Below are 57671 nucleotides of genomic sequence, written 5' to 3' on the forward strand. Positions count from 1 at the left end.
CGACTTCTTCCTCGAGATCGTGGTCTTCCTGCTCATCGGGTTGCAGCTCCCGCTGATCCTCCAGGGCCTGCGCGGGCAGAATCCCTGGCACGTCGCCGGGTACGCGGCCGCGGTGTTCGCCGCCGTGGTGCTCGCCCGCATCGCGTGGGTGATCCCCACCACCTACCTGCCCCGCGTCCTGTTCCGCAAGATCCGCGAGCGCGAGCCGCGTCCGGCCGCCTCCTCGGTGGCGGTGATCAGCTGGGCGGGCATGCGGGGGGTGGTGTCGCTGGCCGCGGCCTTCGCCCTGCCGGCCGACTTCCCGGCCCGCGACCTGGTGCTGTTCCTGACGTTCGTCGTCGTCGTGGCGACCCTGCTGGTGCAGGGCCTGTCGTTCCCGCTGTTGATCAGGAAGCTCGGCGTGTCCAGCGAGCGCGAGATCTACCAGGACAACCTGTCGGAGGCGGCGGCCCAGCAGGCCGCGGCCGGCGCGGCGCTCGCCAGGCTGGACGAGCTGACCAAGGACGGCGTCATCGAGACCCACGCCGATGTCGTCGACCGCCTGCGCGTCCAGACCGAACGCCGCGCGATGGGCGCCTGGGAGCGCCTCGGCGGCGGCGTCGGCCCCGAGGGCGAGGAGACGCCGAGCTCGCTGTACCGCAGGCTGCGCCGCGAGATGCTGTCGGCCGAGCGGACGGTGCTGGTGCGCATGCGCGACGAGCGCCGCATCGACGACGAGGTGCTGCGCCGGGTCACCATGGAGCTGGACTACGAAGAGGCGACCCTGGCGCGCGACTGACGCCGCCTCGCCCGCGCGACCGGCGTCGCCTCGCCCGCGGGCGGCGGCTATCGGGTCCGGTGCGACATGTTCACCGTCTCGTGGACGAAGCACCACAGCCACTCTTCGCCGTCCTGGAACGACCGCATCACCGGGTGGCCGGTCTGCTGGAAGTGCCGGGTCGCGTGGCGGCCCGGCGAGGAGTCGCAGCAGCCGACGTGCCCGCAGTCGACGCATTTGCGCAGATGGACGTAGCGCCGGCCTTCGGCCAGGCACTCCTCGCATCCCTCGGGAGTTCGCGCCTCCGCCTCCACCTCGATGCGCATGTCTTCGCACTCACCCATTGAATCCCCCTATGAGCACCGATGTTAGTGCAGGCCAGAGGTCGCGGGGGGCGCGGTGGGCCGCGGGCCGTGCCACATGCCGATGCGCACCGAGACGCCGGGGGAGGCGTGCAGCAGCGGTTCATGGGCGGGCGCGGGCAGTCCCGCCGCCTGCACCAGGCTCTGGTCGAGGTGGGTCAGCGTGGCGTGGTGCAGCGGCCAGGGCGGGTGTTCGGCCTCCGCGTGGACCAGCCGGCCCGCGACGACGCTGAACAAGCGGTAGCGGTCGGTCAGGAAGCTCGTGAGCTCGTCGCGTTCCCCCGGCGCCAGCGGCGGCCCGAGCGAGACGTCCGCGTCGCACCGGGCGCCGGCGGGCCCCGGCAGGCGGCGCTCGCAGCGGTAGGCGTACCGCCCGCCGTCCACGCGGACGGACATGCGCGACCAGTAGTAGGGAAGCCAGAACCCGGCGCGCGCGGCGAGCACGGCGGGGAGGCGCTCGGCGTCCAGGGAGAGGAACCACAGCCCGCTACGCCCGTCGGCGTCCCTGACGTAGGTGCGGACGTTGGTCTCGGGGAAGCGCGACAGCCACGGCAGCGCCGGCACGCCCGGGGGACGCACGCCCTCCATGAGGAAGGGCACCAGGCCGACGTAGGCCGCGCCGTCGAAGGTCTCCACGGTGAGGCCCCGCGGCAGCAGTCGCTGTACCAGGTCGGGCGGGTAACGCCAGTGGATGAAGGTCAGGGCGGTCCACTGCTGGTGCATCACCGGCACGGCGACCCTCGGCGACCAGGATGTCCGCATGGTCCCCTCCTACCCGGAGAATCGATCACCGATCGTCCGGGCGGAAAGCGCGCGCGCCCGCCTCTGAGGAGTTGGATAGGGTCAAAATCATGCGATTCATCCCCCTCGCCGCAGTGGCCGCGACCGGATTCATCTTGCTCACCACGGGGTGCAGCACCGTCGACAAGGCACAGGCGTGCATCGAGGCCAACAAGGTCATCGCCGAGACCGGTTCGAAGATCACCAGTTTGGCCAACGACCCCAAGGCGATGGAGAAGGCCCTGGAGGACGGGGCCGCGAAGTTGCAGGACGTGGCCGACAAGGCGGGCAACACCACGTTGAACGAGGCGCTGGGCGATCTGGCCGACACCTTCAAGGACTTCAACGTCAAGGACGCCAACGACGCGGTGGACGCCGCGCAGAAGGTGGCGACGGACACGGCGGCGACGCTCAAGACGATCGCCCAGGAATGCACCTGACGAGGGCAGAACTCGGACGACGAGGGCAAAACCCGAGATCTCTAGGGGGATTGGTGTCGAATTAGCCTTTCCTCATGACTGTCGAGGGAAGGGAGCCGGACCCCCGGTTCACGCTCGCCAACGAGCGGACGTTTCTCACCTGGCTCAGCACGTCGCTCGCGCTGAGCGCCGGTGGCGTGGCCATGGCGGCCCTGCCGCGGGACGTGTTCGTGCCGTGGGTCCGTACGTCGCTCGCCGTCGTCCTGGTGGTGCTGTCGGCGCTCGCGGCGCTGCTGGCCTACCCGCGCTGGCGGCGCGTGCAGCGGGCGCTGCGCCTGAACGCTCCGCTGCCGAAACTCGCCCTCGCCCCGGTGTTCGGCTACGGCGTCGCGGTGGTGGCCGTCCTGGCGCTCGTCCTCATCGTCGTCGCCGGATGACCCGGATGACCCGGATGATCCAGATGGCCAGGACGCCCCGGATGGCCAGGACGCCCCGGATGACGTGGTGAGCGGCCAGGACCCGGAGGCGGTGCCCGGCCTGCACAATGAGCGGACGCTGCTGGCGTGGATCCGCACCGCCACGGCGCTGGCGGCCGGCGGGCTCGGCGCGGCGGGCATCGCGGGCCGCCACACCGGCCACGGCATGGCCGCGGTCCCCTTCGTGCTCGCCGCGCTGTGCGGCGCGGTGCTGCTGGCCAGGACGCGCGTACGGCACCGCCGCGTCGAGCGGGCCGTCCACGAGGGGCTGCCGCTGGACGCCGGCGCCGACACCCTGCTCGCCTGGCTCGGCACCCTGGCCCTGACCTGCGGCGCGATCGCTCTCGTCCTCACTGGCGGCTGAGACGGCGCCCCGGCCGGGACGCCGTCACCGGCGAAGGCGAGCGGTCACCGGTGAAGGTGAGCGGTCACCGGTGAAGGTCAGCCTTCGGCGCCGAGGGTCATGGTGTCGGCGATCTCCTGGGCGCGCTCGGCCTCCTCGGCGGCGAAGCGCTCGGCGTCGAGGCGGTCGGCGATGTCCTCGTCCTGCTTCATCAGCGCGTCCAGGCTCTGTCCGGCCATCTCCAGCACGCCCATGTCGGCGTAGGCCTTCTGCAGGCGCTCGCTCCACAGGCCGATGTCCTTGACACAGGGCACGATGCGGCTGAACAGCAGCGAGCGGAACAGTCTGAGGTACTCCGACTCGTCGGTGGCCCGCATCGCCTCCTGGACCTCCGCCGGGGACAGGCCGAGGTTCTCCCACTGCTCGACCCCGCGGAGGCGGTCGCGCATGAGGTAGCAGCCCTCGATGACGAAGTCCTCGCGCTCGCGCAGCTCGGCCTGCGACAGCTGGCCGTAGTAGTCGCGCAGGGCCATCCGGCCGAAGGCGACGTGCCGGGCCTCGTCCTGCATGACGTAGGCGAGGATCTGCTTGGGCAGCGGCTTGGTGGTGATGTCGCGCATCACGCCGAACGCGGCCAGCGCCAGCCCTTCGATGAGCACCTGCATGCCGAGATAGGGCATGTCCCAGCGCGAGTCGCTGAGCGTGTCGTCCAGCAGCGACTTGAGGTACTTGTTGATCGGATAGGCGATGCCGACCTTCTCCTGCAGGAACCGGGCGTAGGTCTCGGCGTGGCGGGCCTCGTCCATCGTCTGTGTGGCGGCGTAGAACTTGGAGTCGAGGTCGGGCACCGACTCGACGATGCGGGCCGAGCAGATCATCGCGCCCTGCTCGCCGTGGAGGAACTGCGAGAACTGCCAGGCCGCGCCGTGCCGCCTGACCTCCTTGCGCGTGTTCTCGTCCATGCGGTGCCACAGCGGGGTGTCGTAGATGGCGATGGACTGGTCGGGGATGCCGAGCACGTTGTAGGGGTCGACCTCAAGGCCCCAGTCGATGCGCTTGACCGAGTCCCACTGCTTGTCCTTGCCCTTCTGGTACAGGGCCAGCATGCGGTCGCGGCCCTCGTCGTACTCCCAGGTGAACCGGGCGGACCCCTGCATCTCCACATCCCAGGTGGAGAGTTCGGCGGGGATGGTGTAGAGCTCGTGGGTCGACACAGGAGCCTCCAGGGGGGCGTACACCGTACGTACATGGAGCGTGGCACGTACGCTGTACGTACGTCAATGCGCTGGGTAAGAATGCTCACATGCCGCCTCTCACCCGTGCCCGCATCGTCGCCGCCGCCACCGACCTGATCGAACGAGAGGGCGCCGACGCCGTCTCGATGCGGCGCATCGCGGCCGATCTGGGGGTCGGCGCCATGTCGCTGTACAACCACGTCGCGAGCAAGGCGGCGCTGCTGGACGCGGTCGCCGAGACGGTGCTGTCGCAGATCTCCTTCACCGACGACCCCGAGGCCGAGTGGACCGAGCGGGTGCGGGTGCAGGCGCGCGCGTTCCGGCAGATCGCCCACGACTACCCGCGCTCCACCATGCTGGTGATGAGCCGCCCGCTCCGGTCGCCGGCGGGGCTGCTGCCGCTGGAGCGGGCGCTGGCCACATTGCGCGAGGCCGGTTTCCCCGGCGAGGACGCCGTCCGCATCGTGCGCACGTTCATCGCCTACGTCGTCGGCTCGCTGATGCGCGAGGTCGGCGTCACCCCGGCGTTCGCCCCGGTGCACGGCCCGGACGACGGGCACCTGGCCGAGGTGGACGCCACGCTGTTCCCCGAGGTGGGCACCCTCGCGCCCCTGCTGGTCGTGCGCGACCACGAGGAGGCGTTCGAATACGGGCTGGACCTGCTGATCAGGGCGATCGCCCTGCAGCTCCAGGACTCCACGTCCCCGAAGTAGGGGAGCGCCCGGGGGGTGAGCACCCCCGGGCGCGGAGTGCGCCCTTCCCCTGGGCACTCCGGTCGGCCGGTACCGGTCGCTCAGTACCAGTTGTGCGACCGGAAGTGGCCCCAGGCGCCGCACGGCGAGCCGTAGCGGCCCCTGATGTACTTCAGCCCCCATCTGATCTGGGTGGCGGGGTTGACCCGCCAGTCGTGCCCCACGCCGACCATTTTGCGGCCCGGCAGGGCCTGCGGGATGCCGTAGGCCCCCGACGAGGGGTTCTGCGCCCGGTGGTTCCAGTTGCTCTCTCTGGTCCACAGGCTGTCCAGGCAGCGGAACTGGTTCACCGGCCAGGCCCGCTGGGCGAGCAGCCGGAAGGCGATCGCCTTGTTCCTGCCCTTGGGCGTCGTCGGCGCCCACAGGCGCATCTTCGGCTGCGCCGAGGTGCGCCAGGTACCCCGGTGCACGACCGCGGCCTTGTGCCTCGCGGCCGTGCGCGCCGTCCGCCGCGCGGCCCGCGCCGTGGTCCCGGCCTTGACGGCCGCGGCCGCCTTGACCGCCGCGGCCGCCTTGACCACTGCGGCCGTCTTGGCCGTCTTCGCGGTCTTCACGGTCCCGGCGGCCTTGGCCGGCGCCGCCCGCAGGCCGGCCTCGGCGGTCTTGACGGCCTGCCGGGTCCGCGCGACGTGGTGCGCGCGGACGGCCTTGCCGGCCCGGTGCGCCTTCGCGGCCCGGTGTGCCTTGGTGGCGCCGGCGGTCTTGGCCGCCGTGCTCCCGCTCGTGCTCTCCGCCGTGCTCCCGGCCGCGGTCGCGGCCTTCGCACCGGCGCCGGTCCCGGCCGCCTTGCCGGCCCTGGTCCCGGTCCTGCCTCTGAGCCTGGCCCGGTCCGGGTGCTTCGCCCGGATCCGCCCGGCGACGGCCGCCGTCATCGGCGCCGTCTCTGTCGTCTCTGTCATCCCGGTCGTCCCGATCGCCGTGGTGAGGCCGGTGGCCGTCGCGGCCAGCCCCGCACGGGTCCAGATCGGGACCCGCGGCCGGATCGGGGACCACGTCGTGTCCCCGGGCAGTGCTGCGGTGGTCGTTCCCCGCGACGGGATGGCCCCGGACGCCGCCGAGACCGGCTCCGCCGGTCCGGTGGCAGAGGCTGCCCGCTCCGCCGTTCCTGCGGCGGGGGAGCCGGGTGTCGCCTCCGACTCCGAGATGGCCTGGGCCGCTCCGGCCGTCCCGTTCAGGACGGTGGCGGCGATGACGGCCGCGACTGCGCCACGAAAAGCGCGGTTACTGTCCAAATCGGTCCTATTCATCGGGTCGCGTGCGGCAGGCGGCCGCGCGCGGCGGCCACCGTCGTCCTCCCGCCCGTGGCTCGGGCGGCGGGACGTCCGCGTGGCCGGTCCGGAATCGGTTGAGACACGAAAGTGTCCCCGGAAGGCGCCGCGACGGGTTCTACGGCGGTTTCTAGTAGCCGCCGCGCCCGCCGCCCGCCATTCGCGACACGCCACGGACGGTTGTTTGCGATCGGGGCGGCACATCTCTGCCGTCTCGCGGGACCCCGTTGGCCCGTGTCGCGGTCCCCGTGATCACCGGATGGCGCAGAAATGCCGCACGGTTGAGGTTTCGCGCGACACCACCCGTGAATATGGGACTACCGCGACATCCTGCCCGGCGAGCCGCGTCGTCGCTCTGTGCCCTGTTCCTGGCCATTTGGCGAGGTTACGGGTGATACGGGCCGACGGTGATCTGAGAGCGGGAGGACTCGGCCGGTGCCCTCGGCGGGACGCCCGGCGGCGGGTCAGCGGCGGGGGCCGCAGCTGCCCCGGACGATCAGCTCGGTGGGGATCGTCACCGTGCGGGCGCGCCCGCCCTCGCGCAGGACGAGTTCGGCCGCGCGGTAGCCCATGTCCTGGGCGGGCTGGGAGATCACCGTGAGCGGCGGATGGCACAGCTCGGCCCACGGCACGTCGTCGAACATGATCAGCGACACGTCGCGCGGGACCCGCACGTCCAGCTCGCGCGCCGCCAGCACGGCGGCCTCGCCCAGCAGGTTGCCGCCCGCCAGCACGGCGGTGACGTCCGAGCGGTGCTGCAGGAGCCCGGCGGCGGCGGCGTAGGCGGAGTCGCGCGTCGCGTGCGCGTGCACGATGAGCTCCTCGTCGGCGCGGATCGCCCGCGCGGCCAGCGCCTCGCGGAACGCGCGCACGCGCTGGGCCTGGCCGTGCCGGGCGAGGAAGGCGATGCGCCGGTGCCCGAGCCCGGCGAGGTACTCGACCGCCGTGCGGACCCCTGTGCGGTCGTCGGTGACCACCGAGGGCACGTGCTCGGCGCCCGGCACCGGCCGCTCGGCGAAGACCACGCCGAGCCCCGAGCGCAGGGCCGGGCCCCACATCTCGCCGTCGCCGGAGGGCACCGCGATCACCCGTTCCACGCTCTCTTCGATGAGCGTGCCGATCAGCTGGGCCTCGCGCTCGGGGTCGTCGCCGGTGGTGCCGATCATCACCGGCTCGCCCGCCGAGCGCGCGCAGGACAGCACGCCGTCGGCCAGCCGCCCGTAGAAGATGTCGGTGATGTCGGGTACGAGCAGCCCGATGCCCCCCGTGCGACGGCGGCGGAGGTTGCGGCCGAGGGCGCTCGGCCGGTAGTCGAGCCTGGCCGCGGCGGCGAGGACCTTCTCCCTGGTCTCCGGGCTCGCCGACCCGGTGCCCGACAGCACGCGGGAGACGGTGGCGACCCCCACCTCAGCCGCCTCGGCCACGTCCTTGATGGTCGTACGGCGCTGCCCGGTCGGTCTCATGGAAACGATTCCATCATGAGTTCCACCGGGAAGCCAAGCGTGGGGGCCCATCCGAAGAGTGTGAGAAGCCACTATTCCGGAAGGGCTTGACAGAGATGTCCGGTTCCGATGAGATTCATGAAAACGTATCCACATCCGGCGGCATCCGGACGCACGAAGGAACGCCATGGCATCAATCGTTCTGCGCAACGTCGACAAGATCTACGCCGGCGGTGTGAAGGCCGTCAACGGCCTCAATCTCGAGATCCGCGACGGCGAGTTCATGGTTCTTGTCGGCCCGTCCGGTTGTGGCAAGTCCACGGCCCTGCGCATGATCGCGGGCCTGGAGGACATCAGCGGCGGCGAGATCGCCATCGGCGACCGGGTGGTCAACCACCTGCCGCCGAAGGACCGCGACATCGCGATGGTCTTCCAGAACTACGCGCTCTACCCGCACATGACGGTCGAGGAGAACCTCGCCTTCGGCCTCAAGCTCCGCAAGATGCCCAAGGCCGAGATCTCCAAGCGGGTGCAGGAAGCCGCCAAGATGCTGGGCCTTGAGCAGTACCTCAAGCGCAAGCCGGCCGCCCTGTCCGGTGGTCAGCGCCAGCGTGTCGCCATGGGCCGCGCCATCGTCCGTGAGCCGCAGGCCTTCCTGATGGACGAGCCGCTGTCCAACCTGGACGCCAAGCTCCGCGTGTCCATGCGCGCCTCGCTCAACCAGATGCACGAGCGCCTCGGCGTCACCACGGTCTACGTCACCCACGACCAGGTCGAGGCCATGACCCTCGGCGACCGGGTCTGCGTGCTGCGCGACGGCATCCTGCAGCAGGTCGACACCCCGCAGAACCTGTTCGAGAGCCCGGTCAACCTGTTCGTCGCCGGGTTCATGGGCTCCCCGTCCATGAACTTCGTCAACGCCGAGCTGGTGCGCGACGACAGCGGCGCGGCGGTCGCCTTCGCCGGCTACAAGCTGCCGGTGCCCGACTCGACCTTCGCCGAGAAGCCGGGCCTCGACCAGTACCTGGGCAAGAAGCTCATCCTCGGCATCCGCCCCTCCGACTTCGAGGACGCCGCCTCCGCCTCGGGCCACTCCGACGGCTGGGCACACATCCCCACCCGCGCCGAGGTCACCGAGGAGCTGGGCAGCGAGATCAACGTCCTGTTCCTCATCGACGCCCCGCCGGTCGAGCACCGCGACACCGTGGCCGCCCAGGACACCGGTGACGACGAAGAGAGCGTGCTGCCCCTGGTCGGCGACAAGTCGCTGTGGACGGCGCGCGTCAACGCCCGCAGCCACGCCCGCCCCGGCCAGAACATCGAGCTCGTGGTGGACACGCACAACTTCCACTACTTCGACACCGACAGCGGCCTGGCCATCGGCCACGCCGCCAACGTCGGCCGCTGAGCCCGGACGATCCGGCTCCCCGGGGCCTGATCGCCTCAGGCCGGTCCGTCCCTCCGGGGCGGCCCGGCCGGCCGGGATGATCGAACACCTTCCCCGACAGGAAAGCCCCCGCCGCGCAACCCCTCCCGCGGCGGGGGCTTTTCCTGTCCGGCAAAGGGAAGGAATGCCCAGCGTGATGTTTCGGTAACAGGCGTGCGGCGGCGCACGGCCATTCGGCTCAAGTGGATACAACGGGATGCATCGACATGTCGCCCGCCTCATGGGCGATGTCTCTATGGCCCGAATCATTGTCCATCGGGGAGTCCTGAATGGCTGGGAAATATACGGTACCTATTCTTCTGGCGGCGGTGCTCACAGGTGGGGCGGCGACGGGACCGGTCGCGATGGCGGCCGTTGGGACGCAGTCGCCGGCGCTGAAGTCGGTCGCGTACGCGCAGCCCGACACCCAGCCTCCGACCGCGCCGACCAACCTGCGGCTCACCGAGCTCACGCTGGGAGTCATCGTCCTGATCTGGGACCCCTCCACGGATCTGCCGGTCTATCCGCCGAGCCGCGTGGTGGCCTACGACATCTACGCCAGCACGTCGCCGTTCCGGCTCATCGGCAGCGTCCCGGGCAACGTGACGACCTTCACCGACCACCGTGGCCCGTGCGAGAAGGTGCTGTATTTCGTCCGCGCCAGGGACGCCGCGGGTAACGTCTCGGCGCCGAGCAATATCGTCGTCCGTCATCCCGCCAAGTCGTGCCACAAGAAGGAAGAAGAGCACGCCGAGCATGGCGAAAAGGACACGACGTGGCCCGGCAAGCCATCCGATTTCATCGACGATGTGAATAAGTCGGACCGGCACCACCACAACGACGACGACCACAACGAAATTATCAGGGCCGACAAGCTGTTCCACGTCGAGGGCGCCGACGACCACGGCGGCGGTCACAACAGGTACGACCGCGACCGCGACTCCTACGGCGGCCACGACTTCGGTGGTCCCGGTGGCGAAGAGGGCGCCGAGTCCGAGGCGGGCGGCGACGACCACGGCGGTGGACAGCAGCACGCCGCCGCGCAGCCGGCCGGCCGGAGCCTGCCCTTCACCGGCGCCCCGGTGGCCGCGGTCGCCGGAGTGGGCGCCCTCCTGCTGGTCGCAGGGTCCGCCGGGGTCGTGATCTCCGTGCGGCGCCGCCGAACCGCTGGTGCGCGCTAGCCGGCGACGCCGGCTCGTCCTCGCCGGCTCCCTCTCGTCCGTCCTGGTCCTCGTCGCGTCGGCGGGATGGTCGGCGCACCTGGGACTCGGCGTCCGTGACCACCTGCAGGCGACCAGGGACGCCCTGGTTCACCTCCGCGCGGTGATGAGCGGCCGCGACCTCGACCGGATCGCCGTGACGCTGGCCGACGCCCGCCGTCACGCGGCCGAGGCGCGGCGCCTCACCAGCGGGCCCGACTGGACGCTGCTCACGCTCCTGCCCGTCGTGGGCGACGGCGCCACGACGGTGCGGGGGCTGGCCGAGAGCGCCGCCGAGATCACCGAGGTGCTGAGCGGGGTCCAGCGGACCGGCACGGCGTTCTTCACCGCCGGGCCGGGCTCCACCGATGACATGCGCCAGTTCCTGAACGGGCTGACGGCGGCGGCGCCGGTTCTCGACGGCGCCGCCGCCCGGCTCGCCTCGGCCCACCGCCGTCTGGCCGCCACCCCGGCGCACACGGGGGCCGGCTCGCTCGACCAGGCGCGCGGCACCGCGCTCCACGAGCTGGACAGGCTGCGCCGCTGGATCGGCGGCGCGGCCACCGCGGCGGCGCTGATCCCGCCGATGCTGGGCAACGACGGGCGGCGCGACTACTTCCTGGCCTTCCAGACCAACGCCGAGTCGCGGGGGACCGGCGGGCTCGTCGGCGCGTTCGGCGTCCTGTCGGCCGACCGCGGCCGCACCCGCATCACGCGCCTGGCCGCCAACACCGGCATGTACGGCAGCCCCCGCCCCGTCATCGACCACGGCAGGGCCTTCCGCGCCAGGTACGGCCAGGGCCCCCTTGAGCTGCTGTCGGTGTCCAACCTCTCCCCGCACTTCCCCTACGCCGCCGAGATCTGGACCGCGATGTGGGAGCGCCGGACCGGCCGCAGGCTGGACGGCGCCATCGCGATCGACCCGGTCGGCCTGTCCTACATCCTCGGCCTCATCGGACCGGTGACGCTCCCCGGCGGTGAGAAGGTGACCGCCGCCAACGTCGTCGACCTGACCGAGCGCGCGGCCTACGCCCGCTACCCCGACCCCCTGGAACGCAAGCGCTTCCTCATCTCGATCGCCCAGGCCGTCGGCGAGGCCCTGCCCAAGTCGTTCCCCGAGCCCGCCCAGGCCCTCCCGGTGATCAAACCCATGGTCGAGGACCGCAGGATCCAGATCTGGAGCCGGCACGACGCCGAGCAGCGCCGCCTGTCGTCCATCGAGCTCGGCGGCGTGCTGCCCCGACGGCCGGGGCCGTACGCGGCGCTGGTGGTCAACAACTCGGCCGGGGGGAAGCTCGACTACTACCTCGGCCGCTCCCTCACCTACGAGCTCGGCCCGTGCCGGAACGGGCGGCGGGCCACCAGCGTGCTGGTGCGGCTCACCAACGACGTGCCGGCCGTCGCGCTCCCCACCTACGTCACCGGCCGGCTGGACCATTCGCCGGGTCCGCGCCCGGTCGGCTCCAACCTGCTGTGGGTGTCGCTGTACGCGGGGGTGGGCGCCGAGCTGAAGGCGGCCTCGATCGACGGGGCTCCCGCGCAGGTCGTCACCGACGTCGAGCGTTCGCATCCGGTCTACTCGACGCTGCTGGAGCTCGGCCCCCGCCAGTCCAGGACCCTGCGCCTGGACCTGGTGGAACCGGCGTCCGCGCGGCCGCCGCTGACCCCCGTGCAACCGCTGGTCCGCCCGCAGCAGACCCGCGTCGTCACCGCCCCCGGCGGCTGCGTCCCGTAGGCGGTCCACCGGCCGGCCGCAGGAAGGCCCGAGCACCGGCCGGCGGCCGGACAGGTCCGAGAACCGGCCGGCGGCCGGACAGGTCCGAGAACCGGCCGGCGGCAGGAAAGGCCCAAGGACGGCGCGTCGGAGGCCCGCGCGCCTTCCGGCCGATCTACCGTCGCCTCATGGGGCTGGGGGATTCGACGGCGATCGGCGGCGAGGGCAGGACGGTGCGCGTCGCGCCGTCCGGGCACGAGAGGTGCGGCCGCCGCTGCTGGGCGGAGCCCGGCGCGACGCCGGGCGCGGCCGGCCCGCCGCGGTTCCGCATCCTTTTCGTGTGCACGGGGAACATCTGCCGGTCGCCGCTCGCCGAGCGGCTCACCCGGTCGGCCCTCGGGCCCTGCCCGGCGCTGGAGGTCGCGAGCGCCGGCACCCGCGCTTACCCCGGAATGCCGATGACTCCGCACGCCTCCCGGGTGCTCGGGACGCTCGGCGGGGATCCCGGCGGCTTCCGCTCCCGGCCGCTGACGGCCGGGCTGGTGGAGGACGCCGACCTGGTGCTGTGCGCGGCCCGGGAGCACCGGGCGGCGGCGGTGGCGATGTGCCCGGCGGCCGCCGCGCGGGCCTTCACGATCGCGGAGTTCGGCGTGCTCGCCCAGGCCGTGCCGGCCGGGACGCTGGACCGTCATGGGGATCGGGGCCCGCGGGCCCGCGCGCTGGTCGCCGAGGCGGCGACGCGGCGCGGGCTGGTCCGGGTGGACCAGCCCGACATCGACGACCCCTACGGGCGCTCCGCGCGCGCCTACCGGGCGGCGGGACGGCGGATCGCCGGCGCGCTCGCCGGCCCGTTCGCGCTTCTCACACGTTGACCGGCATCCTGACCGGGCCGTCCTGCCGGACCTCGGCCCCGTGGCCGGACCCGTATCCGTAGCCGTAGTAGGCGTCCCGCTTGCCCGGCGCGAAGTTCAGCACCGTCCCGACCAGGCGGGCGTTGACGGACGACAGCGTCTCCACGGCACGGGCGATGTGCTCGCGCCGGGTCTTGCCGTGCCGCGCGATCAGCAGCGTGCCGTCGCAGACCGCGGCGAGCGCGGCGGCGTCGGTGATGGGCAGCAGCGGCGGCGCGTCGATGATCACCAGGTCGTAGTCGTCCACGAGCTCGGCGAGCACCGCGCGCATCCCCTTGGAGCCGAGCAGTTCGCTGGGGTTGGGCGGGATCTGACCGCTCGGCAGCACCGACAGGGCCGGCCGGCCCCAGGTCTGGATGACGTCCTTCAGCGCCGCCTTGTCGATCAGCACGTCGGTCAGCCCGGCCGAGCCTTCGATGCCGAGGTAGTGCGGGATGCGCGGGCTGCGCAGGTCGCCGTCCACCAGGATCACGCGCCAGCCGGCCTGCGCGAGGGTGATGGCCAGGTTGGCGGAGGTGGAGGACTTGCCCTCGTTCGGCAGGCAGCTGGTGACCACCAGCGACCTCGGCCGCCGGTCGACGCCGATGAACTGCAGGTTGGTGCGCAGCGAGCGGAAGGACTCCGAGCGGGTGGACCGGCCGTGCTCTCGCACGATCAGCGGCAGGCGCCGGGCGTCCTTCTCGTAGCCGATCACGCCGAGCACCGAGCTCTTGGCGGTCTCCTGCAGCGTCTCGGAGGACTTGACCGTGGTGTCGAGCCGGTCGCGCAGCACGAGCGTGCTGAAGGCGACCAGCAGTCCGATCAGCAGGGCGAGCCCGATGTTGACCAGCGGGCGCGGGCTGATCGGCGTGGCCGGGATGTCCGCGGTGTCGACCACCGTCACCTTCACGGCGGGTCGGCTGTTGCGGGTCGGCCGCTCGATCTGGTCGATGACCCGGGTGAACCGGGCGCCCAGCGTGTTGGCCAGCCGCGCGGCGCGGCCGGGATCGGCGTCGGTGACGGTGGCGCGCAGCAGCATGGTGGCGGGGATGGCCTCCGCCTTGATGTTGTCCTGCAGCCGCTGGACCTCCTCGCCGGTGGCCAGCTGGCTGACCACCCGGCGGCTGGTGATCAGGTTCGCATAGGACTGCACGCGCTGCGTGGACAGCATCCCCGCCTGGTAGGCGGTGGTCAGGCTGCCCACCTTGTCGTAGCCGGAGACCATCATGGTGATCGTCGCGACGTACTTCGGCGGGGTCTTCGCGGTCAGGACGAGCGCGGCGGCCACCGACAAGACCAGCGACAGCGCCAGAACCATCCAGCTCCTGCGCGCCAGTCGTACGAAGTAGAGCAGATCCACCTGGTCATCGCCGCCTTTCGGTGATTTTTGCGAGGTTGTCGAGAGGACCGGCCGGCGCGTAGGCGTGCCCGCCCTGCAGCAGGCCGATCAGGAGCATGGCGATGCCGCCCGCCACGATGGCCGCGGCGAGCGCCGGGATCCAGCCCACGGCGATCGCCAGGCACAGCGCGCCGGGCACCGCCGCGACCGCGCCGAGAACGGCCGGCACGGCATGGGCGCCGAGGCCCATGCGGCGCAGCCGGTGGGAGACGTGGTCGGTCCCGCCCGCGAGCGGGGAGCGCCCCGCGCGGATCCGGGACACCAGCACCACGCCGGTGTCGACGATGGCGACGAACGTCCACAGCAGCAGCCCGGCGACGGTGACGCCGGCGGCGTGGCCGGTCTCCACGGCGACCGACGAGCACGTGAGGGTGAAGCCGATGAACAGGGAGCCGGAGTCCCCCATGAAGATCCTGGCGGGCGGCCAGTTGTGCGCCAGGAAGCCCAGGCACGCGAGCGCCAGCGCGCCGAGGAGCACCGCGAACGCCGGCCGGTCGCCCATGAGGGCGGCGCCCGCCAGGAAGGCCGCGATGACCGCGGCCACCGTCCCGAGGGCGCCGTCCATGTTGTCGAGCAGGTTGAAGGAGTTGGTCATCACGACGATCCACATCACCGTGATGAGCCCGTCGAGCCACTGCCCGGTGACGGTGATGTGCACGCCGGACAGCACGACGCCGCCCGCGGCCACCGACTCCACCGTCAGGCGGGTCACCACGGGCAGCGAGGCGATGTCGTCGATCAGGCCGAGAGCGGCGATCGCCGTCGCGGCCAGCAGGATCGCGGTGATCCGCAGGTCCGCCAGGCCCAGTACGCCTGCCGTCGGCACCACCGTGCCGAGGACGATCGCCGGCCCGCCCAGGAAGGGCGTCGGATGGTCGTGTGCCTTGTGGCCGCCCGGCCGGTCGGTCAGGCTCCAGCGCAGCGCCAGCCGCCGCAGGGCCGGGGTGGCCGCCGCGCTCAGCAGGCAGGCGCCCGCCGTGGCGGCCAGGGCGATCGCCGCGTTCACCGCGCGGGCACCGCGAGGTCCGCGCGGGCCTCCGCGATGATCTCGGTGAGGATCTCGTCCAGGTGTCGGCGCGGCGTCCAGCCGGTGAGCGCGCGGAGCTTGGCGGTGTCGGGCACCCGGCGCGTCATGTCCTCGAAGCCGTGCTCGTAGGCCTCGTGGTAGGGGATCAGGTCGACCCCCGACGTGGAGCCGACGTGCTCGACGATCAGCTTGGCCAGTTCGAGCATGCTGATCTCTTCGGCGGAGCCGACGTTGAAGGTCTGCCCGATCGCCGCCTCGTCGTCCAGCAGGCGCACCAGTGCGTCGACGGCGTCGGCGACGTGGGCGAAGCAGCGCGTCTGGGTGCCGTCACCGTAGACGGTCAGCGGGTCGCCGCTGAGCGCCTGGCGCACCAGGCGCGGGATGACCATGCCGTAGGCCGGGCTCTGCCTGGGGCCGACGGTGTTGAACAGCCGCACGATGATCGTCGGCAGGCCGCGCTCCTTGTGGTAGGCGTTGGCGAGGATCTCGTCGACGGCCTTGGCCGTGCTGTAGGCCCACCGGACCACGGCGGGACTGCCGAGGATGCGGTCGGAGTCCTCCCGCAGCGGGCCGTAGGAGTTCTTGCCGTAGATCTCGCTGGTGCTGGTGACCAGGATCTTGCGCCGGTAGCGGTGCGCGGCCTCGATGACGATCTCGGAGCCGCGGATGTTGGTCGTCAGCGACCGCAGCGGCTGCTCGACGATCAGTTTGACGCCGACCGCGGCCGCCAGGTGAACCACGATGTCGCACTGGTGGACCAGTTCGTCGACGACGAGCTCGTCCAGGACCGAGCCCTGGACGAAGCGCAGGTTCGGATGCGGGCGCAGGTTCTCCAGCCGCCCGGTGGACAGGTTGTCCAAGATCACGACATGGTCGCCGCGAGAGAGCAGCGCGTCGGCCAGATGCGAGCCGACGAAACCGCTGCCTCCGGTGATCAAGTAGGTGTTCCTTGCTGGGGTGCTCACCGACTTCTCCCATTACATGTGCGAGGCGGATTGGGATCTCATGGCTTGTTCGAACCAGGTCACGGTCATGCGGAGCCCGTCGGCCAGCGACATGGGACGCACGTCCGGGAACAGGTCGCGAAGCAGGCGGGGAGAGGCCTGTGACTCGCGGATGTCGCCCGCGCGCGGCGGAAGGAACGCGGTCTCGACCGGCGAGCCGAGCACCGTGGACAGGATGTCGCGCAGCTCCAGCAGCGAGACCCTGGTGCCGAAGGCGAGGTTCACCGGCGTGGCGCTGGTGACGCGGTCGCGCGCCGCCTGCACGATGACGTCGGTCACCGACCCCACGTAGGTGAAGTCGCGCGCCTGACGGCCGTCGCCGTGCACGGGCACCGCCCGCCCGCCGAGCGCCGCCGACACGAACGTCGGGATGACGGCCGCGTAGGCGTGGTCGGCCGCCTGAAGGGGCCCGTACACGTTGAAGAAGCGGAACGGCAGCACCGGCAGGCCGAAGCTCCGCGCGTACGCCAGCGCGTACGCCTCGGTGGCGAGCTTGCTCGCGCCGTACGGGCTGAGCGGGCGGGTGGGCAGGTCCTCGTGCTTGTGCGGTTCCAGGCAGTCGCCGTAGACCGAGGAGGAGGAGGCGAGGATCACGTGCGGCCTGCCCGCACGGCACGCCTCCAGCACCTGCAGGGTGCCGGTCGCGTTGACGGTGTGCGAGGCCAGCGGGTCCTCCAGCGACCGCGGCACCGACGGGCGCGCCGCCAGGTGCACCACCGTGGTGGCGTCGCGGGCCAGGGTGGCCAGCAGCTCGGGGTCCAGGATGCTGCCGTGGACGAAGTCCACGTCCAGCCCGTCGAGGTTGCGCGCGTAGCCGCTGGTGAGGTCGTCCAGCACCGTGACGCGCCGCACCTCCGGCAGGGAGGTGAGCGCACGGCAGAGGTTGGCGCCGATGAACCCGGCGCCGCCGGTCACAAGGATTCTCATGGGGTGCTCGTCTCCGGAGTCGAGCGGCGGGTGGACGCGCCGTGCAGCGATCGGTACAGGTTCTCGGTGTCGGCGACGAGCCGCTCCACGCCGAACGCGGAGGTCGTCCACTTCTCGGCGGCCGCTCCCATGCGGCGGGCCAGCTCGGGGTCCGACAGCAGCCGGACGGTGTGCGCCGCCAGCTCCTCGGCGACCGGGGGAGCGAGCAGGCCGGTGCGCCCGTCCCTGACGACCTCGGCGACGCTGCCGACCCGCGTCGCGACGACGGGCCTGCCCGCCATGCCGGCCTCGATGAGGCTCAGCGGCGTGCCCTCGCTGTCGGAGGTGAGCAGGACCACGTCGGCGGCGGCGTACACCGTCGCGACGTCGCCGCGCCACCCGAGCAGGTCGAAGGGGCCGGGCAGTGACCGGGCGTCACGCTCGACCTGTTCGCGCAGTTCGCCGCCTCCGCAGACCACGAACCGGCAGCCGGGCACGCGCCCGAGCACCTCGCGGGCGACCGCGACCAGCCGGTCGGGCCGTTTGATCCGGGTCAGCCGGCCGACGTAGGCCACCACGGGCGCGCCGGGCGGCAGGCCGAGCGCAAGGCGCGCCGTCGCGCGGTCCGGCACCGGGCCGAGGCGCACGCCGGGCGGGATGACCGCGTACTGCTCCGGTCGGCCGATGCGGTTGCGCAGCAGGTCGTCCCGGACGCGCGTCCCGACGGTCACCAGCCGGTCGGACAGGGTGGCGAGGAAGCGTTCGGCGTTCACGTAGACCGCCCGCTTCGGCGGGGAGAAGTAGCCGTCCAGGAGGTGGCCGTGGAAGACGTGCACCCGCGCCGCGCCGACCCCCGACAGCGAGACCGCGAGCCGCCCGAGGGCGCCGGCCTTGGCGGTGCGGGTGTGCACGATGTGCGGGCGGAACGAGCGCATCGTGCCGGCCAGCCGGTACAGGGCGCGCAGGTCGCCGGCCGGGTTGACCGACCTGCCGAGGCCGGGCACGCGGTGGACGGGCAGGTCGGCGTCGCCGAAGACCAGACGGTCCCCTTCGCCCTCGTCGACGTGCCCGGTGTACAGACGGTGGTCGAACTCCTCGCTGTCGAGCGACTTGCAAAGCCCCGCCACCTGGGTGGCGGGGCCGCCCACGTTCATCCGGGCGATGATCTCCATGACACGTATCCGACTGGTCACCTCCGAGAAGCTAGCTCGCCGTTTGATCTGTTCGCCGACACCGTCATGGTGGTGGCGAAATGTTTTCCCGATCCCTACCTGCGCATGATCGATCGGCATTCGTCGCGATGGACCGGGGGATCGGGCGGACGTCGCGGCGGGTCCGCGCCCGGCATCGCCCCTGGTGACGGGGCTGCCGATGATGAGAGCCGGCCCGCGAATCCACCGGAATCCCCGGCGAAGCGGGCTTGCCACCGGAAATCCCGCGAATATCCGCCGAAAGCGGCGGGGCCCGGATTCCGCTGCGCGAAAAGAGTCCGTAAACCAAGGTAATGGTCGAATGTGGGCGTCCGCCGCGGGCGCCGCCTCGCATTCCCGGCGGATAGCGTCGCCTCGCAGAGTCCGTGCCCGGCGGTCCGGCGCGGGCCGCAGGACGGCCGCGGCCTGATCTCGAGGCGAACTGAGGGTGCCCTTCCATGGAATATGTCATCGTTGCCGCCGCCGCGTTGCTGCTCGTCGGAACGGTCCACCTGGGCGTCGACGCCGAGGCGTTCCGGCGGGTGATGCCGGTGCTCCTCGTGGCGTTCGCCGCCCGGCTGGCCGTCCAGATCCTCGTGATGCAGAACCACGTCATCCCTTATGGCGGCGACAACATCACCTACGAGTCCCGGGCGCTGGAGGTCGTCGCCTACTGGAGACGCGAGGGCTTCCAGTTCGTCACCTCGGACCAGATCCCGTCCCTGTACGCCGCGGCCATCCCGTGCAACGCGTTCGCGCTGGTGCTGTACATCTGCGGCGGACCGGCCTCGCTGGCGTGCACGGCGCTGGTGGCGTTGCTGGCCTGCGCACTGTGCCTGATCATGTACCGTTTCGCCCTGCTCGTGGGCGCCGACCGCCGTGCCGCGTACCGGCTGATGGTCCTGACCGCGTTCATGCCGGCGTTCGTCCTGCACACCTCCGACATGTTCAAGGACGGCTTCAACGCCTTCCTCGTCGTGGCGAGCCTCGCCCTAGGTGTCTCCAACCTGCGGCGGTTCGACATGCGCAAGGTCGCGCTGCTCGGGGTGACGCTGTGGGCGCTGTGGTACGTGCGCCCGTACATGGTGTTCATGTGCGCGATGCCGGTCGCCCTCGGCTTCGTGGGACTGAAGAAGGTGCTCTCGGTGCGCACCCTGCTCATCCTCGCCGCGCTGCTGGCGGTGCTGCCGTTCAGCGACGTCGCGGAGACCCCGCCGGTCGAGGCCATGCAGGAACAGCTCGACTACGGGCAGTCCGAGCTCGTCCGCCGCGGGAACGCCGTCGGCGGCTCCGGCGTGATCTTCGACGACGGCGGCGACCCGTGGAACCAGCTCGGGCTCAAGCTGGTCTACACCCTGCTGTCGCCGTTCCCCTGGACCGGCGGCAGCCTGACGCTGCAGCTCGGCAAGATCGAGGTGCTCGTCTGGTACTTCCTGCTGTTCTGCGCGGTCCGCGGCGGCGTCTGGCTGTGGCGCGAGGACCGGGCCACCGTCTGCTTCCTGCTGCTGTTCATCGTGCCCGGCGCCATCGTGTACGCGACGACGATGGCCAACGTGGGCCTGATCTTCCGCCAGCGCATGCCGATCGTCATGATCACCAGCCTGCTCGCGGCCGTCGCCTGGTCCCAGCACGTCCGGGCGGCCAGAAAGAGAACGCCACAGGAACCGGCGCCCGCCGGCCCCCGGCCCTTGCCCGAAGGGACGCCGCCGCAGCCGGCGCCCACCGGCCGCAGTCCCTTGCCTGAAAGAACGCCGCCGCAGCCGGCGCTCGCCGGCCGCCGGGCGCTGCCCGAGGGGACGCCGCGATGACCGGGCGGACCGCGCGGCAGGGGCTGCGCGTGTGCGAGGTGCTCAAGACCCTCGACCTGGGCGGCGTCGAGACGCTGCTGGTCGAAAGGCTCCGGCGGGCCGCGAAGGGCGACACCGGCTACACGGTCGTGTGCCTGCAGGCCTCGACCGACGAGCTGATCGACGAACTGCGCTCCCTCGGCGTCACCGTGGTCAACCTCGGCCGCCGCCCGCGCCCGCTGGCCGTCGCCCGGCTGGTCACGACCGTGCGCCGGCTGTCCCCGGACGTGCTCAACGTGCACTCGCCGATGCCCGCCGTCGTCCTCCGGCCGTTCGTGCGGCTCAGCCGCCGGCGGCCGATCCTGGTCTCCACCGTCCACTACAGCCGCCGCACCGGCACGGTACTCGCCGAGCGCCTCACCTCGGCGCTCAGCACCTCGCTGGACCTGCTCACCCGATGGCTGGACGACCGGACGGTCGCGGTGTCGTCGCAGGTGGCGCGGTCGCCCTCCACCCGGGGCGCCAGGCGCGTGCTGACCCGCCTGCACGGAGTGGACGTGGAGGAGCAACGGCGCTGGGCCGCCCGGCGCGAGGAGACCCGCCGCGAGTTCGCCGTGCCGCGCGAGGCGTTCGTCATCGCGTGCGTCGCGAACTTCCGGCCGGAGAAGAACCACGCGCTGCTGGTCCGCGCGGCGGCGCAGGTGCTGCGGGCGCGGCCCGACGCGCTGTTCCTGCTGGCGGGCGAGGGGCCGCTGCGCTACCAGGTCGCCGGCGACGTCCGGCGGCACGGCGTCGAGGCGGGCGTGCGCCTGCTCGGCCGGGTGGCGGGCGCCAGGAGGCTGGTCGCCGCGGCCGACCTGGTCGTGCTCGGCTCCGCCCACGAGGCGCTGCCCGTCGTCGTCATGGAGGCGCTCGCCGCCGGCGTGCCGGTGGTGTCCACCGACGTCGGCGGCATCGCCGAACTGGTCCGCTCCGGCGAGAACGGCGTGCTGACCAGGCCGGGCTCCGCCCGCGACCTGGCGCGCGGCCTGCTGGAGGCGATGGACCCGGTGGTCCATCGCCGGCTGCGCGAGGGCGCGGCGGCCAGCGCGGGCACCGTCGACATGGCCGACACCGCCGACTGGTTCGAACACCTCTACCGGGAACTGGCCCCGGCCGCCCGCCCGCGCTGAGCGGGGTCGCAGGTCCCGGTGGAGATGCGCCGGAGCAGGGCCGCCCACACGGCCGCCCCGGCGACCGCGGCGGCCAGCGTTCCCCAGGCGAAGCACAGCGCGGCGCCCTCCGGGCCGGGGGAGAGGCGGTGGGCGAGCACCAGCGCGCCGAGCAGCGCGGCGCCCTCGCCCGCGAGGTAGGCGAGCCGCCAGCCCGGCCGGCCCAGGGCGAGCGGCAGCACGTTCGACCAGCACACCAGCCCCTTGACGCACGCCGCGGCGAGGAGCACGGCGGCCACCGGGGCGATGGCCGCGTACGGCGGCCCGTAGACCAGGCGCAGCACGTCGTCGAGCGCCGGCAGCGCGACGGCGAGCGTCACGAGCCCGGCGGCGGCCAGCGGGACGCTCGCGCGGGCGATGTCCCGGCGCGCGTGCGTCCTCTCCAGGCCCGCCGCGGCCGCGCGGGCGAGCCGGGGGTACAGCATGGACGCGACCGGCATGACCAGCGTCGCGTACAGCCGGCCGGGGGCCGAGGCGATCTTCAGCACCGTCACCAGAGTGGAGCCGCCGACCAGGCCCGCCACGGTCAGGACGCCGGACTCCGCCACCTCCGCCAGCGCCGTGCCGCCGGTCGCCTTCACGGTGAAGGACACCAGGCCGGCCGGCACGGCCGCGCACGCCGTCCCTTTCCCGAGCCGGGCCAGCAGCGCCCGTGAGCCCAGCGTCCCGACGACCAGGCCGGCCAGCATCGCGCCCAGCGCCTGCCCGGCCAGGTAGGCCAGCGGCCCGCCCGCCAGCAGCCCGCCCACGGGCAGCGCGAACGCCACCACCGCGCACCCCAGTCGCAGCAGTCCCAGCTCGTGCAGCCGGTCGGCCAGGGCGAACGACGCGCGCACGGCGCCGTTCGCGGCCAGCGCCGCGCGCCCGGCCACCGCGAGCACGAGCATGCGGGCCAGTTCGTCCCCGGCCAGGCCGAGCAGCCAGGCCGCCGCGACCCCCGCGAAGCACAGGCCGGCCGCCAGGACCCGGATGCCCACGTCCCACCGGACCAGCCGCCGGTACAGCGCGAACCCCTGCCCGCGCCGCTGCTCGATCGGGACGTACCGCAGCACGGTGTTGTCCAGCCGGGGGTCGAGCGCCAGGAAGCACAGGCTCGCCACCGACTGGGCGAAGATGACGCGCCCGGAGGTCTCGGCGCCGGTCACCCGCACCAGGGCGACCAGGCTGAGCGAGGACAGGACGGCCTCGGCGAGCCCGGCGGCGGCCAGCGTGGAGAATGTCCGCAGGTGCCCGCCACCGGCTCCGATCCGGACCCGTTCGCGCAGGTTCGTCATCGCCTGCCCGCGCATCGCGCCGCGCCGGCGGTCATGAGGTGGTCGCCGGCCGGCGCGGGACGCCGGGAAGCAGCGCGCTGTAGCGGTCCTCGACGCGGGCGGCCACCGACGACCAGTCCAGCGCCGACGCCGCGCGCACGCCCCGCTCGACCGCCCCGGGGATTGACGGATCGCCTTCCAGGACGGCCCGCAGGTGCGCCACCAGGTCCGCGACCGACCCGCTGCGGAAGGTGCGGTACGCGCCGGGCTCGACGACCGGCTCAAGGGAGGTCTCCGAGGACAGCACGACCGGGGTGCCGAGCGCGAGCGCCTCCAGCGCGGCGGTGGGGATGCCCTCGCCGATGGTGGGAAGCCTGCGCGAGGCCAGCACGAACGCCTGCGCCCGTCCCACCAGCGCGTACACCTCGCTCTCCGGCAGGTGCCCGGCCAGCACGACTCCGCCGCCGCCGCCGGCGGCGGCCAGCCGCTCCAGCTCCGCCCGCTCGCCGCCTTCCCCGGCGATGACCAGGCGCGCGCCGGGATGGGAGGCGCGCAGCACGTGGAAGGCCTCGATCGTCAAAGCGTGGTTCTTCACCTTCTCCAGCGAGCCGACGCTCACGATCAGCCCCGGCTCGGCCCGCTGCCCGCGGTGGCGGGCGATGCTCGCGAGGTTCAGGCCGCTGGACATCGTGGCGATCCTGGCCGCGGGTACACCGGCCTCCCGCAGGTCCTGCGCGGGCCGCGCGCCGATGGCGATGAAGTCGTCGACGTGCCGGAAGGCGAACGGCATGATCGGCAGGTGCCGCATCGTCATCGCGCCGTGGACGGTGACCACGAGCGGCACGCCGAGCCGGCGCGCGGCCGGGCCGAGGGTGAGCGCCTCGCGGTGGTCGCCGTGGACGTGCACGATGTCGGTGTCCGCCCGGTGCAGCGCGTGGGCGCACTCCAGCCCGAAGGCCAGCACGTCCGACCTGCGGGCCAGCAGCCTGCTCGCCCGGGTCGGCCGGAGCGGCAGGGTCTCGGCGCCCTCCGGCGCCCGGCCGCGCCGGTGGGCGACGATCACCTGGTGCCCGCGGGCGAGCTGCTCGCGGGCCAGGCGCTCGATGTGGCGTTCCAGGCCGCCCGGTTCGGGGGGCAGCCGGTATCCGACGTGGATGATGCGCATGTGTCCTCTTCCGTGCGAGTTCAGAGTGCGGGGGCGGCGAGCGCGGACAGGTCGTAGATTGCGTAGTCGCCTGAGCGGAACACCGGCCGTGCGAACCGGCCGATGCCGAGCCCGTGTTCGGTCAGGTGCCCGTCGGCGAACAGCCAGCGCACCTGGTGGCGATCGCGCATCTCCCGCAGGATCTCGCGCGACGGCGCGGTGAACGCCGCGTCGTTCAGCCCGATCAGCCGCGCGTCCCAGAAGGGCAGGTACTCCAGCGGCACGCTCTGGTCCCAGCGGCGCAAATTCGCCGCGGTGTACGCCCAGCCCTCGACGAGCACGCGCCGCTCGCTCAGCGCTGCCACCCAGAAGTGGTAGGCGGCGCAGGGCTTCTCCTTGCCCCACTCGCAGTGGGCGTTGGTGGCCACCAGGTCACCCGGTCCCGAGTGGGCGCGCAGCCAGCGCCCGGCGGCGAGGATCCCGTCGGGGATCGTCACGGGCGCCGGCGCCGCCGTGGCGATCGGGCCGCCGCCGGCCAGCCGGCCCGCCGTGGACAGCACGCGGGCGTGCAGGTCCGACGGCAGCCCGATGGCCGCGAGCATGACGGTGACCAGCGCCCACGCGCGCAGCGCACCCGCCCGCACGGCGAGCGCCACGCCCGCCACGGCGGCGACGGCCGCCAGCGCGATGTACGGCCGGTACAGCGACGCCGTGGGCGTCCCCGCCTCCAGGGGCACCCGCACCCGGCACAGCAGGGCGACCGCGTACGCGGCGGCGGCGCCGGCCGCGGCGGCGAGCAGCGCCGCCTTCGGCGAGACCCGCGCCCGGCGCAGCAGCACCAGGACGCCGTGCACTGTGACGATCACCAGGTAGGGGTAGGCGCCCCACACGAAGAACAGCTGGCTGCGGCACGGATGCCCGAGCAGCACCACCGTGCCGAGCCCGGCGGCGCCCATGCCGAGCAAGAGCACCACGTCCGGGCGGAACAGGGCGCCGGCCCGGCTCAGCAGGCCGAGCGCGCCGCCCCAGACGACCACCCAGCACAGCAGGTAGACCAGCGCGACGCCGAGCGCCGCGCCCACCGGCGGCAGGTCCAGCCCGTCCGGCCCGCCCGTCCCGGTCAGCTCGGCCAGCGTCGTGCGCATCGTGAACAGGGGAGAGATGATCAGGCCCTGGCGCGCGCCGCCGAACAGCAGGACCTGCGCGTACAGGCATAGCGCGCCCGTCATGCCGAGCGCGGCCAGCGCCGGCCAGGGCGGGCGGCGGCGCCTGAGCGCCTCGACGCCGGCGGCGGCCACCAGGCCCGCGCCCAGCAGCGGCAGGTAGGACGCCTTGCCTCCCATCACGGCGACCAGCAGGACGCCGAGCATGACCCACCGGCCCGCGCTCCGCCGTCCCCGCAGCAGGTCGGCGAGCAGGATGACGACCGGGGCGAACAGCATGGCGCCGAAGGTCAGGGTGGGGCTGGTCCACGCCAGGTCGGTGACGCCGCCCCAGGTGAACGACCCGTTGGTGCCCAGGTACAGGCTGGGCACCGCCACGAAGACGGTGCCCGCGGCGGCGAGCGCCGCCCCGGCCCACGAGCCCGTCACCCGCCGCCCGGTCATGCCGATCAGGACGACCAGGACGGCGAGCATGGGCAGCGCGGCCAGGCGGAACAGCAGCACCAGCGGCTCCACCCCGGTGACCCAGCTCGCCGCGGCGTAGTGCGCGTAGACGAACCAGTGGTAGAGCAGCGGCTCGCCGGCGACCATGGGCACCGTGGGCGGCATGTGGTGCCGCAGCTCGCCGATCAGCGCCAGGTGGAACGGCATGTCGATGGACGCGGCGCCGAGCCCCGGCCAGGTGAGGGCATGGGTGCGGAAGAAGCTCGCCGCGCCCCAGACGACCAGGAACGCCATCGTCAGCGCCAGCGACCACGACGCCCACAGCGGCGCGCGTTCCACCTGCGCCGGCGCCCGCCAGTGCCGGCGCAGCCGCGGTACGGCGAGGAACGCCGCCACGACGGCCACCGGCCAGGCGAGCACCAGCAACGGCGCTCCCGCGGCGCGGGCGCCCATGTAGCACAGGATCTCGACGGCGTAGCCGAGCGCGAGCCCCAGCGCGATCTCCTCGGCGCGCGTGCGCGCCCCGCTGTACAGCGCCCGCACCAGCAGCGTGCCCGGGAGGGCGAGCCCCGCGGCGATATAGGCGCCGAACAGGGCCATGTCGGTGACGGACACCCCGTAATGGGTCAGCGTCGCCGCGGTCAGGGCCGCGACGGCCAGGACGGGCGGCCACGCCGATCGGTGCGGCCGCCACCGGGACGCCGGGGGCGCCTGGACGGCGGGCGCGGCCGCCGGCGGGACGGCCGCGCGGAACTCGACGGGCGGAGTGTGGGTCATGCGTGCAAGCTTGGCGAGACGAGGACGGGTCGCCGGGCGGGGACGCCCGCGCCCGGCGATGTCCTTGTCACTCCTTTATGTACGCCAAGGAGGACGCCGCGCAGCCGGTCGCGGGCAGGCCGGCGCCGCCCGGGACGGCGTGCGCCCGGTGCCACAGCTCGAACTGCAGCAGCGTCCACAGCCGGGGCCCGTGGTCGACGCCGCCCATGTGGCGTTGCAGCAGGTCGCGCACGGCCGCCGGCCGGAACAGGCCCCTGACCCGCGCGGTGTGGTCGGTGAGCACGTCGTAGGCCAGCTCGCGCAGCTCGCCGCGCAGCCAGGCGGCGAGCGGCACGCCGAACCCCTGCTTGGGCAGGTGCGCGAGCCCGGGCGGCAGCCAGGGGGCGACGGCCCGCTTGAGCAGCACCTTGGTGTGGTTGCCCCGCACCTTGCACGAGTCGGGCAGCCGCGCCGCCCACTCCATCAGGTGGTGGTCCAGGAACGGCGAGCGGGCCTCCAGCGAGTTGGCCATCGTCGTGATGTCCACCTTGACCAGCAGGTCGTCCGGCAGGTACGTCAGGGTGTCCACCTCCAGCACCCGGCCGAGGTCGGAGCCCGCCCGTGAGGAGTCGTAGACCTCGCGCAGCAGCGCGTGACTGTCGACCCCCGCCAGCCGCTCGCGCAGGGCGTCGCCGTACAGGCGCCACTTCTGCTCGGGGGTGAAGCACGACATCAGCTGCGGGTAGCGCCGGGACGGCGGCGTCGCGGCGAACTGCATCAGCCGGCCGAGCCGCCGGGGGAGCCCGCCGAACTCGCTGCGCTCGGCGACCAGGGCCCCGGCCCGTCCGCACGGCCCCGCGACGGCGCGGGGCAGGCGCGGGATGCGCCCGGCCTGGGCCATGAGCGCGTGGCGGCGGTACCCGCCGAAGCACTCGTCCCCGCCGTCGCCGTTGAGCGCGACGGTGACGTGCGCCCGGCTCAGCCGCGCCACGTAGAAGCTGGGGATCGCCGAGGAGTCGGCGAACGGCTCGTCGAAGTGCCAGGCGAGGCGGGGCAGCACGTCCAGCAGGTCGGGGGTCACGACCAGCTCGTGATGGTCGGTCCCGTACCGCTCGGCGACCATGCGCGCCTTGTGCCGCTCGTCGTAGCGGCCGTCCTCGAAGCCGATGCAGAACGTCTTGACCGGCTCCGCGCTCTGCATGGCCATCGCGGCCACCACCGCTGAGGAGTCCACGCCGCCGGACAGGAACGCCCCGATCGGACGCTCGCTCACCATGCGCAGGCGGGTGGCCTCCAGCAGCAGCTCGCGCAGCCGCTCCTCGGCCTCCTGCTCCGGCACGGGCGGCGCCGGCGTGCGGTCGGGCAGCCAGTAGCGGCGGACGGCAGTCCGTCCCGCCTCCCACACCAGCAGGTGCGCCGGCGGCAGCTTGTGCACGCCCCGGTAGATCGACCACGGCGCGGGGACGTACTGGTAGCTCAGATAGTGGTGCAGGGCCACCGGGTCGACCTCGCGGCGCAGCGCCGGGTCCTGGGCGAGCGACTTCAGCTCGGAGGCGAACCTGATGGCGCCGGCGTCCGCCCACCAGTACAGCGGCTTCTTGCCGGCGCGGTCGCGGGCCAGCAGCAGCCGCCGCCGGTCGCGGTCCCACACGGCGAAGGCGAACATGCCGCGCAGCTTGTGCACCATCTCGTCGCCGTACTGCTCGTACAGGTGGACCAGGCACTCGGAGTCGCCCGCGCCGCGCAGGCGGTGCCCGAGCCGCGTCAGCTCCTCGCGCAGCTCGGCGAAGTTGTAGATCTCGCCGTTGAAGACGGCGACGACGCGGCCGTCCTCGCTGTAGACCGGCTGGTCGCCGTGCGCCACGTCGATGATGGCGAGCCTGCGCATGCCGAGCGCCGCGTGCTCGTCGTCGTGGAACCCCTCACCGTCGGGGCCACGGTGGGCGATCACGTCGCACATGCGGCGCACCAGCGCCGGGTCGGGACGGGAGGTGGACGCCGTGCCCGCGATGCCGCACATCTACTTGACGCCGCCGATCACGTACAGCCCGCGGTCGCGGCGGATCGAGAACTCGCGCAGGCCGAGCTCCCGCGCCCACCGCGCGAGGCGGCGGCGCGGCTGGGGCTGCTCGTAGCGCGGCGCGAGCCAGTCGAAGGTGTCCAGCACCGACCAGCTGCGGATCATCTCGGGATCGGTCAGGCCCAGGTGGCGGTGGTTGGCCACCGGCACCATGCGCGCCAGGTACGGGCCGGCCTTCGGCACCGCGCCGAGCGCCATGGACAGCGGCAGCAGCCGCGGCACCGCCCTGTCGACCAGGGAGTACAGCCGGGCCGGCGGGATGCGCTTGGTGATCGGGCGCAGCACCTGGCGGGGATGAGGGTAGGCCACCATCGCCGCGTACACGTCGACGCAGAACCGGCCGCCGGGGCGCAGGTAGCGGAACAGCGTCTTGAACGTCCGCTCGACGTCGGGGGTGTGCTGGATGACCCCGAAGCAGAACAGGTAGTCGAAGGACTCCTCGGGGAACGGCGCCTCGTACACGCTGGCCTGCACCAGCCGCAGGTTGGGGAAGCGGCCGTTGGAGGCGGCGTTGGCCCGCACGGCGCTGGAGATGTCGAACGAGGTCACCTGGGCGCCGGTCTCGCACAGCACCTCGGTGAAGCGCCCGGCGCCGCTGCCGCATTCGAGCAGCGTCCTGCCGTGCAGGTCGTCGGGGGACCAGCCGCTCGCCCGGAACAGCCGGTCACGGGTGATCGTGAGGCCGGAGTGGGAGTCGAGCTGGGTCAGCCGGTGCCGGTTCCACTGGTATCCGAACCCCTCCGCGTAGTTGTCCGGCGGGACGAAGCGCGGGATGCCGTCCTCGACCGGATAGGTGATCGCGCAGGCGTCACAGCGCAGACCGTCCCCGTCGCGGAGCCGGCCCCGGCAGCGGGGACAGCGCAGCGCGTGGCACCAGGAGATCCCGGCGCCCGCGTCGTCGGATACGTACTTGGGAAGCGTCATCTGAGTGCCAATCCATCGAGACGTGGACGCGAGACGTGGACGATGGCCGGACGTGGCCGGACCCGCGATTACCAGGGACATATTACGGAGCGTGACCATCCGGGCGCGGTTGTGCCCCGGCGTGTCACCGATACCGGCACGCCGCGCGACCATCCCGGCCGCCGCCGGGATCGTTCCGCCGGGCGGGACGCCCGAGGAGGCCGGACGCGGGGCACGTTGGTGGACGGCTGTGCGCCTTCGGGAGCCTTTGCGGAATTCATGCTCTTGGCCGGGGCAAAGGGCGGCAACGATAGAGCTGGGCGGGTGCGTCCGGACACCGGGGCGGGGGCACCGGTTGTCACGCTTGCGCGCATGAGCATGACGTGGCCTTGTAACGGCCGTTGGAGAGGCTCTGGCGCGCCGCTGACGACCGGCCGGGCGGCATCGCCGCCGCGGTCCGCGTGGAGCCGCCGGATCACTTTGATCACCTGTGTCGCAGCCGTGCTGACCACGGCCGGTCCCTGCGGCCTCGCCTCGGCGGCGAGCCCGCCGGCCGCCCGGTTCGAGCACGCGGCGGTCCCCGCGCGGGGGGCCGTCCAGCCGGTCACCGACGACCCCCCGCCCCAGGACGGCAGCCAGACCGCCGACCCGGGGGCGGGGAACGGCGGCCGGGACCGAGCCGGCGAGGACGGGCCCCGGGAACCCGCCGAAGCCGGCGAGCACGGCGCGTCCGGAGCCCAGGACGCGTCCGGCAGGCAGGAAGCGTCCGGTACCCGGGACACGGCCGGCAGGCAGGAGGCGGCGGGCACCCGGGACGGCGCCGGCGTCCAGGGCGAGGCGGGCGCCCAGGGTGAGGCGGGCGCCCAGGGCGGAGCCGAGGCGCGGGGGCAGGACGAGGGGCGGGCCGCGGCGCTGCGGGACGCGGCCCGCGCCGAGCACGAGGCCGAGCGGCTGCGGGAGACCCAGGGGCCGGGCGGCGGCCGGGACCACATCGGCTTCCGCGAGGCGCAGCCGCCCGGCGGCGGGCATGAGGCGGACGCCGCGCGACCGGGCGGACGCCCGGCTCCGGCGGAGCGGATAAGCCTCGCCGAACTGGTGAGGCGCGACAAGCGTCTCGCCGAGCGGGCGGAGCGCAGAACCGCGCAGCGCCGCGCGGACTGCCCCCCCACGTCCGTCATCTGCATCGAGAACAGCCTGCCCGGCAGCCCGCCCAGCGAGTGGGACATCGTCGGCGCCGGCGACCCGAGCATCCAGGGCTACGCGACCCGGATGAGCGTCAACGTCGGCGAGACCGTGCAGTTCAAGGTGAACACCCCGGCGACGGCCTACCGGATGGACATCTACCGCTACGGCTACTACGGCGGCCTGGGCGCCCGGCTGATCACCACGGTGAACCCCACCGCGACGCTCCCGCAGCCGCAGCCCGCCTGCCTGACCGAAGCGTCCACCGGCCTGGTCGACTGCGGCAACTGGGCGGTGTCCGCGTCCTGGACCGTCCCGGCCTCCGCCGTGTCGGGGGTGTACTTCGGCAAGCTGGTCCGCACGGACGGGACGCCCGGCGCCAGCCACATCACCTTTGTCGTCCGCGACGACGCCCGGCAGTCGGAGCTGCTGTTCAAGACCTCCGACGCCTCCTGGCAGGCGTACAACGCCTACGGCGGCAACAGCCTGTACAGCGGCAACCCGGTCGGGCGCGCCTACAAGGTCAGCTACAACCGTCCCTTCACCACCGCCTGCTGTTCGTGCTGCCAGGGCGGCAACGAGACCTGGTTCACCCTCGCCGAGTACCCGATGGTGCGCTGGCTGGAGGCCAACGCCTACGACGTCAGCTACTTCACCAGCGTCGACACCGCCTCCCGCGGCGCCGAGCTGCTGGAGCACAAGGTCTTCCTGTCGGTGGGCCACGACGAGTACTGGTCGGATGACGAACGGACCAGCGTGACGAACGCCCGCGACGGCGGCGTCAACCTCACGTTCTTCTCCGGCAACGAGATGTTCTGGAAGACCCGCTGGGAACCGAGCATCGACGGCTCGGGCACAGGGTTCCGCACGCTGGTCTGCTACAAGGAGACGCACGCCAACCAGAAGATCGACCCGAGCCCGCAGTGGACCGGCACCTGGCGCGACCCGCGCTTCTCGCCGCCGTCCAACGGCGGCCGGCCGGAGAACGCCGTCACCGGCACGCTGTTCATCATGAACGGCGTGGTGAACGACGCCATCACCGTGCCGGCGGAGTTCGCCCAGATGCGGTTCTGGCGCAACACGGCGGTCGCGAACCTCCAGCCCGGCCAGGTGGCGACCTTCCCCGCCGGGACGCTCGGCTCGGAATGGGACCAGGTCCCCGACAACGGTTTCGAACCGCCGGGGCCGGTGAAGTACTCGCGCACCACCATCACCAACCCCAACAAGGTCCTGCTGGACTTCGGCAGCAACTTCGGCGCGGGCACCGCCACGCACAGCCTGTCGCTGTACAAGGTGTCGAGCGGCGCGCTGGTCTTCGGCGCGGGCACCATCCAGTGGTCGTGGGGGCTGGACGCCACCCACAGCAAGCCGGGCACCCCGACCGACATCACGATGCAGCAGGCGACGGTCAACCTCTTCGCCGACATGAACTGCCAGCCGGTCACCCTGCAACCCGGACTGGTGCCGGCGACGCCGTCCACCGACACCGCGCCGCCGAGCTCCACGATCACCACGCCGACCGCCGGCGCGACGGTCAACAGCGGGACGCCGTTCATCGTGCAGGGCACCGCGTCCGACACCGGCGGCGGCGTCGTGGCCGGCGTCGAGATCTCCTTCGACGGCAGCCGGTGGTTCCAGGCCGCCGGCCGCGGCGACTGGCAGTTCGCCTGGACGCCGAACGGGTCGGAGGACAGCGTCACCATCAGGGTGCGGGCCGTCGACGACATCGGCAACCTGCAGGTCGTGCCCACGACCGTCACGGTGAACGTGAACACCGTCTGCCCCTGCTCGATCTGGTCGCCGACCACCGAGCCCGCGACCCAGAGCTCCAACGACACCAAGTCGGTGGAACTCGGGGTGAAGTTCCGGGTCACGACGGCGGGCTACATCAAGGGCATCCGGTTCTTCAAGGGGCCGCTCAACACCGGCACCCACGTCGGCAACCTGTGGAGCTCGTCCGGGCAGCTGCTGGCGAGCGCGACGTTCACCGCCGAGTCGGCCTCCGGCTGGCAGCAGGTGAACTTCTCGGTGCCGGTCCCGGTGAACATCAACACCACCTACGTCGCCTCCTACTTCGCGCCCAACGGCCGCTACTCCTACAACCTCGCCTACTTCAACACCGGCGGCGTGGTGAACGGCCCGCTCACGGCGCTCGGCAACGGCGTGGACGGCGGCAACGGCGTGTACCAGTACGGGACGGCCAGCGCGTTCCCCACCAACACCTTCCAGGCCAGCAACTACTGGGTGGACGTGTCCTTCACGCCCATGGCCAGCCTGTGGAGCAACAGCGCCACCCCGGCGGTGCCGGGCAACCCCGAGACGAGCCCGCTGACGGTCGGCGTGAAGTTCACGGCGAGCACGACCGGCACGATCAGGGGGGTCCGGTTCTACAAGGGAGCGCAGAACACCGGCACCCACATCGGCAGCCTGTGGACCACCGGCGGCCAGCTGCTGGCCAGCGCCACGTACACCAACGAGACGCCGTCCGGCTGGCAGCAGGCGAACTTCGCCACTCCGGTGCGGATCAACGCGGGCACGACGTACATCGCCTCGACCTACGTCGCCTCCGGGCACTTCCCGTACACGTTGCAGTACTTCACGACGCAGTACAGCAGACCGCCGCTGACCGCTCCGGCGGACGGGGCGCAGGGAGGCAACGGCGTCTACGTCTACAGCGCCGCGAACGAGTTCCCGACGAACAGCTTCCAGGCGGCGAACTACTGGACCGACGTGGTGTTCGCGCCGTCGGTCAGCCTGTGGGACGACTCGGCGACACCCGCCGTGGTCTCCCATCCCGACGCCGACCCGGTGACGCTCGGCGTGAAGTTCCAGGCGACCGCCAACGGCACGATCAGGGGCATCCGGTTCTTCAAGAGCGCGGAGAACACCGGCACCCACGTCGGCAGTCTGTGGACCACCGGCGGTGAGCTGCTGGCCAGCGTCACGTTCACCGGCGAGACGGCCTCCGGCTGGCAGCAGGCGTACTTCGCGACCCCGGTGCCGATCACCGCGGGCACGACGTACATCGCCTCCTACCACACGGCCGAGGGCCACTTCTCGTACACGCTGCAGTACTTCACCGGGCAGTACACGAACTTCCCGCTCCTGGCGCCGGCCTCCGACGCCGCCGAGGGGAACGGCGTGTACATCTACGGTCCGGACAACACCTTCCCTGAGTTCACCTACCAGGCGGCCAACTACTGGGTCGACGTGCTGTTCGACACCGGAAGCGGAGGCGGCCCGCCGCGCACCGGCCGTCGCGCCGAACGCGACACCTGACGGCCACGGCCCCGCCCGCACACGGCGGACGGGGCCATGGACCATCTGACGGCGGTGGCCGCTCGCGTCCGGCGGGCGGCCACGGGCATGTGACGGCCGGTGGCCCGCTCCCGTACGGCGGGCGGCCACGGACCATCAGACGACCGTGGCCCCGCTCGCGCGTCGCGAGCGGGGCCACCGGGCCGATGAAGGGGAAGGTCAGCGGGAGGCGGGGCGGCGCGCCCTGGTGATCAGGGAGACGCCGGGCAGCGACCGGACCGGCAGGTACCTCTCCGCCGCGATCACGGCGGAGAGCGCCATGTTGACCAGCGGCGGCGTCTCCACGACGTCGGAGCCGGAGGTGTGCTTCCTGCGGCGCGCCACCACCGGGCGCAGCAGGACGTTCCAGCTCCACATCCGCTGGATCTCCAGCCCCTCCCGCATGATGACCGAGCGCAGCCCGTCGCGGGTGTAGCGGCGGACGTGACCGGAGGCCACGTCGTGCGCCGACCACAGTGCCATGTCGCACGGCACCGTGATCAGCGCGGTGCCGCCCGGCCTCAGCACCCGGACGATCTCGCGCACGGCCAGATCGTCCTCCTTGATGTGCTCCAGCACGTCGAACGCCAGTACCAGGTCGAAGTGCCCGTCCGGCAGCGGCAGGTTCCGCGCGTCGGCGTGGATGGCCTGCAGCCCGCGCTCGCGGGCCAGGTCCACGGCGGTCTGCGAGAAGTCCGCGACCAGCGCGTCCCAGCCGTGTTCGATCAGGACGCGCGTGTTGCCGCCGCCCGCCGCGCCGATGTCCAGGGCCCGGCCGGGCGGTCCGGACCGCCGCAGCTCGCGCAGCTCACGGGCGAGGATCGCCCGCCGTTCCCTGAACCACCAGTGGCGGTCCTCGATCTCGACCGTGCGGCGAATCTCCGTGGCCTCCATGGCTCCTCCTAGTGACCCTCGTGACCCTCGTGGCCGTGGTGACGCTCGTGATCGTCGTCGTGACGCCCGTGGCTCTGCTGATGCTGGTCTTCGTTGCTCCGGTCACCGTCCGGACCCCGGCGCCCGCTCCTGTGACCGCCCTGACTCCGGGGCCCGCTCCGGTGATCGCCCTGACTCCGGCGGCCGTGACCCGGCCCGCCGTCCCCGCCCGGCGGCGGCTTGAGCGGCCGCCACCAGTCCTGGCGGTCGCGGTACCACCGGACGACCTCGGCCAGCCCCCGGTCGAAGCCGACCTCCGGCGCGAACCCGAGCGCCTCGATCTTCGAGCTGTCCACCGAGTACCGCCGGTCGTGCCCGGGCCGGTCGGCCACGGGGACGACCATCTCCCAGCCCGCGCCGAACGCCGCCAGCAGCCGCTCGGTGAGCTCCAGGTTGGTCAGCTCGACCCCGCCGCCGACGTTGTAGACCTCGCCGCCGCCGCCCTTGTCGAGCACGAGCTGGATCGCCCGGCAGTGGTCGTCGACGTGCAGCCACTCGCGGACGTTCCCGCCGTCGCCGTACAGGGGGACGGGCAGCCCGTCGATCAGGTTGGTGACGAACAGCGGGATGACCTTCTCGGGGTACTGGTACGGGCCGTAGTTGTTGGAGCAGCGGGTGACCCGCACGTCCAGCCCGTAGGTCCGGTGGTAGGCCCGGCACAGCAGGTCGGCCCCGGCCTTGGCGGCCGAGTAGGGGGAGTTCGGCAGCAGCGGCGCCGCCTCGTCCCACGACCCGGTCGCGATCGACCCGTACACCTCGTCGGTCGACACCTGCACGACGGTGCGCACGTCCGCCGCCAGCGCCGCGTCCAGCAGGCGCTGCGTGCCCTGCACGTTCGTCGTCACGAAGTCCGCCGCCCCGGTGATCGACCGGTCGACGTGCGTCTCCGCCGCGAAGTTCACGATCACGTCGTGGCCGGGCACCACCTCGGCGAGCAGCCCGGCGTCGACGATGTCGCCATGGACGAACGTGTACCCGGGGTGGCCGGCGACCGGCCGCAGGTTGGCCCGGTTGCCGGCGTAGGTCAGCTTGTCCAGCACCGTCACCCGGGCGTCCGCGCAGGACGGATAGGCGCCGGCCAGCAGCGCGCGCACGTAGTTGGAACCGATGAAACCGGCCCCGCCGGTCACCAGCAGCCTCATGCCCGCACCTGCACCTTGCTGTGGTCGCCCACCATGAGCTGCAACGCGTTCGGCACGCCCCGCGAGCGCACCACCTCGACGTTGCGGCCGATCAGCGAATAGGTCAGCCGCGCGACGCCCTTGACCGTCGACTCCTCGCAGACGATGGCGTACTCCACCTCGGCGTCCTCCACCACGCAGCCGTCCCCGATCGAGGTGTACGGGCCGATGTAGGACCCGCTGATCCGCGCGCCGGCCCCGATGACCGCGGGACCCCGGATCACCGACCCGCGCACGGTGGCCCCCGCCTCGATGACGACCCGGCCGGACACCTCCGACGCCCCGTCCACCGTGCCGCGGATGCGCGGTTCGACGCCCTCCAGGACGATGCGGTTGCACTCCAGCATGTCCTGCAGCCGCCCGGTGTCCCGCCAGTAGCCGCTGACCATATGGGAGTGCACGCGGTAGCCGTTGTCGACCAGCCAGGTCACCGCGTCGGTGATCTCCAGCTCGCCCCGCGCCGACGGCCGGATCGCCCGCACCGCCTCGTGGACGGCGGGGGAGAAGGTGTACACCCCCACGATCGCCAGGTCGCTGCGCGGCCGCGCGGGCTTCTCCTCCAGCGTGAGGATCTCACCCGAGGGCCCGAGCTCGGCGACGCCGTAGAACTGCGGCTCGGCGACCTTGGTCAGCAGGAGCTGCGCGTCGTGCCGCGCCTCGCGGAAGGAGTCCACCAGGTCGGAGATGCCGCCCACCAGGAAGTTGTCGCCCAGGTACATCACGAACGGGTCGTCGGCGAGGAACTCCCTGGCGATCAGCACACAGTGCGCAAGGCCCAGCGGCTCGTCCTGCGGGATGTAGGTCACCTCCAGGCCGAACGCCGAGCCGTCGCCGACGGCGTCACGGACCTCGCGCCCGGTGTCGCCGGTGATGACGCCCACCTGCGTGATCCCGGCGTCGCGGATCGCGTCCAGCCCGTAGTACAGCACCGGCCGGTTCGCGACGGGGACCAGTTGCTTGGCCGATGTATGGGTCAGCGGGCGCAGCCTCGTACCCCTGCCACCTGCCAGAACGAGCGCTTTCATCGCTCACGCCGCCTTCCCGGGAGAACGCATGGCCGCCTCATCGGCCCCGAATCTAAGGGCGGTCCCACCGGCCGGCCCCCCGACGTCCGTGCCTTTGCCGAACAATGACCCGCAGCTTGCCGCCCCCGGAGGACTCAACAACCTCCAGTACCGCCCACCCCTCACCTTCGCCGGCTGCACCTTCTCCTGTACGTCCGACTCCTGCACGTCGGACTCCTGTACGTCGGACTCCTGTACGTCGGACTCCTGTACGTCGGACTCCTGCACGTCGGACTCCTGCACGTCGGACTCCCCGTCCATCCGACTCTTGTACGTCCGATGGTTCTCCCATCGGCGCCGCGTCGGCGGGATGGTGGATGGCGAATCCCGGCGCCGCCCTACGGCGGGAACCCGGCGCACCACTCCGTCCCCCGCTCGCTGTGGTCCGCAAACGGCCGATCACGGCAGGCAAAAGCCGGGCGGGTCCGTTCCCGGCGTGCGGCAACCCCGGGCCAAGGACACCGCAATCCCGCGCAGCCGTCCTGGCGTCCGCCACCGGGGATGTGATCCGCTGCGGGCGAGAGATGATCGGGGGATCAATGTCGGTGTCGGTGGTCATTCCGTGTTACCGCTCCGCCCGGGCCCTTCCCGTGCTGGTCGCCAGGCTGCTGCCCGTCCTGAAGGAGGTGTCGGTCCCGCACGAGGTGATCCTCGTCGTCGACGGCAGCCCGGACGACACCTGGCGGACCGCCGCGGACCTCGCCGCGCGTTTCGACGTCGTCCGCGCCGTGCACCTGTCGCGCAACTACGGGCAGCACAACGCCCTGGTCGCCGGGATCAGGGAAGCGGTGTTCGACGTCGTGGTCACCATGGACGACGACCTGCAGCACCTGCCCGAGCAGATCCCGCAACTGCTGGCCGCCCTGGAGGGCGACCGCCTCGACCTGGTGTACGGGGTCCCGCACAAGGAGGAGCACGGGCTGGTCCGCAGCCTTGCCTCCCGTTCGGTGAAGGCCGCCATGGCGATCGCCCTGGGGGTACGCACCGCCCGGGCCATCAGCGCCTTCCGCGCGTTCCGCACCTGCCTGCGCGACGGATTCCAGGACCTGTCAGGACCGCACGCCTGCCTCGACGTCGCCCTGTCGTGGTCGACCACCCGGGTCGGCTCGGTCAAGGTGCACATGAGCGAACGCGGCCATGGGCGATCGGCCTACACCCCGCGCCTGCTGGTGAGGCATGCCATGAACATGCTTCTCGGCTACAGCACCACGCCGTTGCGCGTGGCCAGCTACCTGGGGTTCCTGGTCGGCGTCGTCGGGTTGCTGCTCGGCGGGGCGGTGCTGTGGAGCTTCATCGCAGGCGAGACCACCGTCGCGGGGTTCACGACCATCGCCTCGATGGTCGCGCTGTTCTCCTCGGCCCAGCTCATGTCCATCGGCGTCCTCGGCGAGTACGTCGGCCGGATCCACGCCGGCGGCATGGGCCGCCCCACGTACGTCGTCCGCGAACGCGCCGGCGTCCACGTCCCCTCGGACCTGTCCTACCACCCCACCCGAACCAAGCCCTACCGCCCCGGCCGCCTCCACTGATCTCGGCATTCAGCCCTGCCTCGGCGGCATCGGCCGTCCTCGAAATGGTGCCTTCGGCGCTGTCTTTTCTGTGCGTCCCTGACCTGCCTCGGCATCTCGCCGCCGCGCAGCGCGTTCGGATCAGCGAAGTTCAAGACAGCACATTGTGGTGGTGGCCCCGCATTCTGGTGCACCGCTTCCCTTCTGCGGCCTACTACTGAAAGGCCCCCGCCTGGGCGGGGGCTATCGATTCATGGGCTTGGCGCGCTCAGTTGTCCAGCGCTCGGGCTTTGAGGGCGGCCACGAATGCCGACCACTCGGCTGGAGCGAAGGCCAGGTTCGGGCCGGTTGGGTTCTTGCTGTCCCTGACAGCGACGTAACGTGGCAGGTTCGACGCCACCTCGACGCAGTTGCCCGTGTCTTGGCTAAAGGTGCTCTTGCGCCACTGCGGGTCCCGAAGGTCACTCATGGTGGTTCACCACTTCCTGGATGAGCTTGACCGACTGCTTGAACGGTAGAGCCTGCGCCCTAATCGCGTCATATCGGGCCGCCAGTTGGCCGATGACCTGTCGGTCATCAATCGTTCGTCCTACCGGCTGAGCGTCCACGTACGCGGCGTAGGCCGCACCGTTCCGTTCAGCGATGATGAACCCGCCTGCCAGTCCGCAGTGCGCCTCAGCCTCGTAGGGGACGATCTGTATCGTCACGTTGGGATACTCGGCGACTTCGAGCACGAACAGTAGTTGTTCGTGCATGACCTCCGGTCCGCCGATACGGCGATGAATCACGCCCTCATCCATGACGATGCCGATCAGTGGAGGCTTGTCCTGGCGCAACGCGGACTGTCGCCGCACTCTGCTCGCTAGGCGTTCCTCCACTTCCTCGCTCGTGACGCCGGGAGAAGTGGCGAGCATTTCACGGGCATACGCCTCTGTCTGAAGGAGTCCGGGGATGACGACGAGTTCCCAGTTATGCAGTGCCGTGGCTTCGGCTTCCTCCTCCAGCCATGGCCTAAAGTACGCCGGAGCCCGATCCCAGGTGGTGTTGACCCACAGGCGCATCATGGCGCCGTCCAGCTTCAAGGCCTGGTCGCACAGCTCGGCGAACTTCTTGGTCGGTGGTCGCTTCAAGGTCTCGACCATGGCCACGTGGCTGTCCGAGTAACCGAGCCGATCGGCGAGCTGGTGCTGCGTCAGGTGTGCGATCTGACGGTGACGGCGTAGTTCGAATGCGAAGAGGGCTCGCGGGGACGAGTGCGGATCGATTTCTCGGTCGGGGGACAAGTTATCACCTTCCTGTCAAATCTGCGCGTTTTGGCTTACTCGCTTATCTCCTCTCGCTAGTTGTGGTGGAACCGAGAGGGGAAACCGCCACCGATAGTAGCCCCACCTGACCAATCTGGTACGGCGAAGAGTCACTGCGATCCGCACTTCCCCCGGTGCGAAAGGCCGACAAATGAGGACAGGAAGTCTGCTAGGCGTCACAGAATTGGTTGGAGCTCCCGAATCGGTGTCGATTGCGCGTGAGTTCGTGAAGGCGAAGCTCGGTGAGGAGCATCCGGCTTTGGGCGACGTGACGCTGCTGGTTTCCGAGCTCGTCACCAATTCTGTACTGCACTCGAATTCGAGGAACGGCGGGAGGATCACCCTCGCTCTCGCCGACTGCCGCGACCTCATTCACGTGGACGTGGTGGACGCCGGGGGCGAGACGGCCCCCGAAGTGCGTGCCGACATGTACGCCGAGGGCGGCCGGGGCCTCATGCTCGTGGAGACGCTGTCGTACCGGTGGGCCGTCTACGACGACGCCGCCGGCAGGACGGTGTGGTGCCAGGTGAAGTACGAGCCGGCGCAGGACACGCCGTCATGCCCCCGGCAGTGTGAGCCGGGCGACCCTGTGCCAGGGGAGTCCGGGGCCGGGCGGACGGCGCGGCACCGGCCATGAAGCGGGGGCGGCGGCGTGGACGGACTTCCCCCGCAAGGTGGTCGAGGTCGCCCCCTTCACCCGCGCCGCCGCCCTCTTCCAACCCGGTCAATGAGAATCGCCCGTCGGGAGCGGTGCGGCCCTCGACCTGACCGAGCAGCCCCCGTCCTGGTGGCCGGCTCCGCCACTCGTAGATGGGCGGCGGAGGAGAGTCTGCGCCCTGCCACCGCTCACGGCTTCAGCATGAGCCTTTTTCTCGTCGCACCGGGGAACACGACGACCAGATGCTCCTCTCCTGCGTCGCCGACCCGCACGTAGACGCGGACCCGGTAGCGGCCCTTCCCCGAGATCGCCAGGTTCGGCATCGGGGCACCCGCGCCCACGTCTCCGCCCTCGCCCTTCTCCGGCACGGTGAGGTGGCCGCTGCGGCTGACGATCGGCACCTCGCTGACGTAATCCCACCCGGCCGTCCGCTGCGGCGGCGGGGTGCGGAAGGCCTTCACCGTGAGGCACAGATCGGCGACGTCTTCGACGTGCCCGATGAGCACCGCGCCGCCCGCCACCCCGATGAGGTCGTCGTCGTAGACCTTGTCCGTCGCCTGTTCCGCCGCCTCGTCGGCCGCTTCGTCTTCGGGGTCGTGGACGAGATAGCCGGGATCGCCGTCGACGAACAGGAAGTAGTTGGCCGTGGCCTGGACGACACCCTTCGTCCGGGGCCACGGGTCACGGCACTTCGCGTTCTTCTCGGCGATGTAGGCGGCGTTCGCCGCCTCCGCCTCGGCGGTCGACCGCAGCAGCTCGGGATGGGTCGCACCGACGACCTCCGGACAGACGTAGACGAGGTCCCACGGGTCCGCGCCCCAGGCGGGCCGCGCGCTCCCGGCCTGTCTCAGGACCGCCTCCTGACCGTCGCGGTCCTTCGCACGGCACAGAGCCCGCCCGTACCCGAGGACCTGCTGGTCCGACAGGCTGTCGGGGAACATGGGCGGGACTCCGCCCTCTGTGCTCCGCGCCCGGCACAGGAACGCGGCGTCGCGTTCCGCGGCTCCCAGGTCGCCGAATCTGGGCTGGTCATAGCAGCCCATCGACCAGCCGGAGTAGGTGAGGCGCGGGGTCTGCTCCGGGTGTATCAGCGCGATGACCGGCAGTACGGCCACGGCCGCCACCGCGACGCGGATCACGCGCCCCCGCGCGGGTGAAAGGTCCGCCGGTCGGCCGTCGGCGGGTAGTTCACGGGCGGTCGCCGCGATCCACACGGTGCTGACGAGCAACGTCGTGTTCACCATGGCCAGCATCGCCGTGTTGCCGCCGGAGATGCTTCCGGCGAAGGCGTTGAGCGGGATCACCAGCACGCAGACGCCCGCCGACGCCCACCCGGCGGCCTGCGTGCCGCGGCTCCACCGGCCATCGCGCCGCTGGCCGACGAGCGTGATGACGGTCACCGCCACTCCGCCCAGCATCAGGCTCGGTTCGATGATGCCCGCCGGTCCGAGCTCCGGGAGGTCGAGCGCGTCGAGCAGCTCGTTGGCCATCCCGGCCAGCTCGACCGCGAACATGACTCCGGCCGCCACGCGCAGCACGCGAGAACGCCAGCGGATGACGAGCAGGTAGAGAACGTCGATCGCGGTCCACAGCGCGAGCCGGCATGCCGCATCCACCGCGTCAGGGAGCAGCGCGACCGGGTACCACAGCACGAGGGCGTACGCCACCGCCAGATACAGCAGCCGGCGCAGTGCCTTCGCCCGGCGGTCCAGCGGTCCCGGCGCGGGGGCGCGCAGGATCAGCCACAGGAACACGGCTTTCACCACGGCGGCCACGAGCAGCGCCACAGTCGTCGTGGCGTCGAACCCGTAGTCCCTATAGAAGTCCGCATAGACCGGCGGGGACCAGTCGACGGCCACCCACAGCCAGGCGTCGCCGAGCACCAGGCCCGCCACCGCCGCCACAAGAACCAGGCCTACTATTCCGAGCCTGGTGATCCGCCATAAACCATCCGTAGGCACGAGACGCGATCTTAGTGCGGTACCGCCGTACGGGAATCGTGTCCGGGATCAGGGGCCGGCGCAGGGGAAACCGCTCCGCAGTCTCACCGCCGCGCAGCGTGTTCGGACGGTCGCCGATGGCTGTAGATCGCCTTATTTTCACCGGAACGTAGGATGCGGACAGGAAGGCGGGGAGCGTCGACGGCTGATGCACAATACCTCGAATGGTTCAATGACCAGCTCGGCGACGCCTTCACCTTGACGTGGTGTTCTTTCGCGTCGGTTCATGACGTGCTGATGGCATATGGCATCCAGGCCGAGCAGGTTCAATCTGCTGGTATCGCCGATCTGCGAGATTTTCGCCTGTTCGTTGGACACCTCCGTACGGGCATGCTCGTCATCCAGCCGCGCAAATGCCCTGCGGATGAAACCCTGATCGCTCTCGCGCGACACGGCTCGTGCCTGAGCGTCCAATGGAGCGATTTCGCACCCCCGGGAGTCGCCTTCCCTTCGGAGTCACGCTGGGGTCCTTTCGTCGTGCGGTGAACCGCGAAGGTCGCGTCGTCGCCGGGGGAGGGGGTGTCGCCGGCGCGGGTGTATCGGGGGCGCGCGAGGGGCGCGGGGCCTCATACGCGTGACGAACTGTCCGTTAGCGTTAACATTCCATCTTTCGCGCTCGCTGTTCTCGGGGTGAGTCGGCGGTGGTGCGGTGGGGCGAACACGACGCCGCATGGCCCCGACACCCCTCGTTCCGGCGTGCCGTCGGTCACGTGCGCGCTCCCATCTGCCCTTGCCGAGGGCGGCGTGTCGCCCTGAGATCGGGCATCGCTTTTCGCGTGAACGTTTCAGTTGTCGCCGGCGGGCGTCCCCCGTCGCTCGCGGGTGCAGTCCCAGGTGATGGCGGTGCGACGGAGCCGGGTGAGCGGGGGCCGGCGCTCCGGCGGTTGACGGTTTCGCGTTCGATCGGGTTGGCTCCGCTCGCGGAGACCGCTACCTGCGGTGGGGCTCCTGCCTCTTGGTGCGTCACAGGCCTTCGGTGGAAGGGGACCCTCGCGATGCAGGGTGTTAGCGCTAACAAACGTATCGTCCCGCCCTCCTCGCCGTACCTCGTCGCCACGGTCCGCGCCGCCCGTTGAAACGCCTTGGCCGTCCGCGTCCGCGCCGGGCGGAGAAGGAACGGGTGCCCGGAGTGAGGCAGGGATGACGAGCCCTGCCGGCGGGTGACCCGGCCGCTGATGGAAACGATTGGAGAGTCCGTGACACGGATCGTCCTCGCAACCGCTCTTCTCGGCACGTCCCTGGTGGCAGCGCCGGCCGCGGCTCCTGCGGTCCCTGCGGCCGCACAGGCCGCGGCCGCCGTCAGCATCACCGTGTCGGACGGCGTCCAGCGCCAGCAGATCGACGGCTTCGGTGTGTCCACCGCGTTCCGGCGAGGGGAACTGCTCCGCGACCTTTCGCAGGCACAGCAGGACCAGATCTTCCGTCTGTGGTTCGACCGCGATTCCGGGGCGGGCCTGAGCATCCTGCGCCTCGGCATCGGCGCCTCTCCCGCGGGCAGCCCGTACGACAAGATGGTCTCCATCCAGCCGCAGAATCCGGGCGGCCCTGACGCCCCGCCGAGGTACGTGTGGGACGGCGACGACGGCGCCCAGGTCTGGGTGGCCAAGGTCGCCCAGTCGTACGGCGTGAAGAGGTTCTACGCCGACGCCTGGAGCGCGCCCGGCTACATGAAGGACAACGGGAGCGAGAGCAACGGAGGCACTCTCAAGCCCGAGTGGCGGACGGCCTACGCCAAGTACCTCGCCCAGTACACGAAGTTCTACGCGCAAGAGGGCATCAAGATCACAGATTTGGGTTTCACCAACGAACCCGACTTCACGGCGCCCTATGAGTCCATGCGCTTCACCCCGGCCCAGGCGGCCGCGTTCGTCAAGGTGCTCGGCCCGATCGCCACGGACGTGAAGCTCGTCTGCTGCGACTCCTTCGGGTGGGACCAGGCCAAGCCCTACACCTCCGCCATCGAGGCCGACAGCGAGGCGCGCCGCTGGGTGCAGACGTACTCGGGTCACGCGTACGCGAGCCCGGTGACCAGTACGCAACCGACCGGCAAGCCCGTCTGGATGTCGGAGTGGGGTCCCTCCAGCGGCGGCTGGAACGAGAGGTGGGACGACGGCAGCGGCCGCGACGGCCTCACGATCGCGCAGGCCATCCACCAGGCGCTCACCTCCGGCAACGTCAGCGCCTACCTCTTCTGGCTGGGCGGGTCGCGGGGCGACACCCAGGCGTTCATCCAGATAGATTCGGCCACAAGGACCTATCGCGTGTCCAAGCGGTTGTGGGCGATGGCCGCCTACAGCCGGTTCATCCGGCCGGGCGCGGTCCGGCTGGACGCCTCGTCGAGCGACTCGTCCCTGAAGGTCTCGGCGTTCCGCAACTCTGATGGCTCCAAGGTGGTCGAGGTGATCAACACCGGGACCACGGCGCAGACATGGCAGGGCGTCCAGGGCGCCGCCACCGCCTATCTCACCGACGAGTCCAACGCGCTCACGTCCTCCCCGGTCACGGGCGGGACCGTCACCCTCAAGCCCCGAGCGGTCACGACCGTGGTGATCGGCGGCCCCACGCCCACCCCGACGCCGACTCCGACGCCGACGCCGACGCCGACCCCGACGCCGACGCCGACTCCCACCCCGACGCCGACTCCCACCCCCACCCCGACTCCCACCCCGACGCCGACGCCGACTCCCACGCCGACGCCGACCCCCACTCCGGTGCCGGGCGCGTGCGTGGCGTCCATCGAGACCGTGAACTCCTGGCCCGGCGGCTTCCAGTCGAACGTCACCGTGCGCGCCGGCGACAGCGGGGTCAACGGCTGGACGGTGAACTGGAGCTGGCCGGGATCGCAGGCCATCAACCAGATCTGGGGAGGCGTCCACTCCGGCTCCGGCGCCGACGTCACCGTACGCAACGAATCCTGGAACGGCAGGCTCGCGGCCGGAGCCACCACCACCTTCGGCTTCACCGCGAACGGCTCGCCCGCGACCCCGACGCTGACCTGCGGCTGACGGAGACGAGGTGATCTCGCCGCGGTCCCGCCCCCGTGGTGGACCGCGGCGAGGCCGGGCAGGTGACGGCGCCGTGCGATGCCGACGGCAGCGGACAGGTGACCGGCGCCGACGATTCCCGGAACCGGGATCCCGGCGCCGGCGGGAGTCGCCACAGGTCTACAGGGGCGTAGACCTGACCGCCGTCACCTCCACCTCTATGAGCAGACCGGGGCGGAAGAGCCGCGTCACTTCCACGGTCGTGCTGGCCGGGGGCTCGCCGGTGATGAAGCGCCTGCGCACGGCCCCGTACTCCGGCAGGAGCGACATGTCGGTGACGAACGAGCGGATGTGGGTCACGTCGTCGAACGTGCAGCCCTGGTCGGCGAGGATCCGGGTCACAGACTCCATCACGTGCTCCGATTGCGCGGTCATGTCTCCGGGTCCCACCACGTCGCCCGCCTCGTCCAGCGCGACCTGCCCCGAGACGAAAAGCAGGTCCCCCGCACGGGTGGCGTGCGAGTACAGCCCGTTGGTGGGCGGCACCGAGGCTGGGTTGATCCTCTCCACCCGTGTGCGGCGCGCCCCGCTTCCCACCGCTCCCGCCGTGCCGTCCGCTTCGGTGCGTACGTGGCGGAAGACGGCGGTCAGGTCCTCGCCGCCGAGCCCTGCTGCGGACGCCGCGTCCAGGCGGCGCCGGGCCGCCGCCGCGAGCGTCTGGACGGGGTGCGCGGCCAGCGCGAGATCCTTGGCCGCCAAGTCGAGCCCGTAGCGCCGCTCGGCGGCCTCACCCTCCACAGCGGGGCGGACCCGTCCGGTCAGGGCGGCGAGCGGAGTGGCCGCCAGCACGTCCAGCAGCGTCGCCACGTCCACGCCCGCCGCCTCGGCGTAGGTCACCGTCTCGGCCAGCAGCACCTGCGCGGGGACCACGGCGCTCATCACGGCGAGCTTGGTCGCCGCTCCCGCGCCCGGCCCGCCGAGATGGCGCACCTGGCCGAAGACCTCCAGTACGGGGCGGCAGCGCGCCATGTCCTCCGCGTGCCCGCCGGCCAGGACCGTCAGGGTGCCTTCGACGGCCGGACCCACGCTGCCCAGCACCGGGGCGTCCACGAGGGCGACCCCGGAGGGCAGCCGGTCGCGCAGCCGGGCCACCGCCTCGGGCCCGATCGTGGACATCTCCACCACCAGCGTGCCGTCCCGCATCCCGGGGGCGGCCCGCTCCAGCACCTCGGTCACGGCCGCCGGGTCGCTGAGCATGGTGATGATCAGCTCTGCCTTCGCCACCGCCTCGGCGGGGGTGGCGGCGGTGGCGGCTCCCGCCACCGTGCGGGGAGTGCGGTTCCAGGTGGTCACCGTGTGCCCGGCCGTCACGAGCCGCCGGGCCATGGGGACGCCCATGCGCCCCAGTCCGAGAAAAGCGATCACGGGTCACGACGGTAGAGACGGGCGAGGCATTCCACCAGCGACTAGATTGCATGCGTCCCATGCACTGGAGGAATATGTTCGACATCGACGCCCTGCGCCTGCTGGACGCGGTGGCGCGCACCGGGTCGTTCACGGCGGCGGCCACGGAGCTCGCCTACACGCAGTCCGCGGTCTCGCGCCGCATCGCCTCCCTGGAACGGCAGGCGGGCGGCCCGCTGTTCGAGCGACTGGCCCGCGGCGTGCGGCTGACACCGGCCGGGGAGCTGCTCTGGGAGCACGCCCGCGCCGTCCTCAATCGCCTGGCCCGGGCCGCCGACGACCTGGCCGGCGTCCACGGCGGTTACCGGGGACGCGTCCGGCTGGGCGCCTTCGCCACCGCGAACGTCGCCCTGGTGCCCGCCGCCCTCCGCGCGTTCCGGCGGGAGTTCCCGCACGTCGAGCTCGTCCCGGTCGAGGGACCCAGCGCGAGCCTGATGCGCCGGACGCGCGAGGGCAGCCTGGACGTGGCGGTGGTCAGCGACTACCCCTCCGGCCTGCCCTACGACGACGAGATCCGGATCAGCGAGCTGGTCAGGGACGAACTGCTCGTCGCGCTGCCCGGCGACCACCGGCTGGCCGCGGCGGACCATGTCGACCTGCGCGACCTGCGGGAGGAGACCTGGATCGAGGCGCCTCCGCCCGGACAGCGCACCATGCTCGCGGACGCCTGCGCCCGCGCGGGCTTCACGCCGCGCGCGACGCTGCAGATCCGCGAGTGGACGGGGAAGTTCGGGTTCGTCGCCGCCGGGCTCGGCGTCACTCTGGTCCCCGCGATCGCCGCCTGGGCCGTGCCGGAGGGGTTGGTGCTCCGGTCCCTCGGGGAGCATGCCCCGCGCAGGACCGTCTCGGTGGCGCTTCCCCTGACGTCGCTTCCCGCCGCGCGCGCCCTGGTGGACCTCCTGGCGCGCGCGGCGGGCCTCACGACCTCCGCACCGATGCGTCGCTCGGCTGACGGGGAGGGATGACGGGCCGCTCGCCGCTCAGCGGGAACCCGCGCCGGATGGCCGGCCCGGCCTCACGCGCGGCGGGCGGGGGCGCTCAGGACGTCGGCGAGGTCGTCCACCGCCAGCCCTCGGCCAGGCGTCGCCTTGGGCGCTTTGATCGTCAACGGCTTGTCCCAGTTCCGGTACTGCGTGCCCAGCCGCGCCTGCGGGATCCGGCCGTCTCCGAGCCCGCGGACCTTGGACCGCGGGGGCACGTCGAAGGCCCAGAAGATCCGGTACGGCCATCCGCGGTCGTCGTACATGTACGTCCAGGTCACTTCCGACGTCCCGAGGGCCGCGGCTCCCGCGGCCTCGCGGAAGCTGGGGGAGACGCGGTAGAGCTCCTTGAGCGCGATCGTCCCGTTCAGGGTGTAGATGCGCTGCTTGCGGCCGGTCGTGCGGTCCCTGGTCCAGGGCGCGACGTTCTTGCGGGTCGTGGTGGACAGCAACTTGCGCAGCGTGGCCGGCTCCAGGACGTTGATGAGCTGGTCGCCGTAGCCGGCGGCGGCGCCGCTCGCCCGGCCGGTGCGCACCCAGGACTTCGCCCGTGGCGCGAGCTGGTACTGCCGGCCGCCCACGCTGATCGTGCGCAGCGTGCCCTCCGTGCGGAGCACGCCGGCGAAGTAGGGGTCCTTCTCCGCCTCGTCCACCATGAGGTGCTTGTTCTCTATGCGCAGCAGCCTGGTGTGATCCGAGGCGATCACGCCGGCCCGACCCAGCTTGACCTTGCCGGTGCCACGCAATTCCATGCCGCTCGCGATGGTGATGCGCCTGCCGTCGCTCAGTTGCACTTCCCCCGTCACGTCCGTGGCGGCGCTGCCGTAGAACTCGGTGGTCGCGCCGGCGCCGCGGGCGAGCAGCGAACGCGCGCCCGCCACGGGGTCGGGTTCCGCGGTCTGGGCGTGGGCGGTGACGGGGGCGGTGGTGACGAAGGCCAAGGCCACGATGAGGGGGTGCATGCGTACATCCAGGTGGTGAATGAAGATCAAGTATGGGTGCAGTGAATGTAACGCATGGCACCCCGGCGACGAGGAGTGTGAGCGCGGGGCCGGGGAGGGCGGGTGCCGGGGTCAGGGCAGGGTGGTGTCGTCTGGTTCGCCGGTGGAGCCGGCCCTGTGCCGGCGCAACCAGGCGGCCAGGTCGGTCGCGCCGGAACGCTCGGCCGCCTGCAATGGCGTCAGGCCGTCGTAGCCGACCCAGTCGAGGTCGCCGCCCTGGTCGAGGAGGTAGGCGGCGGTCGCCTGCCGGCCGCCGTGGCAGGCGCACCACAGCGCGCTGGTGATCTCCCGCCGGTCGGGTGGGGGAGCGGCGCCGAGCAGGGCGCGGACCCGGTCGAGGTCGCCGAGCCCGGCCGCCTGCCACAGGTTCTGCCGGGCGCCGCGCTCGACGAGGCGGTGGGCGGCGTTCCACTGGCCGAACGCGACGGCGTCCCCGAGCGGCGTGCCGCCGTCGATGACCGACCCGGACGCATCGATGTCGGCGCCGGCGTCCAGCAGCGCGTCCAGTACGGGCACGTCGTCGCTGCTGGCGGCCCAGTGCAGCGGCGTCTCGGCGTGCGGGCCGGCGAAGCGGGCGTTCACCTCCGCGCCCGCCGCGACCAGGGCGGCGACGACCCGAGGCCCGTTCGGGTAGTGGCCCGGCCAGTCGGTGGCCGCGTGCAGCACGGTCCGCGACACGGCCGCGTCCCCGATGCGCGCGGTCGCCAGCTCGGGCCGCTCGGCCAGCAGCCGCTCCAGCGCCGCGACGTCCCCGGACTGCACGGCGGCCGTCACCGCGACCGCCTCCGGGGCCTCGGCGGGCAGAAAGCCCTCCATCAGTGCTCCTCCTTCGCGTCGCGGCCGTGACTCCTACCATCCTGGCCGGTGGCCGGCCGGGCCACCACCCTGCCCGCTCGATCGGGATCAGCCGCAGTTCGGGTGGTGTGGCGGCAGGGCCGCGAACCTGATGGGCACGGTCGGTCCGAGTTCGGCCTTGACCGCGAAGCAGCCGTGCTTGGCGTAGGCCTCGGTCAGGCGCTTTCTGGCGTTGTTGTAGGGAAGGACCAGCGCGACCGCGCAGCCCAGCGCGATGAGGCGGTTGGGGATGCGGGCGCAGATGATGTCGGCGGCCGGTCCGCTGAGCCAGCCGGCCCGGTCGGCCGCCTTCTTCATCTTGGCCGTCGCCGCGGGGGAGAAGGTGAAGGTGCAGCTCAGCCCCGAGCACCTGGCGCGGACGGCCGCCGGGGTGCCCGCCTGGGCGGGCGCGGCGGCGACGAGAGCGGTGAGCAGTGCGGCCGAGGCCGCGGCGGTGGTGAACAGCGAAGTGCGCATGGGGACTCCTCGACGGGAGGTTCGTGGTCGGGACCACGGTGGAGGCGTGCGCGCGCGTCCGGCCAGCGGACCGGACGCCTTCCCAAGGGCGGCTCCGTCCGCCCTGTTCAGAGGCGGGGCGGCAGCGGTGTCCAGGTGTCCGGCGGCGCCGGACACCTCACGGGCAGATCGCCATGTCCGGCTCGCCGGCGGGGAGGAACTGGCGCAACTCCTGCTGGGTCGGCGACCGCCCGGCCACCGCGCACATCGCCCGGTACGGGTCGGACGGCAGCCGCAATGGCCACCGCTTGCCGCTTCCGTCGCGCGCGACGGCGAGCAAGGTGGTGCCGTCCGGGGTGAACGCCAGGCTCGCCGGTTGCTGGGTGCGGCCGGCGGGCGGCGCGACCGCGATCTGCCGCCGCGACCGGACGTCCCACAGACGCAATGTGCCGTCGGTGTCGCCGGTCGCCAGGTAGGCGCCGTCCCCGCTGACGGCCATGGCGGTGACGGAGGCGGGGACCGGGAAGGGGTTGCCGATCTGCGCCAGGTCGCTGGTGCGCAGCACGCGGATGAGACTGCCGGTGTCGGCCTCGTTGGTCTCCGCCGTCATGACCGCCTTGCCGTCAGGGGTGAAGATCATGGTGGAGTGGCCGTGGTCCAGAGAGGGCGAGGCGGCGATCTGCCGCAAGGTGGCCGTGTCGCGCAGCGCGATCCTTTCGCCCGATGTCGCGATCATGCTGCCGTCCCGGCTGATGGCGATGGCGTTCAACCTGTCGGGAAGACGGTCGATCGAGCTCACCCTGCGGTGGGCCACGGCATCCATGACGACGAGCCGGGTGCCGTCGGTGGTCACGGCCTCATTGCCGGGGGAGGGATGAGGAACGGCGGCCACCAGCAGGCGGCCGTCACGGCTCAGGGCGATGTCGTTGGAGAGCGAGTACAGCCAGTCCTCCGACCCGAGGTCGATCGGGTCGCCGGTCGGGCGGCCGGTGGCCGCGTCCAGCAGGCGGACCGAGCCCTGCCGGTCCGGACGGGACGTCCACCCGCGGACGGCCAGGACGCGGCCGTCGGCGCTGATCGCGGCCCCGCTGACGGAATCGACGGCGGGCGTCGGACCGGGGACCTGAGCCCAGACGGTGGTGTCCCAGACGCGGGCGTTCCGCTCTCCGGCGGTGGTCACCAGGCGGGAGCCGTCGGTGGAGTAGGCGAGGTCGACGATGAAGGTGTCGTGGCCGCGCAGGACGGTGCCCGCCGGTCGCCGGGTGCGGGCGTCGAGGAAGCGGACGACGCCGTCGCCGCCGCCGACCGCGACGGTCCGGCCGTCCGGACTGTAGGTCATCGCGTACACCGAGGTGCCGACGCGCACCGCCTTGCCGATCTTGCGGTGGGTGACCAGATCCCACTGCTGGATCAGGCCGCCGTCCTCGCCGAAGTTGTCGTTCGACGTCATGATCGTCCGCCCATCCGGGTTGAAGGCCATCTCTCCGGCCAGGATCGGAGGCCCGTACGGCCGGCGGGTGGCCAGGTCCCAGACCTGCCAGCGGGACGTGGACCGGAAGTGGTCGGTCTGGACGGCCAGGGCGGAGCCGTCCGGGCTCAGTTGGGTCCACACCTCCCGGCCCTTCCGCAGCGGGCCGACGGCGGGCCCGACGCGGCGCCACGTCCTGGTGTCCCAGCGCTGGACGACCTGGCTCCCGTCGGCCGTGGTCAGCCTCGCCCCGTCGCGGCTGAAGACGATGGCGCTCAGCGCGTCCTTGTGGCCGGTGAGCGGTGCGGTCAGCCGCCTTCCGGTGGCGGCGTCCCTGATCAGGACGACTCCGTCGTGCTCCTCGTCGCCGTCGCCCGAGGCGATGACGGATCCGTCCGGGCTGAACACGATGGGATAGACACCCGAGCCATGGCCGGTGAGCGGCGCGCCCTTGGGACGGCCGGCGGCGTCCCACAGCCGCACCTTCCCCTCCATGTCACCGGTGGCGATGGTCCGGCCGTCCGGGCTGACGGCGACCGCGGTGACCTCGGCGGACGGGCTGTTCAGCACGGCGTCCAGCGGTGTGGCGAGCGCCGCCAGCATGCCGTACCTGGCCTCGTCGGTCGGCGCGAGGCGCCACGCCGCCGCGGCGAGCAGGCCGGCGAGGACCGGATCGGCCGTGCGCATCACCTCACCTCGTGCCGCCAGCAGGCGCGACACGGCCTCGCGGCGCTGCGCCTCGGCCCGGCCGGCGGCGCGGATGGCGAGCACACCGGCCACCGTGGCGGCCAGGGTAAGGACCATGAGCAGGGCCACCGCCGCCCGGCTCAGCCGCCGCAGGCGCACGGCGGCGCTCCCGGCCTCGGCGGCGGCCCGTTCCGAGGCCGCCAGGAACGTGCGGGTCCTGGCGTCGGACGCCGAGTGCGTCCACGACGCCGCGTCGAAGGCGTCGCGCGCCGTCCGCAGGCGGTTGCCGCGGTACAGGTACGCGGCATCGCGCCCGCCCTCGTCCCACGCGGCCGCGTCCGCGTCGAGGCGCTGCAGCACCACCAGGTCCGCGCGGTCCTCCTCGATCCAGGTCCGCAGCCGGGGCCAGCCGCGGATCAGCGCTTCGTGGGTGATCTGCACGCTGGAGGCGTCGACGGTTACCAGCCGGGCCTGCGTGAGACGGTCCAGCACCTCGTGGTGGAGCGGGTCGTCGGGCAGTTCGGTCAGCGGCATCCGCCGCGCGGTGTCGGCGGAGTCCACGCCCAGGTGGACCAGCCGCGTCAGCAGCCTGCGGGCCGTCCGGCGGGAGGCCGGGTCCAGGGCGTTGACGGTGGCGTCGGCCGTCTGGGCCAGCGAGCGGGCGATGCCCCCCGACGCCCGGTATCCGGCGAGCGTCAGGTTCGTGCCCTCGCGATGCGTCCAGGTCTCGCGCAACGCGTGCGAGAGCAGCGGCAGCACGCCGACGGCGCCGGCGTGGTCACGGTCGCTGCTCAGGTCTTCCAGCAGCAGCTCGGCCAGGCCGTCCTGCAGGGTCAGGCCGGCCAGCCGGGCCGGGCCCTGGATGACCTCCAGCAGGTTCTCGCGGGTCATCGGCGTGACCGCCACCGGACGCTCGACCGCCGCGACGAGCGGCGGGTACTGGGTGCAGTGGCCCAGGAAGTCGGCCCGGACCCCGAGGACGACCACGAGGGGGCCGCCCGCTCCGGCGCACAGTGCCGTCACGACCTCGATGAACCGCCTGGATCCGCTCTCCTGGCCGCCGGTGAACACCTCTTCGAACTGGTCCACGATGACGGCCGTGCCGGACCACAGGTCGCGCAGACGCTCCGTCACCGATTCCGGGTCTGTGCCGGGGCCGGTCCGGGCGAGTTCGCACAGGGTCCGCCACGGGTCGGCGCCCGGCGTGAACACCACCGGGGCGCTGGCGGCGCCGCGGGTGAGCGCGGGCACCAGGCCGGCCCGCAGCAAGGACGACTTGCCCGACCCCGACGGCCCCATGACGATCAGTACGCCGTCGGTGCCGGCGATGCGGTCCAGCAGCGCGGCCGTCAGCTCGTCACGGCCGAAGAAGTACGCGGCGTCGGCCGGCCCGAAGGCCTCCAGGCCGCGGTACGGCGGTGGCGGAGCGGGGGAGCGGCGGGCGTCGCGGACCGTGTCGCGGACCTGCTCTCGGTTGTCGGTCTCCTCGCGGAGCGCCCGGTAGGCCGCGTCCCAGGCGTCACGGTCGCCGAGCCCTTCGGGCAGGACCCGGGCCGTCTCGGCGGCCACCCGGATGCAGGTGTCGACGAAGACCTCGAAATTGTGCCGTTCGGGCCGGACGGGCCGGCTCTGGCTGATCATCCCGTCGACCGTACTGCGCCGCAGCCGTATCGGCTCCTGGCCCGCGCGGCGCCTGGGCGTACGGGCGCTGGCGATCGTCAGCGCGCGCACCGAAAGCCCCGAAGCGTCCTTCAACGCCCGTAATCGCCGGGCGAACCGTGCCCTGGCCTCCTCCACGCCGCGAGTGTAGGCCGGACAGCCGCGCCGTGTCCGGCGCAAATGTGACCGTTCTAGGACGCTTCGTGACTGCGAATCCCGGCGCGACGGCGGGCGGGGCCGCCAGTGCGGTGACCACATACCTTCACCGGGTGCCGTTCTCCTCTGGTGTGCGTGCCGGATGTGACCGGCGCCGGGGCGGCGAGTCGCGGTACGGCGATGCCGGCGCCGCCCTATGGCGCCCGACCGGCGAACCTTCGTGGACTAGCGGAGCAGGTGCACGGTCAGGGCCGTGCGGACGGGTTCGAAGCCGTATCTGGCCCAGGCGCGCTGGACGCGGACGTTGTGGGCCTGGGTGGAGATCACGACGTGCGCCGCGCCGCGGGCGAGAGCACGGTCCTCCACCCCTTTGAGCAGGTGCGCGTACAGTCCGCGTCCCTGGGCCGAGGGGACCACGCCGGCGAGCAGGATCTCGGTCGCGGGGCCGTCCTCGTCCAGGGTCGCGAGGCCGAGCAGGGCTCGCGTGCCGGGGTCGTGCAGCGCGAGACAGCGCCCCTCCTCGGCGGAGCGGAGCGCCCATTCGCGGTACCCGGCGACCGCCTGGGCGGCGGTGAACAGGGGGTTGGCCGCGTAGTGGTTGGCGTAGCCGGAGAAGATGGCGCCCACCAGGTCCTCGACCTCGGCGGCGCCGCCGATCGGCCTGGTGCCGAGGTCAGGGGACGGCTCCGGCGGGCGGCCGTGCCCGGCGGCCAGGCGCCAGTACACGAGCGCGTCGGCGAAGACGGCCGTGCGGCCGAGCCCGGTCAGCTCCGCGAACCAGGTGACGTGCTCGGCGGGGTACCGCAGCACGACGACCTCGGCGGCCGAGGCGAGGATCGCCTTCCGCACGTCGGCCAGGGCGACGGGGGGCTCGGCCGTGACGGTGAGGCGTTCCACGGTCCGGCCGAAGCGCGCCGTCTCCAACGGGGAGGGCACGGCGCGCGGCCGCGCCGGCCGGGCCCGTTCCCGGGACGGCGCGTCCGGCCTGTCGCCGGGTGGCGTCTCCCGTTCACCGGGCGGCGCGGCGCCGCCGTCCACGGTGCCGGTCGCGGTGTCGGTCACGGGGTGGTGGGGGTGTAGGAGCGGACGGCCTCGATGATGCGGGTGACGGCGGAGTCGGTCAGGTCGGCGAACAGCGGGAGCCGGACCAGGCGGTCGGCGACCTGCTCGGTCACCGGGCAGCCGCCCGCGGCCGTGCGCCCGTACCGCAGGCCGGCCGGCGCGGCGTGCAGCGGCTGGTAGTGGAACGCCGCCCGCACACCTCGCTCGGCCAGGTGGGCGATGAAGTCCTGCCGGCGGGCGAGGTCGGGCAGCAGCAGGTAGTACAGGTGCGCGGGATGCTCGCACCCGTCGGGCACGGTGGGCCGCACGACGCCGTTCGCGGCCGCCCAGTCGGCCAGCTCCTCGTGGTACCGGCGCCAGACCCGCAGTCGGCGCGCCTGGATGGCGCCGAACGATTCGAGCTGCGCGGTGAGCTGCGCGGCCAGCACGTCCGACGGCAGGTAGCTGGATCCGATCTCGACCCAGCGGTACTTGTCGACCTGGCCGCGGAAGAACCGGCTGCGGTCGGTGCCCTTCTCGCGGACGATCTCGGCCCGCGCCGTGAGCTCCTCGTCGTTCATCAGCAGCGCGCCGCCCTCCCCGCACTGCACGTTCTTGGTCACGTGGAAGCTCTGCGCCGCCATGCGGCCGAAGGACCCGAGAGGCCGCCCCCGGTAGGAGCCGCCCAGCCCGTGCGCGTTGTCCTCGACCAGGGCCAGCCCGTGGCGGTCGGCGACGGCGCACAGGGCGTCCATCTCGCAGGCCACTCCGGCGTAGTGCACGACCACGACGGCCCGGGTGCGTTCGGTGACCGCCGCCTCGACCAGGCTCTCGTCCACGTTGAGCGTGTCCGGCCGGATGTCGGCGAAGACCGGGATCGCCCCGCGCAGCGCGTACGCGTTGGCCGTGGACACGAACGTGAACGACGGCATGATCACCTCGTCGCCGGGGCCGAGGTCGAGCAGGATCGCCGACATCTCCAGCGCGTGCGTGCAGGAGGTGGTCAGCAGCGCCCGGCCGGCCCCGGTCACCTCGCGCAGCAACTCGGTGGCGCGCCGGGTGAACGGGCCGTCGCCGGAGGTGAGCCCGCCGCGCACCGCCTCGGCGAGGTAGTCCAGCTCGTTCGCCGCGAGGTGGGGGCGGTTGAAGGGGATGGTCTCCAGATCGGTCATGCTCACCCCGGCAGTGAACACCGGCGCGCGGCCGGGAGGCGCGGTGTCCCGGCCGCGTTGGAGAGCTCTTGCGAAACCCTTACGCCCGCGTCGACGGGCGCCGGAGAGCGCCGCCGCCTGTGCCGCCACGACGGGCGGGCGCCTCCGGGGAGGGGCGCCCGCCCGCGTTCCTCATGTCGTGGACCGTGGCCGGCTAGGTGACGGTGAACACGACGTCGACCCAGTAGTTGGAGGCCTGGAACGTGCTGGTGGGGAAGGTGTTGGTGGCGCTGTAGGCGTAGACGCCGTTGCCGCCCTGCTCGCCGTTCAGCAGGCCCACCAGCGAGCCGCTGGTGTACTGCGTGGTGAAGTACGGAGTGGTGTTGGAGAAGCGTCCGGAGGTCGTGTGGTACGACGCCACGTACGTCGTGTTCGCGCTGATCGCCACGGGTGTCGCGAAGTTCGCCTGCTGCCAGCCTGAGGCCGTCTCACCGCTGGAGGTGGCGCTGGCCAGCAGTGTGCCGCCGGTGGTCCACAGGCTCACCACGTGAGTGCCGGTGTTCAGGGGGCTCTTGTAGAACCGGATGCCCTCGATGACGCCGCCCGTCGTCGCCTGGAACTTCACCCCGAGCACCACCGGGGCGGTGTCGGGGTTGGTGACGACGGCCGGGACGGCGGTGGCGGGCCACAGGCTCTTGGCGGGCACGAAGACCACGTCCACCCAGTAGTTGGTCGCCTGGAACGTGCTGGTGGGGAAGGTGTTGGTGGCGCTGTAGGCGTAGACCCCGTTGCCGCCGGAGGCGGCGGAGGCCGGGGCGACCAGCGGGTCGTTGGTGTACTGCGTGCTGAAGTAGTCGGACGTGTGGGAGAAACGGCCCGAGGTGGTGTGGTAGGACGCCACGTAGGTCGTCCCGGCCGTGACGGCGACGGGGCTGGCGAAGTTCACCTGCTGCCAGCCTGAGGCCGTCTCGCTGGTGAAGGTCGCGCTGGCGAGCAGCGTGCCGCCGGTGGTCCACAGGCCGCCGACGTGGGTGCCGGTGTTCAGCGATCCTTTGTAGAAGCGGACGCCCCTGATGGTGCCGTTCGCCGCCGGCCGGAACTTCACGCCGACCACCACGGCCCGGTCGTCGCTGGAGGACGCCACGGCGGGGGTCGCGGAGGGGTCCCACAGCGAGCTCGTCACGACCTGGACGATCTCGTTGGACCTGCTCGGCGCGAAGTGGATGATCTGCTCGCCGCTGGAGGTGTCGCCGCCCAGGTAGACGGCGGTGATCGGATGCTGTCCGGGGTCGAGGGCGGAGGTGGTGAAGGTGGCGACGCCCGAGGAGTTGAG

Annotated in this window: 45 protein-coding genes and 1 pseudogene (2 of these 46 cut by a window edge); 16 read left to right on the forward strand and 30 right to left on the reverse strand. The window is 72.2% G+C overall.

The window, feature by feature from the left end; translation table 11 throughout:
- Positions 1-778 carry the end of a Na+/H+ antiporter gene (locus ACZ6QO_RS02075; RefSeq protein WP_465846762.1) on the forward strand. The gene continues 821 nt to the left of window position 1, outside the view, so 778 of the gene's 1599 nt are visible here — the last part of the coding sequence; its start codon lies beyond the left edge, outside the window; it ends in the stop codon at positions 776-778.
- A gap of 47 nt (positions 779-825) precedes the next feature.
- On the opposite strand, the gene ACZ6QO_RS02080 is transcribed toward ACZ6QO_RS02075, so the two are convergent.
- Both ACZ6QO_RS02080 and ACZ6QO_RS02085 read right to left on the reverse strand, forming a co-directional pair.
- Entirely contained in the window at positions 826-1101 is a 276-nt protein-coding gene (locus ACZ6QO_RS02080; protein WP_465846764.1) for a UBP-type zinc finger domain-containing protein, read from the reverse strand.
- 24 nt (positions 1102-1125) lie between these two features.
- Entirely contained in the window at positions 1126-1881 is a 756-nt protein-coding gene (locus ACZ6QO_RS02085; protein ID WP_465846766.1) for a YqjF family protein, read from the reverse strand.
- Positions 1882-1970: 89 nt separating this feature from the next.
- On the opposite strand from ACZ6QO_RS02085, the gene ACZ6QO_RS02090 reads away from it, so the two are divergent.
- The 3 genes from ACZ6QO_RS02090 to ACZ6QO_RS02100 all read left to right on the forward strand — a co-directional run bounded on the left by ACZ6QO_RS02090 (position 1971) and on the right by ACZ6QO_RS02100 (position 3158).
- On the forward strand, positions 1971-2339 hold the full coding sequence (locus tag ACZ6QO_RS02090; protein WP_465846768.1) for a hypothetical protein: 369 nt from the start codon (positions 1971-1973) through the stop codon (positions 2337-2339).
- A gap of 74 nt (positions 2340-2413) precedes the next feature.
- Positions 2414-2755, forward strand: coding sequence for a YidH family protein (locus tag ACZ6QO_RS02095; protein ID WP_465846770.1), 342 nt, complete (start codon positions 2414-2416; stop codon positions 2753-2755).
- A gap of 67 nt (positions 2756-2822) precedes the next feature.
- Positions 2823-3158, forward strand: coding sequence for a DUF202 domain-containing protein (locus ACZ6QO_RS02100; protein WP_465846772.1), 336 nt, complete (start codon positions 2823-2825; stop codon positions 3156-3158).
- A 77-nt stretch (positions 3159-3235) separates the two neighbouring features.
- Here the strand turns inward: ACZ6QO_RS02100 and ACZ6QO_RS02105 are convergent, their stop codons facing one another.
- Positions 3236-4351: a ferritin-like domain-containing protein gene (locus ACZ6QO_RS02105; RefSeq protein ID WP_465846773.1), complete on the reverse strand. Its 1116-nt coding sequence runs from the start codon at positions 4349-4351 to the stop codon at positions 3236-3238.
- A gap of 89 nt (positions 4352-4440) precedes the next feature.
- On the opposite strand from ACZ6QO_RS02105, the gene ACZ6QO_RS02110 reads away from it, so the two are divergent.
- Complete coding sequence (locus ACZ6QO_RS02110) at positions 4441-5085, forward strand: TetR/AcrR family transcriptional regulator (RefSeq protein ID WP_465846775.1); 645 nt, start codon at positions 4441-4443, stop codon at positions 5083-5085.
- Between the two features lie 80 nt (positions 5086-5165).
- On the opposite strand, the gene ACZ6QO_RS02115 is transcribed toward ACZ6QO_RS02110, so the two are convergent.
- Both ACZ6QO_RS02115 and ACZ6QO_RS02120 read right to left on the reverse strand, forming a co-directional pair.
- Positions 5166-6023 (reverse strand): aggregation-promoting factor C-terminal-like domain-containing protein, encoded by an 858-nt coding sequence (locus tag ACZ6QO_RS02115; RefSeq protein ID WP_465846776.1) that lies wholly within the window; start codon positions 6021-6023, stop codon positions 5166-5168.
- An 833-nt stretch (positions 6024-6856) separates the two neighbouring features.
- The gene (locus ACZ6QO_RS02120; RefSeq protein ID WP_465846777.1) at positions 6857-7855 is read right to left on the reverse strand and encodes a LacI family DNA-binding transcriptional regulator; all 999 of its coding nucleotides are present in this window, start codon (positions 7853-7855) and stop codon (positions 6857-6859) included.
- Positions 7856-8021: 166 nt separating this feature from the next.
- On the opposite strand from ACZ6QO_RS02120, the gene ACZ6QO_RS02125 reads away from it, so the two are divergent.
- From ACZ6QO_RS02125 to ACZ6QO_RS02140, 4 genes are all read left to right on the forward strand, one after another.
- The gene (locus tag ACZ6QO_RS02125; protein WP_465846778.1) at positions 8022-9242 is read left to right on the forward strand and encodes an ABC transporter ATP-binding protein; all 1221 of its coding nucleotides are present in this window, start codon (positions 8022-8024) and stop codon (positions 9240-9242) included.
- Positions 9243-9625: 383 nt separating this feature from the next.
- Entirely contained in the window at positions 9626-10441 is an 816-nt protein-coding gene (locus tag ACZ6QO_RS02130) for a hypothetical protein (protein ID WP_465846779.1), read from the forward strand.
- Positions 10431-12194, forward strand: a complete 1764-nt coding sequence (locus tag ACZ6QO_RS02135) for a DUF4012 domain-containing protein (protein ID WP_465846780.1) — start codon at positions 10431-10433, stop codon at positions 12192-12194. Before ACZ6QO_RS02130 ends, ACZ6QO_RS02135 begins: the two co-directional genes overlap by 11 nt.
- Before the next feature lie 167 nt (positions 12195-12361).
- On the forward strand, positions 12362-13045 hold the full coding sequence (locus tag ACZ6QO_RS02140) for an arsenate reductase/protein-tyrosine-phosphatase family protein (RefSeq protein ID WP_465846781.1): 684 nt from the start codon (positions 12362-12364) through the stop codon (positions 13043-13045).
- Here the strand turns inward: ACZ6QO_RS02140 and ACZ6QO_RS02145 are convergent.
- Genes ACZ6QO_RS02145 through ACZ6QO_RS02165 form a run of 5 tightly spaced genes read right to left on the reverse strand, consistent with a single transcriptional unit; the run spans position 13035 to position 18592 of the window.
- Complete coding sequence (locus ACZ6QO_RS02145; RefSeq protein ID WP_465846783.1) at positions 13035-14423, reverse strand: tyrosine-protein kinase domain-containing protein; 1389 nt, start codon at positions 14421-14423, stop codon at positions 13035-13037. The two genes, ACZ6QO_RS02140 and ACZ6QO_RS02145, sit on opposite strands and share 11 nt — an antisense overlap.
- Positions 14424-14427: 4 nt before the next feature.
- Positions 14428-15468, reverse strand: a complete 1041-nt coding sequence (locus tag ACZ6QO_RS02150; RefSeq protein WP_465846784.1) for an MraY family glycosyltransferase — start codon at positions 15466-15468, stop codon at positions 14428-14430.
- Positions 15465-16454: an NAD-dependent epimerase/dehydratase family protein gene (locus ACZ6QO_RS02155; RefSeq protein WP_465846786.1), complete on the reverse strand. Its 990-nt coding sequence runs from the start codon at positions 16452-16454 to the stop codon at positions 15465-15467. Before ACZ6QO_RS02155 ends, ACZ6QO_RS02150 begins: the two co-directional genes overlap by 4 nt.
- A 12-nt stretch (positions 16455-16466) precedes the next feature.
- Entirely contained in the window at positions 16467-17420 is a 954-nt protein-coding gene (locus ACZ6QO_RS02160) for an NAD-dependent epimerase/dehydratase family protein (RefSeq protein ID WP_465846788.1), read from the reverse strand.
- Positions 17417-18592 (reverse strand): glycosyltransferase, encoded by a 1176-nt coding sequence (locus ACZ6QO_RS02165; protein WP_465846789.1) that lies wholly within the window; start codon positions 18590-18592, stop codon positions 17417-17419. Before ACZ6QO_RS02165 ends, ACZ6QO_RS02160 begins: the two co-directional genes overlap by 4 nt.
- A 455-nt stretch (positions 18593-19047) precedes the next feature.
- Here ACZ6QO_RS02165 and ACZ6QO_RS02170 point away from each other — a divergent pair, with 455 nt between their 5' ends.
- Positions 19048-20397: a proline-rich domain-containing protein gene (locus ACZ6QO_RS02170; RefSeq protein ID WP_465846791.1), complete on the forward strand. Its 1350-nt coding sequence runs from the start codon at positions 19048-19050 to the stop codon at positions 20395-20397.
- Positions 20394-21548 carry a glycosyltransferase gene (locus tag ACZ6QO_RS02175; RefSeq protein WP_465846793.1) on the forward strand — a complete coding sequence of 385 codons (1155 nt, stop codon included), beginning with the start codon at positions 20394-20396 and terminating at the stop codon, positions 21546-21548. Before ACZ6QO_RS02170 ends, ACZ6QO_RS02175 begins: the two co-directional genes overlap by 4 nt.
- Here ACZ6QO_RS02175 and ACZ6QO_RS02180 read toward each other — a convergent pair.
- The 5 genes from ACZ6QO_RS02180 to ACZ6QO_RS02200 form a co-directional block, all read right to left on the reverse strand.
- Complete coding sequence (locus tag ACZ6QO_RS02180) at positions 21512-22876, reverse strand: polysaccharide biosynthesis protein (RefSeq protein ID WP_465846794.1); 1365 nt, start codon at positions 22874-22876, stop codon at positions 21512-21514. The two genes, ACZ6QO_RS02175 and ACZ6QO_RS02180, sit on opposite strands and share 37 nt — an antisense overlap.
- A 16-nt stretch (positions 22877-22892) precedes the next feature.
- On the reverse strand, positions 22893-24005 hold the full coding sequence (locus ACZ6QO_RS02185; RefSeq protein WP_465846795.1) for a glycosyltransferase family 4 protein: 1113 nt from the start codon (positions 24003-24005) through the stop codon (positions 22893-22895).
- A 20-nt stretch (positions 24006-24025) separates the two neighbouring features.
- The gene (locus tag ACZ6QO_RS02190) at positions 24026-26368 is read right to left on the reverse strand and encodes a hypothetical protein (RefSeq protein WP_465846797.1); all 2343 of its coding nucleotides are present in this window, start codon (positions 26366-26368) and stop codon (positions 24026-24028) included.
- Between the two features lie 67 nt (positions 26369-26435).
- Positions 26436-28367 carry an asparagine synthase (glutamine-hydrolyzing) gene (asnB, locus tag ACZ6QO_RS02195; RefSeq protein ID WP_465846799.1) on the reverse strand — a complete coding sequence of 644 codons (1932 nt, stop codon included), beginning with the start codon at positions 28365-28367 and terminating at the stop codon, positions 26436-26438.
- Positions 28368-29351, reverse strand: coding sequence for a methyltransferase domain-containing protein (locus tag ACZ6QO_RS02200; RefSeq protein ID WP_465846801.1), 984 nt, complete (start codon positions 29349-29351; stop codon positions 28368-28370).
- 459 nt (positions 29352-29810) lie between these two features.
- Here ACZ6QO_RS02200 and ACZ6QO_RS02205 point away from each other — a divergent pair, with 459 nt between their 5' ends.
- On the forward strand, positions 29811-33791 hold the full coding sequence (locus ACZ6QO_RS02205) for a DUF4082 domain-containing protein (RefSeq protein WP_465846802.1): 3981 nt from the start codon (positions 29811-29813) through the stop codon (positions 33789-33791).
- A gap of 198 nt (positions 33792-33989) precedes the next feature.
- Here the strand turns inward: ACZ6QO_RS02205 and ACZ6QO_RS02210 are convergent, their stop codons facing one another.
- The 3 genes and pseudogenes from ACZ6QO_RS02210 to ACZ6QO_RS02220 form a co-directional block, all read right to left on the reverse strand.
- Positions 33990-34703, reverse strand: coding sequence for a class I SAM-dependent methyltransferase (locus tag ACZ6QO_RS02210; RefSeq protein ID WP_465846804.1), 714 nt, complete (start codon positions 34701-34703; stop codon positions 33990-33992).
- A 218-nt stretch (positions 34704-34921) separates the two neighbouring features.
- Positions 34922-35884 (reverse strand): annotated as a pseudogene (gene rfbB, locus ACZ6QO_RS02215) (dTDP-glucose 4,6-dehydratase); the annotation flags it as partial.
- Positions 35881-36948, reverse strand: a complete 1068-nt coding sequence (locus ACZ6QO_RS02220) for a glucose-1-phosphate thymidylyltransferase (protein WP_465846805.1) — start codon at positions 36946-36948, stop codon at positions 35881-35883. The pseudogene rfbB and the gene ACZ6QO_RS02220, both read right to left, overlap by 4 nt.
- Before the next feature lie 578 nt (positions 36949-37526).
- Here ACZ6QO_RS02220 and ACZ6QO_RS02225 point away from each other — a divergent pair.
- The gene (locus tag ACZ6QO_RS02225) at positions 37527-38516 is read left to right on the forward strand and encodes a glycosyltransferase family 2 protein (protein WP_465847231.1); all 990 of its coding nucleotides are present in this window, start codon (positions 37527-37529) and stop codon (positions 38514-38516) included.
- A 247-nt stretch (positions 38517-38763) separates the two neighbouring features.
- On the opposite strand, the gene ACZ6QO_RS02230 is transcribed toward ACZ6QO_RS02225, so the two are convergent.
- Together ACZ6QO_RS02230 and ACZ6QO_RS02235 are read right to left on the reverse strand one after the other, a co-directional pair.
- The gene (locus ACZ6QO_RS02230) at positions 38764-38964 is read right to left on the reverse strand and encodes a DUF397 domain-containing protein (RefSeq protein WP_465846807.1); all 201 of its coding nucleotides are present in this window, start codon (positions 38962-38964) and stop codon (positions 38764-38766) included.
- Positions 38957-39778, reverse strand: coding sequence for a helix-turn-helix domain-containing protein (locus ACZ6QO_RS02235; RefSeq protein WP_465846808.1), 822 nt, complete (start codon positions 39776-39778; stop codon positions 38957-38959). The genes ACZ6QO_RS02230 and ACZ6QO_RS02235 overlap by 8 nt, the downstream gene beginning before the upstream one ends.
- Positions 39779-40004: 226 nt before the next feature.
- Here ACZ6QO_RS02235 and ACZ6QO_RS02240 point away from each other — a divergent pair, with 226 nt between their 5' ends.
- Positions 40005-40436, forward strand: a complete 432-nt coding sequence (locus ACZ6QO_RS02240) for an ATP-binding protein (protein ID WP_465846810.1) — start codon at positions 40005-40007, stop codon at positions 40434-40436.
- Between the two features lie 209 nt (positions 40437-40645).
- Here ACZ6QO_RS02240 and ACZ6QO_RS02245 read toward each other — a convergent pair whose 3' ends face one another.
- Positions 40646-42352, reverse strand: a complete 1707-nt coding sequence (locus ACZ6QO_RS02245) for a hypothetical protein (protein WP_465846811.1) — start codon at positions 42350-42352, stop codon at positions 40646-40648.
- Positions 42353-42556: 204 nt separating this feature from the next.
- The gene (locus ACZ6QO_RS02250) at positions 42557-42850 is read right to left on the reverse strand and encodes a hypothetical protein (RefSeq protein ID WP_465846813.1); all 294 of its coding nucleotides are present in this window, start codon (positions 42848-42850) and stop codon (positions 42557-42559) included.
- An 803-nt stretch (positions 42851-43653) separates the two neighbouring features.
- On the opposite strand from ACZ6QO_RS02250, the gene ACZ6QO_RS02255 reads away from it, so the two are divergent.
- Positions 43654-45462, forward strand: coding sequence for a cellulose binding domain-containing protein (locus ACZ6QO_RS02255; RefSeq protein ID WP_465846814.1), 1809 nt, complete (start codon positions 43654-43656; stop codon positions 45460-45462).
- 159 nt (positions 45463-45621) lie between these two features.
- Here ACZ6QO_RS02255 and ACZ6QO_RS02260 read toward each other — a convergent pair whose 3' ends face one another.
- Entirely contained in the window at positions 45622-46866 is a 1245-nt protein-coding gene (locus ACZ6QO_RS02260) for an NAD(P)-binding domain-containing protein (protein WP_465846816.1), read from the reverse strand.
- A 59-nt stretch (positions 46867-46925) separates the two neighbouring features.
- Between ACZ6QO_RS02260 and ACZ6QO_RS02265 the strand changes: the two genes are divergently transcribed.
- Positions 46926-47870, forward strand: a complete 945-nt coding sequence (locus ACZ6QO_RS02265) for a LysR family transcriptional regulator (RefSeq protein ID WP_465846818.1) — start codon at positions 46926-46928, stop codon at positions 47868-47870.
- Positions 47871-47920: 50 nt separating this feature from the next.
- Here ACZ6QO_RS02265 and ACZ6QO_RS02270 read toward each other — a convergent pair whose 3' ends face one another.
- From ACZ6QO_RS02270 to ACZ6QO_RS02300, 7 genes are all read right to left on the reverse strand, one after another.
- Positions 47921-48847, reverse strand: a complete 927-nt coding sequence (locus ACZ6QO_RS02270) for a hypothetical protein (protein ID WP_465846819.1) — start codon at positions 48845-48847, stop codon at positions 47921-47923.
- A gap of 111 nt (positions 48848-48958) precedes the next feature.
- On the reverse strand, positions 48959-49702 hold the full coding sequence (locus ACZ6QO_RS02275) for an ankyrin repeat domain-containing protein (protein ID WP_465846820.1): 744 nt from the start codon (positions 49700-49702) through the stop codon (positions 48959-48961).
- An 87-nt stretch (positions 49703-49789) separates the two neighbouring features.
- On the reverse strand, positions 49790-50197 hold the full coding sequence (locus ACZ6QO_RS02280) for a hypothetical protein (RefSeq protein ID WP_465846822.1): 408 nt from the start codon (positions 50195-50197) through the stop codon (positions 49790-49792).
- Between the two features lie 157 nt (positions 50198-50354).
- The gene (locus tag ACZ6QO_RS02285; protein ID WP_465846823.1) at positions 50355-54128 is read right to left on the reverse strand and encodes an nSTAND1 domain-containing NTPase; all 3774 of its coding nucleotides are present in this window, start codon (positions 54126-54128) and stop codon (positions 50355-50357) included.
- A gap of 243 nt (positions 54129-54371) precedes the next feature.
- On the reverse strand, positions 54372-55208 hold the full coding sequence (locus ACZ6QO_RS02290; protein WP_465846824.1) for a GNAT family N-acetyltransferase: 837 nt from the start codon (positions 55206-55208) through the stop codon (positions 54372-54374).
- On the reverse strand, positions 55205-56359 hold the full coding sequence (rffA, locus tag ACZ6QO_RS02295; protein ID WP_465847233.1) for a dTDP-4-amino-4,6-dideoxygalactose transaminase: 1155 nt from the start codon (positions 56357-56359) through the stop codon (positions 55205-55207). The genes ACZ6QO_RS02290 and rffA overlap by 4 nt, the downstream gene beginning before the upstream one ends.
- A 193-nt stretch (positions 56360-56552) precedes the next feature.
- A protein-coding gene (locus ACZ6QO_RS02300; protein WP_465846825.1) for a DUF4082 domain-containing protein crosses the window boundary here: on the reverse strand, positions 56553-57671 show its 3' portion. Its footprint extends 846 nt past the window's final position; 1119 of the gene's 1965 nt are visible here — the last part of the coding sequence; its start codon lies beyond the right edge, outside the window; it ends in the stop codon at positions 56553-56555.

It is taken from the genome of Sphaerisporangium sp. NPDC049457, assembly GCF_055586705.1.

Coding starts and splice junctions, on each gene's coding strand:
- ACZ6QO_RS02080 (WP_465846764.1), bottom strand. CDS start 1,101: ATGGGTGAGTGCGAAGACATGCGCATCGAGGTGGAGGCGGAGGCGCGA.
- ACZ6QO_RS02085 (WP_465846766.1), bottom strand. CDS start 1,881: ATGCGGACATCCTGGTCGCCGAGGGTCGCCGTGCCGGTGATGCACCAG.
- ACZ6QO_RS02090 (WP_465846768.1), top strand. CDS start 1,971: ATGCGATTCATCCCCCTCGCCGCAGTGGCCGCGACCGGATTCATCTTG.
- ACZ6QO_RS02095 (WP_465846770.1), top strand. CDS start 2,414: ATGACTGTCGAGGGAAGGGAGCCGGACCCCCGGTTCACGCTCGCCAAC.
- ACZ6QO_RS02110 (WP_465846775.1), top strand. CDS start 4,441: ATGCCGCCTCTCACCCGTGCCCGCATCGTCGCCGCCGCCACCGACCTG.
- ACZ6QO_RS02115 (WP_465846776.1), bottom strand. CDS start 6,023: ATGACAGAGACGACAGAGACGGCGCCGATGACGGCGGCCGTCGCCGGG.
- ACZ6QO_RS02120 (WP_465846777.1), bottom strand. CDS start 7,855: ATGAGACCGACCGGGCAGCGCCGTACGACCATCAAGGACGTGGCCGAG.
- ACZ6QO_RS02125 (WP_465846778.1), top strand. CDS start 8,022: ATGGCATCAATCGTTCTGCGCAACGTCGACAAGATCTACGCCGGCGGT.
- ACZ6QO_RS02130 (WP_465846779.1), top strand. CDS start 9,626: ATGGCGGCCGTTGGGACGCAGTCGCCGGCGCTGAAGTCGGTCGCGTAC.
- ACZ6QO_RS02140 (WP_465846781.1), top strand. CDS start 12,362: ATGGGGCTGGGGGATTCGACGGCGATCGGCGGCGAGGGCAGGACGGTG.
- ACZ6QO_RS02160 (WP_465846788.1), bottom strand. CDS start 17,420: ATGAGAATCCTTGTGACCGGCGGCGCCGGGTTCATCGGCGCCAACCTC.
- ACZ6QO_RS02170 (WP_465846791.1), top strand. CDS start 19,048: ATGGAATATGTCATCGTTGCCGCCGCCGCGTTGCTGCTCGTCGGAACG.
- ACZ6QO_RS02175 (WP_465846793.1), top strand. CDS start 20,394: ATGACCGGGCGGACCGCGCGGCAGGGGCTGCGCGTGTGCGAGGTGCTC.
- ACZ6QO_RS02180 (WP_465846794.1), bottom strand. CDS start 22,876: ATGCGCGGGCAGGCGATGACGAACCTGCGCGAACGGGTCCGGATCGGA.
- ACZ6QO_RS02185 (WP_465846795.1), bottom strand. CDS start 24,005: ATGCGCATCATCCACGTCGGATACCGGCTGCCCCCCGAACCGGGCGGC.
- ACZ6QO_RS02190 (WP_465846797.1), bottom strand. CDS start 26,368: ATGACCCACACTCCGCCCGTCGAGTTCCGCGCGGCCGTCCCGCCGGCG.
- asnB (WP_465846799.1), bottom strand. CDS start 28,367: ATGTGCGGCATCGCGGGCACGGCGTCCACCTCCCGTCCCGACCCGGCG.
- ACZ6QO_RS02200 (WP_465846801.1), bottom strand. CDS start 29,351: ATGACGCTTCCCAAGTACGTATCCGACGACGCGGGCGCCGGGATCTCC.
- ACZ6QO_RS02210 (WP_465846804.1), bottom strand. CDS start 34,703: ATGGAGGCCACGGAGATTCGCCGCACGGTCGAGATCGAGGACCGCCAC.
- ACZ6QO_RS02220 (WP_465846805.1), bottom strand. CDS start 36,948: ATGAAAGCGCTCGTTCTGGCAGGTGGCAGGGGTACGAGGCTGCGCCCG.
- ACZ6QO_RS02225 (WP_465847231.1), top strand. CDS start 37,527: ATGTCGGTGTCGGTGGTCATTCCGTGTTACCGCTCCGCCCGGGCCCTT.
- ACZ6QO_RS02230 (WP_465846807.1), bottom strand. CDS start 38,964: ATGAGTGACCTTCGGGACCCGCAGTGGCGCAAGAGCACCTTTAGCCAA.
- ACZ6QO_RS02265 (WP_465846818.1), top strand. CDS start 46,926: ATGCACTGGAGGAATATGTTCGACATCGACGCCCTGCGCCTGCTGGAC.
- ACZ6QO_RS02270 (WP_465846819.1), bottom strand. CDS start 48,847: ATGCACCCCCTCATCGTGGCCTTGGCCTTCGTCACCACCGCCCCCGTC.
- ACZ6QO_RS02275 (WP_465846820.1), bottom strand. CDS start 49,702: ATGGAGGGCTTTCTGCCCGCCGAGGCCCCGGAGGCGGTCGCGGTGACG.
- ACZ6QO_RS02280 (WP_465846822.1), bottom strand. CDS start 50,197: ATGCGCACTTCGCTGTTCACCACCGCCGCGGCCTCGGCCGCACTGCTC.
- rffA (WP_465847233.1), bottom strand. CDS start 56,359: ATGACCGATCTGGAGACCATCCCCTTCAACCGCCCCCACCTCGCGGCG.